Origin of the sequence: Sulfobacillus thermosulfidooxidans DSM 9293, from assembly GCF_900176145.1 — a bacterium.
Taxonomy (GTDB): domain Bacteria; phylum Bacillota; class Sulfobacillia; order Sulfobacillales; family Sulfobacillaceae; genus Sulfobacillus; species Sulfobacillus thermosulfidooxidans.
The window spans coordinates 1545749-1603419 of record NZ_FWWY01000001.1 but is presented as its reverse complement, the minus strand read 5'-3'; the positions used below and the strand labels follow the sequence as shown (position 1 = coordinate 1603419).

The following is a 57671-nucleotide window of genomic DNA, read 5'->3' as shown; positions in this document are numbered from 1 at the left end:
GGATCATATCCTTGGATGACCAAGGAAAGACTTTGAGCGAGTTGATCCATTGCGCCCTCGAGTCCTAAGGGCCCTTGAGGATTGGATGGCCCTCCGTGCACAATGTTAAGGAGTTTGCCGTCTTGGGCTAAGACGACATCCGTTTTACTCGCACCCCCATCGACTCCAATATATAATGTCATGAGGCAAATTGCGGCAAATACGCCGCATTCTCCCGCAAAATATCGTCCAAGATTTTGTGGGCAATCTCACTCGAAGGCACTAAAGGATTGGTCAATAAAGCGGCCAAAGCCTTTCCCCGGTGACCTTCTACAGCCGCTTCAATTGTCAATTGTTCATAAGCTTTCACTTGCTGGATCAGTCCTTTCACTTCCAAAGGTACAGGCTCCATGGTGATCGCACGCGCCCCGCGCCCATCAATAACCGCCGGGACCTCAACAACACTATCAGCCGGTAACACGTCCAGTGCCTGATCATTTTTGACATTAACAACCATTTCGCGCCGTTTATTGAGAGCCAATGATTCCATTAACATGACCGCAACCGTGCTATAGTAGGCTCCCCCTCGCTGCATTAACAACTCGGGCAATGTGACTTGCTGGGGATTTTGATATTGTTTAAACAATTCCGCTTCAATAGCCATCACTTGAATGGCCCGGGTTCCTTTCCCATTTTCTATATCTGCCAGCTGTTTTCTCAACATCACATCCGTATTCCAATAGTACTGCAGGTAGGGATTGGGAATCATGGGCACAGCGTCCAATAGATAAGGAGCCCAGGTTTCCTTGGGAATATTGGCCACGGAATTTTTAACCGCCTCTTGAGACATGTTTTTTAAAAACTCTAAAACCAACGGGGTAATATCTTTCCCTTGTACATAGACATGGCGGGCAAAGGACAAGTGATTGAGCCCCAAAAAATCTATACTAATAACGTCTGGCGACACATGAAGGGCTTCAGCAATCGTTCTTTCAATGGTAATGGGAACATTGCAAAGGCCGATGGTCCGGATCCCTTGATAGCGTAATAAGGCTTCGGTGATCATCCCCGAAGGATTCGTAAAATTAATTAACCATGCCGCAGGATTAAGCTCTTCGAGTTCCCGAGCCAATTCCAGTGCCACCGGAATCGTCCTAAGAGCACTGGCAAAACCGCCAGCGCCCACGGTTTCCTGGCCGATCACACCATATTTGAGCGGGATACTTTCATCACGGGCCCGGGCATTTAATCCCCCAACCCGAAATTGGCTCAACACAAAGTCGGCATCAGCTAGTGCCTGATGGCGGTTACATGTTGCTTGAAGAATAAACTTTTTATTGCTATGATCGATAAGCCGCTGACAAAACGCCCGGATTATTTCCATCTTGTCGCGACCTTCGGGAATGTCGACCAACGTCACTTGCTCAATCGCTAAATCGTCGACATCAAGAAGACCAGAAATGAGTTCCGGGGTATAAGAGCTGCCCCCGCCAATGACAGCGATTCGAATTCCTGATTTCATTTGGCTTCTTAACCCCCAGCCGATAGAATTATCTTGATCATACTCGATTTTTTGGTCTTCCAACACAAAATTCTTTTCCAGAACCCTGATAAAGATGTCTTGTTTCGCACAGGATTAAGTATGATAAAAGTGGGTTAGTGTCTGATCCTGACCCAAAGCCGGATAGGGATTTCGAATTATGTAGGTGTAATAGAAAACAGCGAAGATTATAAGGAGGACAACGTGGATTATAGTAATGAACGGGTGGCCATATTTGTAGATGGCGCCAATATGTTTTATGCTCAACGCGTCTTAGGATGGCATTTAGATTTCGCGCGGGTTATCGAGTACTTTACGCGCGGACGGGAAATCTATAATGCCTTCTACTATACCGGAGTGCAAGTCCCTCCCGATAATAGTCAGCGGGATTTTCTTACGGCCTTGCGCCATTTAGGGTTTACCATACGGGAAAAATCTATAAAAGAAACCTTGGATCAAAGTTCCAGTTCGGTCATTCGCCGTGCCAATTTAGACATCGAGATTGTCATTGATATGTTTAGTACGGTAAATCGCTATGACGTTGCCGTATTGATGTCGGGTGATGGCGATTTTGAACGTGCCGTCGAACTCATTCGGTCCCGCGGCAAAGAAATTGTCGGGGTGGGTACGCGAGGAATGATTTCCTCGGAACTGGAAAATGCTTGTGACCGCTATGTGAAGCTTGAGGATATTCGTTCCGAAGTCGAAAAAGTCCGTTAGCCAATGTAATCCTTGTAAAGGACCATCCCAGCCTGCTTATCCCCAGAAGTAGGCTGGGATTTTTCCTTCCTGTTCTTTGCCTTCGCCCTAATGCCCAGAGGCCTTGCGTTCTTTATACGTTCTCGATCCTCTTTTGACACCATCTAGGGAAATCGGTATCTCAAAGATCACCCCTCCAAGAGGCTTGGTCACATTGACGTAGACGTGTCACAATAGAAAGAACCAAGCCATCTGATTCGAACTTATCATTGGCGGGTGAGACGATCCTCATTATAATAACTATGGTAATTCACTAGGGGGAGACGCAGTGCATTTGAGATTATGGCTAATTCCCAGTAGCATCATTGCTTTCTCCGCCATTTTCATCGGGGAACCTCAAGCATTGGCTGCAGTAACTAATTTGAGTATTGCATCGCCAGACGCTGTTCCCACGTTGCCTGCCGACTATACGTTCACCCAACAAATTACCCTAACGAATAAAACCAATGCCACGGCCTACGACGTCAAAGCAGCCGTCGTACTACTGGCTCCTGAGACAAGTTATTCCGAGGTCGAACTGGTTCAGGAGAGTCAAAGTCCGGTAAACACCTATCATGATCAGTACGGGAATTTAATCGGCACATTCTTATGGAATGCTATTGCGCCTCATACATCTGTCAATTTAACACTGACTTATACGGCCACGTCTTCGGAAGTGAGCTATCATTTGCCCACAACCTATCCACCATATAATGTCCGGTCTTCGGTGTATAAGTTCTATACCAATCCACAATTGGAATCGCAGCAGGTCAATACGGACTCGCCAGTTTTAGAACAAATCGATCAATCCGTCATCAAACCCGGAGAAAATCCGGAACAAAAAGCTCAAGCTCTTTTCAATTGGGTTGTGCAGAATATTCATTATAATTACTCATTACAGGCATCAGGAAGTGCTGTGGCCACCGCGGAAACCCATTTGGGTATCTGTAGCGATTTTGCCGACTTATATGTCGGATTGCTTCGTACGGCTAAAATTCCTGCCCGCTTTGTGGGCGGTTATGTCACCAGCAATGGAAGTGGACAAGGGGGTTTTCACCAGTGGGTAGAATTTTACCTGCCCACCGTCGGCTGGGTGGTTGCCGATCCAACATGGGGTGCATACGGATATTTTGCCTCTTTGCAAGATCATTGGCATATCGGCTTATATGACGGTATTCGCAAGGACATTACCGTCACCTGGAATTATTCCCCCCAGGCGTTAACAGCCAGTCAAGCCGCCAAGCAAATTACCATTAGTTATCAGTATCAATTTCACAAAACGGTCCCGATCGCGCCCTTAAAACCCGTCAATGTGATAAAACACAAAACCACCAAAAAAGTGCGGCCGATTTTAGATCCGCCGATTATTTCTCATAAAGTGCAGAGTGTGCCCCTAAACTTTTGGCAACAATTGTGGCTAAGTCTCACGCAGTGGGTTTCTAATAGGACAAAATCAGTGGTCCATTGGTTCGCTAAATATTTCTAAGGCTTCCTAAAACTTTTCTATGCCATAAAACGCATAAGTTTGGTCGATCAAGAAAGGCTACTGATGGAGGTGGGCACACTATGAAGAATCACGACATCGAGATTCCAACCACGTTGGATACGGTGTGGAGTTACGTTCAAGACCGTTACGCCAATCAGCAAGCTGACCATCTGGACTCATGGCTCGTCGATTTGGGTGAGCGCGTCACTCAAGAACAAAATGAGTGGCAAAAACCCGATGACTGGCTAGCCTACCAAGCATGGAGCGTAGCGGAAGACAACGAAAAACCCCAACTGGCCCATCTTTTTATGCGGACTGTCGGGCACAACACCTTTGACACCGAACAAGATGTCAGGCACTAACAGTCCCATTCCACACTCCGCGCTCCCTTTTGGGACCGCGGAGTTTTCTTCTGGACTCAATTACCATCATGGAAAAACGCGGAGAGTAGATACTAGGCATGGAGGTGGTTTGATGCCAAGAATTTTTGGATGGTTCAATAACTCCCAAACCCTGCTATCCTGTATCGAAAAAATTCGTCACTCAGGTATGGTATCCGTCCTGTTACGTCAACCCAATGAAAGAGTGCTGGTTATGGGCCCTTTAACCAAAGATGTTGGCCCCTATCCGTTTTTAGACGTGCAACACCATATCCGCCGTTTAGGTCTTCCGCGCCCATGGGCCGAAAAATACACCCGAATTTTAGAAAAAGGCGGCGTTGTCGTCTGCGTGGATGTCGCAGAACCCTCTTTTACCGATATTTTAAGCCAGTATCAAGCTCGTGATCTCACCCTTATCCCCTAAATCGACTTACACCCACGGCGATGGCACTTGGGGATCAATAAGAAAACGAAACTTATCCGGTTGTTGACCAATTAATTGATATAATGGGGCACCCACGGGATTCTTGATCAGATCGCGCGCACGGAGTTCACGAATCACGCCAATTTCGGCATAACTTGGATTGAGCCGGTATCCTTCCGGTCCAATCCATAATCCGGCGCCGCGGTGACGTGCAAGATCTTCATAATCCAAATAGATATCTTGCGCATGGACAAAGGTCAAGGCCAAAACATCTTGCCCAATATTCATGGTCACATGACTATAACCCGGTGGTATCACGACCCAGTCGCCTTTTGTGGCTGAAATCAGCAAGATTTCTGAAATCCGGTCGTGACTCGCGGCTTGAAGCAAAAACAAGGCCTCTCCATGAACCACTTCCACCAATTCTCCAAACAGGTCCGAACGGTGAATGCCCGTATGAATGTGTCCAGCCGTCTTACTCCATTCCCGGGTTAAACAGCCAGGCCACAACATGGTCACATCTACCCCAAACCCCAGACGGCGAAATTCCGCTTGCTCACTTTTCAGATGAACACCTTCATAAACATGATAGACATATAAAGGTCCCTTGGCATCCGGATCTTCTAAAAATGGCCGCAATTCTTCCAAACTTCGGGCCACATGATGATCATATCCCGCATCAATTAATGGATAAAGCGGATCGTCCAAATGTCCCGTCCACGAAAAAGGAATTCCTAATTGCGTCGTTAAATCAAACAAGCATGTCACCACCATTGGCTTCTGCCTGTATGATAGCAAAAAACGCAAATGGTCAATATTCCGTATGTGTGCTTCTAATCGATCAACCTCGGGACTTCCCAGAATAATGACGTTCAACACATGGATTGGGATAAATGCCTATTTACGCCATGGTGAAACGACCCTCACGAAGATTCGTCAAAAACTGCAGGCAGTTAGCTAGAAATGCCCTGAACGCCATATTTATGGCTCTGTCATATAACTCCAAAGACTCCACTCACAGTCCTTTCGCTTATCCGTCAGACGAGCGCATTTCGAGTTGATTGGGGCTGGCCTCAACAAAATCCGCAATAGCGTGTTTAATGAATAGCTAAAGCCATCCACACCCAGGCGACGAGTTCGATCACATCGATAAGGCGACTTTGTGTAGGGTGTTGTGAAGAATTTTGAAACCATAAGCCAACGGTTATGACCGCACCTAGTAAAAACAATATTGCTCCAAAGATAGGGAGTATCCGTGTAAAATAAAGAATTTCTCCAGCAAGAGCCACAATACGAAAAACGAGACCGGGGCTAAATGATTGACCGTGAAAATCTAAACTGACCGCCAGCATAGCGATTGCTGCGACCGTCAACCCAATTTCATTGACCATTTCAATCTGCCCCCTTTGCCCTGGTCTACCATATTCAGGGTTCAAAAAGAGGTGACTGTAAAACGCGGCAAGCGGTCACATTTCAAAGAGATAGGTCTTCTATACGGCAACCGCTCCAACCCATAAAAAAGAGACAATGACCATCCCGATCAACCCCTGTATAGGATGTTCATCAGCCTCTTCCATTTGCGGGACCCTTAGGTCGCCCGATTCTTAGATATTAGATCTAAAGGCCTAACAAAATTTCCTCGAATAACGACCTCGTCATAATGTTTTCACCACCCAACACACTAACTGACAACCCCTGGGATTAGTGTCTTGACGTTTAGGCCTTCTTCCAATATGGAGAACGGCACCCCATCTTTTTTTGTATAAGCCGAAAAATGATCCATAGAAAAGACTGCAACGATATGCACTTTGCAACCATGGCGCGACTCAATTAAGAGTTCATAGGCCCAATTTTAATGAAAACGCATGGTTAACCATTTTAACCGAAGAAAACGCAGCAAGCTAACCATGATCACACCCAGCAAAAGACTCGATAGCGTCACCATCATAACCAAAATAGTGACATGAAAGGCATCTATCATGGTAGGAGCAGTGGGGGCCATAATAAGAAAATCTCGATCGGCAAATGCCGGAAGGGTAAACTGTCCCAACGTCGCTTCAACGGGCTTAAAAAAGACCATCGTCATAATCCCTGCGTAGACGGCATGAAGAAACCGGGCAAAAAAATACGGTTTCATGGAAATATCGGTATCTGCCAAAACCGACGCAACTTGCCCATGAACCGACAACCCTGACCAGGCCACAATAGCTGATACCAAAATAAGTTGTTGCAGCAACGGGGCCTGTGCATGGGCTGCCGCAGCCGATCCTAAATCGATTTCAAAAAATCCTTGAACGGCTGCTGGAACTAGATTAGGGGACAGCCCTAAAAGATGAAACAGCGCTTGGAAGGGTGTGGTCAAAATAACCATCAGTCCACTTTGTGTTAAAACACGTAAAAGGACTGCAAAGAGCACCATAAAACTCATAATCATAAACAACGTACTCATCGATTCGGAGATGGCTTCGTTAATGACTTGGCCATAGGGTCTCCCGTCTTCTTTCCGTCCCCGTATCATCGCATCTAGGGCCCGTTTATGAATTCCCCTAAGAACAATCCCCTCCTCGGAAATGGGCTTGTCGTGACGGCGTCCATAAAACCGATACGTCAAACCCACCATGATCACCGACGTATAATGGGCTAATGCCAGCACCGCTCCTAAATCGGGCTGACCAAATAATCCCACAGCTACCGCCCCAAACAAGAATAAAGGGTCCGCACTATTACTAAATGCTAATAACCGCTCCCCTTCAACTTTGGTGCATAATTCTTGTCGACGAAATTTTGCCGTCAGTACGGCATCCATAGGATACCCCGCGGCCAGCCCCATCGAAAAAACAAATGATCCAACCCCTGGCACATTAAACAACGGCCGCATCAAGGGTTCAAAATAGACGCCCAAATAATGAACCATGCCCGTGGACAGCAAAACGTCTGATAAGATAAAGAAGGGCAGGAGGGACGGAAACACCACTTCGAAAAAGAGCTTCAGGGCATCAACCGTCGCATGATATCCATGTTCCGAAAACACAATTAATGCAATCGTTAGGAGCAACATGGTAAACCCGGTAATCACCGTTGCGACTCGCTTGGGTTCTTGATCCATCACGCCACCTCGTCCATCCAGACTGACTTCCCTTCATGCTATGTCCGAGGTAGGACAGGTATTCCAGCCAAGAAACCCTCACCATGCTGACTCTGCTCGATAATTTTTCAAGATAGTTCTCATGCTCCACGTCATAGGAAAGCCCCAGGCTTTGAGTTCGGGACAAACGGGTAATCATTAGCCCATCCGTTTCAAGGCGGTAAATGAGCGACATAATCATGATCACGATGTGTCCAACCACGTATCTGATTTCTAGTAGATAGCCGATAAACATTCTGTCCGAATCGCTTAATCCGTGGACTTCGCTTGTCTCTTTGGCCAACCGCACTGAGAAAAACGGCGGGGCTCCACAGTTCTAGACGACAAGGTCTTGTTCTTGTGTCTCATATAAGATAATGGAAGGCCATGGGCGCTTGACCCAGGGATTCTTTGCATAGATGGGAATAATCATCTGGAACGAGGGGCGCTAATATCTAGTCGCGTCAAGCCATGCATTGTCTGCCTGACATCAAGTTAAACATGGTTAACGCTCAGTTGATGAAAGCGTGGCTGTTAGGTTGGGTCAGATTCGTCATTCATATCCATTTCAGGATGTTCTCTTTGTTGTTTAACATCTTGCACTTCGTCTTGAGTTTCGTCATCGTCATGCCTTTTATGCGACTCGGCTTGTTCCTCGGCCTCTTTTTCCAAAGCCAAAGCGTGAATCGCCGCTTGTGCTGATAAGCCGGTGGTTTCGCTAATCCATAAGAGATTTTTGGTCAGTCCATTGCGCTTCTTGTCCATGGTATCTCCTCGTGCATCCGGTCTCGAATTGGTTGTTGTTAGTATCCCCATGGCCAATATTTCTATCCCTAGGCTATGGTCACAATTCCCAAACTGTTACACAATATTCAGAAATCACGAACTCTTAATTTTCCTTTTTGCCTACACCACTTCAGATTTACGGTTCAAACTTTAATTCGCAGTAAAGCCGACGTTTAGTTACCATAACGATTAAAGGGTTAATAAACCCAGCAATATCGTAACAATACTCGTAATAATGACAAGCACCCGGCGGCGATGGCTCATTTTCCAATGGTGCGGCAAAGCCCGATATTCCAAAGCAATCAAAAATCCCAAGACTATCGGCAATAACATGGCATTCATAATTTCGACATCGATACTTAATGACACGAATTGAATGGCGACCAAGACGAAAAGGACGGCAATCACATGTGAGAGGGCATACACGATATGAAATTGGGGTGTCTCTTTAAAATCACTGTTTAGACTGTGTTTCCAGCCAAAGACTTCAGCCATTCCCCAAGCCCCCGCCAATGAGACCACGAGGGCCGCCACGGTACTGGCTCCGAAAAGTCCTGCCCCGAAGATGATAATCGCACTGTGACCTAATAAAGGAACCAGGGTTTGGGCAAGCGAGGCAATTGAGGTTAACGTATGATGGTGGGGAAATGCTTCGGCTGCGGTGAACATTACCGCAATCATCACGGCTTGGGTAAGCACCGCCCCAAGAAGTGTATCCCGTCGGGCAATTTTTAACTGTCCGGGGGTCAAACCACTATCGGATACGGCTTGCTGCTGAAAGAAAATCATCCAGGGCATCACAACAGCTCCCACATTGGCCGCAACCATCCACGCAAAATCTTCATGCCCAAAGGGTAAAATCCAAATGCTTTGAACGTTGCCGATCCCCTTGAATAAACCAAAGAACGCCGCAGGAATAAAAGCCAATTCTAATAAACCCAAAATAATACCAAAACGCTCCGCGCGCCGGTATTTTCCCAAAAAAGCCGCACTCATCAAGGCCAAAGCCACCAAAGGGACAAACCAGAATTTACTCGCGCCTAAAAGTTGACCAACGGTGGCAATGCCCGCGTACTCGGTGACTAGAGCACCAACTGCACTCAAAAATAACGTCAAAACCGACAAAGTGGCCCATTTGCGGCCAAAATACTTTTCGATTAATTCTCCATGCCCTTGTCCCGTAATCAATCCCAGCCGGACTGTCATTTCTTGAACAAGGTACAATACCCCGATCAATAAAAGATCCGGGATGAGCAAGGACGCTCCAAACTGCGCTCCCGACTGGGCCGCGGTCACCACACTTCCCGCATCAGTATCTGCCAGCATTACAATAATTCCTGGCCCCAAAAGCCTTAGCCATTGCCACGTTGTTTTCGGCATTCCATGGCCAATCGTTGATCGTTGAAGTTCCATATAAATCTCCATAATGGATAATGACATTCGTTCTCATTTAATATAACGTTTTTTTGATATCTTGGTGAGATTCTTTGGTGTTGAGCGTGTTAATGATTACCTGTTTGATTTTCTCACAACAAAAAAACCTGGTCGAGTTTTTATTTCTCTCGACCAGGCATCATAATGGCGGATATTCACTATCCATGGTTATTTCTCCCCTTCTTTGGCCATGTTGGGCCCCTTAATGCAGTCCGCGGCTAAAGCCAATTATAACCAAAATCAACATCACCACAATATAAATCCGCAACCCCCAAAAGACCAACCGAATCGAACCTTTCGGAACAATTCGGGTCAATTTCACCGGTTGCTCGGTCTCAATGGGAGGGACCACTTGTAATGGCGTCTTCTTGTCGCTCATTGGCACCTCCTCCTTCCTGGCTTTCTTACTTGTTCTCTTTTTCCCTATCTGACTACGAGACGGAAATCCTTTGTAAAAGGCATCATCCCTGTCATCCCTGTCATCCCTGTCATCGTGGTCTGACAAACTCTTTAATCGACTTTATTGAAACAGGTGGGGAAACACGACAGACACTCCGTACAGCCCATTGAGAACGACAAGCAATCCCACAATGGCGTAGGCCGAAAGGTTTTGCCACTTGCGATTGACATAATCGCCCATAATCTCCCGGTCATTGAGGAGTAACAAGAGAAACAGCAGCGCCGCGGGCATAAAGATCGAGGCCACAACTTGAACCGTCAAATTCAAAAATCCCAGTGGCGCATTCGGTATCAAAACAATTGCTGCGGCAATTCCCGCGCTTAACAGGCCCGGGACATAAAACCGCCATGCCTGACGAACCGGAAGATTAATGCTCTTGGGCCAATGAAATGCTTCCCCCATGGCCCACGAGGTGCTTGCCGTCAAGGCAATTGCTGCAATAGTACCCGCCTCGACTAAACCTAAAGCAAAGAGGTCTTGACCCACACGGCCCAGATGTTGCCCAATCATTTGCATAATTTGTTGGATGTTGTAATTCGCAGCTCCAGGGTGACCATAAGCAATTGTTCCGGTTAAGACGACCAGCGCCACCGCCACCACCACCATGGCAAAGGCTCCCAGTGCCGTATCAAATTGGCCATGGCGAATATCTTGAACCGTTAATCCTTTATCAACGACAGAAGACTGTTGGAAAAACAACATCCAGGGTGCTATCGTCGTCCCAAAATTGGCGAGCACCACAAACAGAAAGGCTGCGGTAAAACCCCCGGGAACTTGCCAATGACTAAAGGCTCCTACGACCTTTCCCCAATTTGGATGCGCCATCAACGCTAAGGGAATAAAGATTAAATTCCCTGCTGCAATCCATAAGGACACGCGTTCCCATGTCCGGTACCGCAAGACCAACAAAATCGCCGCATCTAAAATGAGTCCACCTAATGCACTAAAGAGTGGCGGCACACCAAAAACCGACATCCCTACGGTAATCCCGATGAATTCCGTGATCAGCGTGAGGACATTAGCGATGACTAAATCCACAAGGGAAAACCAACCCCAAAATGCGCCATACCGTCCCCAAATCATTTCCGCATGACCACGGTGGGTGACCGCACCAAGTCGTACCGTCATTTCTTGGACGACATAAGCAATAAGGCCGCCGACAACTAAGGCCGGGATGAAAAATCCAATGCCATAGGTCGCCCCAGTTTGGGCGTAAGTAATCACACCACCGGCATCATTGTCCGCAATCATCACCAGAATACCGGGGCCAACCAACGTTAATAATAGGAGTAACCGTTTGGTCCAACTCGGAGATTGGCGTAGAGCAGCCACACGTGCCTGGTCCTCTGCACGGATTCGTGCATCATCGAAGACCGGGGTGGCTGCAGACACATTCTTTTTCGACATCGTAAATCCCCCCTCGGCATCTTCCGAGGGGGTCATAGCAACAGCTAAGGACAGCCCTCGGAAGAGCACAGAACAATGTTTGATTTTCGTGAACGCAAGAAACTACTATGGCCTCCTGGGTCTGTACTCACCCAATGCACCCTCCTTTTCCGTTGCGCCACATAAAATAATCCTCTTGCAGCCCAGCAAGAGGACATGGTCATAAATCACCGTAATCCCCCTGGTGGAGCTTCGGCACTACATCACGTGAGAACCTTGATAAGATTCAGCCACCTTGGAAGAAGCCTTAATCCGGCAACCTCTGTTCTACTCCTTAGCGTCTTTGGACGGTTCGGAGCAGTGGCCTGTGTTGATGTAGACGCCTCGCCTAACGAGGACTTTATTTCATTTGCAATCTAACTATATGCAAGTCTTCGCATGGATGTCAATGGAGATCGCCGTAAAACGCAAAAAATTTATGAGAAATGGGATGCCAATGCCGAAAACTGCCTAAAATCGCTGGAATTAAGCCCGCGGCGTAATTCCTTGACGTTCTGCAATCAATTGCGCCTGCGGAACCGAAATACCCGCATTGTGCGCATGCGCTAAGAAACGTTCCAGACGTCTTTTAGCACTCCGTCCCCCCGCATTATGCAGCGGATCCGACAGCAATGCTTGATTCACCCGTGATACAATTTTTTCAAAATCGAATGAGCGGCCGATAATCGCTTCCTGGACTGCAACAGTTTCCTTTATCAAACTATCCACTAATGAGGCATGCTCATCATGTAACACGCCCGTTGTTAACGGCCCTACAAAAAGACTTGAAATATTTGTGGTCCAAATATAGGCATTCTTAATGACCAATTGTGTCAAAATATCGTCTTCACCAGCAGCAATCTCACAGGGAATCCCTAAATGATCCATGGCCGATTGAATAATGTCTTGTTGAGGACCAAAGACAATGGATGGCAAGAGCGGAGTAATTAATTTCCCGGGTTTTCGTTCAAACCACACCACAAAAATGGTGGGCTGGGACACACCATGATTTTCCCATTGTGGCGGCAACAATTCATTTTGCAATAAGACAATGGAAGGCTGGCTTTTCCAACTTTGGGGAAGCCGTTCCAAAGCCCCCGCCAAGTCGTCTTCCCCGGTGGCCACAATGACCGTTTCTGGGTTGAGTGAGGAATCAATGGCTGTTGAACGCAAAACGGGCGTCACAGTGATTCCCTGCATTAAGAGTCCTTCGCCTAACGTTCTTCCTAATTGTCCCATTCCCACAATCACAGCGTGCGGTGTCTTCATGACGCACCACTCCTATCCCATATTTTTATGAAGAAGATATCTTTTTATCTTGGTATAACCGGCGATCTGCTACATGATAAACGTCATCGAAGCTCGTCCCATCTATCCCCCAAATGGCCCATCCCGCGCTCACCGACACATTACGCAGTGTCGTAGCCACCTTGGTTTTCAGCCGGGAAACAATCTCCGGTGCTAGAGCCTCCGGGCTTTTTAACAGAACCACAAACTCGTCGCCACCCCAGCGCCCACAAATATCTCCTTCGCGCAGATCCGATGACAGAATCTGAGCCACGTTCTTTAAAACCCGATCGCCTTGGGGATGGCCCCGCTGATCGTTAATCTCTTTAAAATGGTTAACATCAAAAATAACAAAAACCCAGTGATCATGAGCTTGACGCACCCGCACTAAAGTCTCAATACGCATCATAGCGCCCCGTCGGTTGAAAACGCCAGTCAACGGATCTTGTTGGCTGGCTTCTTCTGCCGCGCGTCGGTACCGCAATAATTCCATCACCAATGACACTTGCCGGGCAACTAAACTCATCAATAACCCATCATCCGTTTTGAGAATCCGCCGGCGCAGTACCATGAGACCGACTGGATCTTGACCAATATAAAGCAGCCATGAGCCCCCTGTTTGGACGCCCCAAGTTTGCCACCTTTTTTGTACTGGATGCGGCACGTCAAGAATATTCAGCCAATCTTCACTGACATGCTGCAAGGGATTGGGACTCATAAGAAGCTGCCTGTCGACTTCTTTCTGCAAGACTTTTTCACAGCCCGGCAGTATTCCCCACGGCGCATAGACACGAAATTGTTGCTCGCTTTTCGTTCCCCATCCTGCCGTTTTCTTGTAGACAAAATAGCCGCTATCGACATGATAGTGTTCCTTCAACAAATCCCTTGCCCGGTAAAATAATTCCAATCCACGATGAACCGATGCCCAATGACGCGATTCTCGAATCAGTGTCGTCAACGCAAATTGAAGATCGCGATCTTCCATGATGGACAATCCCTTCCCGGCAGGAATTCCGCCGCTATCGTCATGGCTTTTCATGGGTGATGGCCACCAAATTCCGTTAAGATTTCATGCTGCCGTGCGATGGTTTGTTCATAGCCTGTACGAATAATATGAGGAATCCGTGCCATGTCGGCGTGGTGATCCATTTCGAGCCGAATCAAGATGTAAGGGATTGTCACGGTATTCTTCTTCAAAAGCGTCATATGATGAATCGTGGCGGCGACACTTTCGTTTAGCACCTGCAAAAGATGTGGGCTGGGACTCGGTACCTGCCAGCGCACGGGTTCATCAATCCAGAGCCCCAAAGCATGGGTCGCGCCGGCCGCTTGCGCCACGTCCAACGGAAAGTCATCAGTCATGCCCCCGTCTACTAATATCATATCGGCAATACGCTCCGGTGGAAAGAAGCCAGGAATCGCAGAAGACGCGCGAATCACAGAAAAAATTTCTTGTTCTTTACCGTCTACCCAAAAGACATGGGGAAGTTCATGAAAGCCCGGGGGTATGGTCGATCCAAAAACCACACTCGTCCGGTGTGTCAGTGACGTGGTTACAACGTACAGAGGAATTTTAGCATCAGCAAAAGTCTGGTGTCCCACGTATTGGCGCAATTTACTCCAAAAAGGTTCCGGATCCAAGATGGATTCGGCTAACGTATGGCGGGTTAATAATGTCCGACCCATTCGCCGCCAATTCCAAATCATGTCTTTGCGCCGAACTCGCAAAGCCAAATCACGTAAGTCCTGAGCATTCCATCCCAAGGCATATAAGGCGCCGATAATGGCTCCAGATGAGGTGCCAACGATTATATCGGGACGTAAGTGCATCTCTTCTAATGCTTGTAAAATCCCAATAGCCGCAACCCCAAGAATTCCGCCGCCTCCAAATACCACGGCACGCATGATCCATCCGCCCCTTCATCCATTGCCCTGATTCCTCTTTACCTCTCACTCAGCACGGCTATTGAAATCCCGCCTCATTATTTCGCAGGGAAAGTAACCAGGGGCCGAGCTTTTGGATTAAGGCGGAGTTTGCCCATAACGGGTGGATTCCATAGGCCCGGGCTTTGGCAAATCGATCACGGTCGACATGCGGACCATAACCGGCCACATGGGGAATTTTTGCAATCCATGTGAGGTCAGAGTCATCTAATAGAGGCAATTCCACAATGGCTACGGAAGGATGGTCCTTCATGACTGCGCTTTTAAATTCCTCTTGTGAATGATAAACATGCACGTCTTCATTCACCGTCTGCCCAATCCGAATAATACGATCGGCAAAAAACAAATCAGAAACCAGCGCTAGCATATCAACTCGACTCCTTTTTCACTCGAGAAACCCCGATTTGGGGACATAGACCTTGAATGGGACACTTCTCACAATCCGGATGTTTCGCTGAACAAACGCGCCGTCCATGAAATATCAACCAGTGGTGGGCTTTGGCCCATAGCTTTTGCGGGATGACCCGCATCAAATCTTCTTCCGTCCCCTGAACATCTTTAGCCTGAGACCACCCTAAACGGTGAGCTAACCGAAACACATGGGTATCCACAGCAATAGCATCAACGCCAAAACAGTTTGCTAAAACGACATTAGCAGTTTTACGCCCGACCCCGGGCAAGGTCATCAATGCCTCCCGGTCAGAAGGGACCTGGCCGCTATAGTCTTCCACAATCCGTTTCGCCGTGGCGATGAGATTGCGGGCTTTATTATGAAAAAGCCCGCAATCTTTAATGACCATTTCGACTTCTGTTGGACTTGCCTTAGCCAAATCTTCTGGAGCAGGAAACCGGGCAAAAATACGCGGAGTAATCATATTGACCCGCTTGTCGGTACACTGCGCGGACAATATGGTGGCAACAAGAAGTTGCCACGGTCCATCGTGGATCAATTCCGTCGTGGGATTCGGATAAAGTTCAGAAAAGATCCGTAAAATGGTTTCGATCTGTAATTTGGGACTGGACTGATTACTCACGCGTTAAACTATTCACCAACTCTTTCACTTGCTCCACATGCCCTGGCACCTTGACCTTGCGAAAGACATAACGGATAATCCCATCTTGGTCAATGATAAAGGTCGAGCGCTCAATGCCATACGAAATTTTTCCATACATGTTCTTTTGTTTATAGACCCCATAAAGATTAGCCACTTCAGCATTGGGATCCGACAACAAGTTAAAGGGAAGTTGGTATTTGGCCGTAAATTTTTCATGGCTGGTCAACGAATCGGTGCTGACGCCGAGTACGATCGCGTTCACTTGCGTAAATTCGTGGATCATGTCACGAAAATCACAGGCTTCGGTCGTGCACCCAGGCGTGTTATCCCGCGGATAGAAATACAATACCACCACTTGTCCACGGAGTTCTGACAAATGCACCGTACCATTCGTGCCGTCTAATGTGAAATCTGGAGCCACTTGGCCTACCATGTTATCTTGAGTATATGCTTCGGTTTTTGCGGCCACTACTCATCATCTCCTATTCCTGGTCTTCCTCTGACCGATTACATCGTCATATCACAAATTATCCGGCACTGCCATGCCGTTATCTTTTCACCTGGTAGATATCACGTGGAACAGCGGATAAAACCTCGGCATGATCGGGATATGCAATAACGACTTCTTCCAAGCGCACCCCAAAGCGTTTGGGCAGATAAATGCCCGGCTCAATGGAAAACGCCGAGTAAAGCGGCACCTTAATCGGATTGCCTGCCATAATCGAAGGGGGTTCGTGAACAGACAGTCCAATACCGTGTCCTAACCGATGAACAAAATATGTTCCGTAGCCCGCATCTTCTATAACGCGCCGGGCCGCATGATCAATACTTTGGGCTTCGGCAAAGGCGCGAGCCTTCGCAATTCCCGCTTCTACAGCCTGATTCACAATACGGTGGACATGAACAAAATCCTCAGACGGCGTGCCGACATAAGCCACCCGGGTCATATCTGACGCATAGCCATCTTTAAAGCACCCGATGTCTAGCAAAACCGGCCCTTCCGCAATTACCGTTTGATCGGGAGTGTGATGAGGCAGAGCGCTATGAGAACCAGCCGCCACGATAATAAATGCATCCCGATCGGCACCATTGGCCATAAACGCCCGGCGAATAATATCTTGCAATTCCATCTCCGTCATCCCCACGCGAATGGCCGCCAATCCGGCTAACATGGCTTGATCATTAATGGCTTGGCATGCTTTTAACTTTTCGATTTCATCCGGATCTTTCGCCATACGCCAAGGAGCCATCAGTTGAGAAGCGGTCAACAACGGCTTTTGCAACTGCAGGGCATGTCGCAGTTGCTCGACATGGTCGAAGCGGGCATCATCGGAGATATAAATGGTTTGTGCTCTCGAAGCAATCTCCCCAAAGACTTTTTGCAAGGTTGCTTCTGGCCCTTCCTGGTCTGTGAACGCATAGACCGAAATAGCCGCTCCCACATGCTCCCGTGCCTCTTGTGCATTCACCGACGCAATCACTAAGGCCACCTCATCGCCAGATACCCCGAGAAATGTTAAGCGTTCGTCGCCTAACGGAGACCATGACAAGAGATAGCGAAAATCATCGCCGGGAGACAAGAACATTACGGCATTCTCTTTGCCGAGGCGCTCTTTAGCCTTGGCCAATCGATGCATACCCATCCTCCTTACCAAATCCGTTCTCTATTAATGGTATCACAAACTCCTGAACGCTCAGATTGTGTTAGGCGAATTTGCCTGGGTGCTGCCCTCTCCCTCTCATCCTGCCTTCCATGATTCAAGTTTTTCGTAATTCAATAAGTCCTTGAGCAATCTGGATAACCAAGCGTAAGATTTCATAAACTGACTTGCGAAAATCCCTGATTATCACCGAACTTCCTGATACCATGAAACAAGAAAAATCACGAATCGAGGGATATGGTGTACCCCACAATTTATCGTCTTAGCTGGAACAGTCTACGGAAACATCCCCAAATTTTTTGGATTTATTTATGGCAATTCGTGTTCATCGTGGTAACGGCTATGATTGTGGCCGCCTTGAGCGTCAACGCACTCGCAAACATGCTAGGTTCAGGACCCGACACGTCTTCAATGTCCCCGGAATTGATCGCCACCGTCATTGTCTTTGTTCTCTTTCTTTTCCCCTATTACCTGGCCGCATTCTATGGCACTTTAGCCGAAGCCATCATGGGAAACTCGCTTCACGTTCTGACATTTCTCAAGAACGGGATCCGGTATTTCATGCGGGGATATGGCTTTATTCTGTCGAGCATTATAGCCTTAATAACCTGGGCCCTCATTACTGGACTTATTTATCTGGCACTTCATTCGGCCATGACCCTCTCTCAGACTCTCATAGTCTTAGCGATTATCGGGAGCGTTATCGCACTCATTTTAGGCGCTTGGCTCTTATGGATGATGAATCTTTTGTTTTTGACGAAACTTCCCTGGATTAAGGTCCTCATGCAATCTATGGCTTATATAAGACGGTATGCGCTCTTGACCTTCGAGGTGGTGGCGACCGCAGTCGCTGGGCAACTTCTGTTGATCACCTTCATTTTATGGGCGACCCACACATGGGGAATGGCTGGACAACTTATTAATTACCTCGTTGTCAGCTTTACGGGCATCTTTTGGACCCTCTCTTTTTTAGCGCTCTACCGCGTTATTCACTCAAACCAGCTTGCCCAATCATCTTAAACAGGTTAGGGTTATGTTCAAATAGAATATGATACGGCAAGGAGATGTGAATATATTGGCGAAACCTAATGCACGCGATGCCATTTTATCTGCAGCCTTGCAGGAATTTGCTGATATGGGCTATGACCGTGCCACCGTTGACAGTATTGCTCAGCGCTCTCATGTTGCCAAAGGCTCGGTTTATTATCATTTTGCCTCGAAAGAAGCTATGTGGATCGCATTATTCGAATCTCGTGCCCAGCGCTTAAGGCAAATCACCGAATCGGTCCTCAAGGAAAATGGGTCATTGGAAAACATGTTATGTCGCTGGATTGACTTTTTTTGGGATGAAAAAGATTTTCTCGGTCTATTTTTGAGTGAGGCGTGGCGGGATCACGAACGGGAAAAATTAGTCGGAGAATTTCTTGACCAATTACTCGAACCCGTGGCAGCCTTTATTCCAGAACCCTATCGCCATAAGGAATGGCTCGCCTACGCCTTGTTTGGCGCGATTGCCGTTCCCACCTTGCATGCGCTAAAAAGCGGTTCGCAAGACAAAGACAGCCTGTATCAAATTGCTCATGTTATTGTCTCACGATTCACTTGACCGGACTTCTTTTGCCTCTTATTATACTGACTAGTCAGTATAGATTGAGAGGAGGTATCCCGTTGCGTTCGCCATTATTACACACGATGAAAGGATGGCTCGCTTTAGCTGCGGTCGCTGTCGTTCCTCTGTTGTACAGCGGCTCGTACTTAAGTGCATTTTGGAATCCCTATGGCCACCTTAATGATTTACCCTTAGCGATCATTAACCAAGACCAGGGTTATAAAGGGCATCATGAAGGACAGCAATTGATAAAGAGTCTGCCTAAAAATTGGCATACTGATATTTTGTCGGGTTCTCAGGTTAAAGAAGCGAACAATCTATTGCAATCCGGCAAAGTCGATATGATTATCACGATTCCACCCAATTACAGCCGGGATCTGCTGACGGATAAGGCCCCGAGCTTGGACTATGCGGTTGATCCTGGTACGAACTATCTCACCGGTATCTTAATGACCCGAGAAGCCGATTCCATTACCCAAGACGTTACCAGCCAAATTCAAACGAAAATTGCTCATCAAGAACTACAAGCGATGACCCTCTTACAGCACGGGGCAATAAAACTCCATGAAGGCACACACCAATTAGCCCAGCATGTCCAAGGGATCAATGAAGGAGGTCAAGCCTTAACTCAGGCGGCAACCCAACTCACCACAGCCAGCCAGCAACTGGCACAAGGTAGCCACGCCCTTTCTACCGGATTCGTCAAACTGTCTCAAGGCATGCATCACATCGCGACGCAGTCGGAGCAGTTTAGCCAACATTTGGCAAATGTTGCTCAACACACTCATCAGTTAAGTACGGGATTAATGCAGGAACAAGAAGGTCTCGATACGTTTTTCGGTCAGTTTAACCAACTGGCTCAAGGCAGCACAACCTTGGCAAGTGATAGCAGTAAATTGTCGCAGGGCACCTTGGGTTTATCCCAGGCGTTAGATCAACAACACGCGTTGATTGCCAAAGCTCAACGTTTAGCCCAAGAAGCCCCAAACAATCCCGCCGACCTCAGCGAGTTGGCGGCTATTTTAAATCAGTTAAGCGCCTCTTCGACCCAAATCACCCAACTATCTACAACTTTAGCCACACAAAACAGCCAGTTAAGTCAAGGGCTCAACACATTGGCCGGTCAATCTCAACAACTCTCTGACGCCAGCCATGCCCTCAAGCAAAGTACAGCGACTCTCACGCAAGGGGCTACTTCGTTAAGCACGGCGACGGCGGCGTTGTCCCAAGGATCTCAAATGCTATCCCAGGCTAATCAGAAACTCAGTTCTGGTAGCCAACAACTACAAAGCTCGCTAGCCCAATTGACCGACGGGGCAGTGCTCATGAATCATTCGCTCGCATCGTTAGGATCCCATCTTGATCAATACACGCAAGCGGTGAACCAATTCATGAGCCCAATACCTTCGATTAGCCATAACTTATCGACATTAGCGCAGGGTTTACAGCAAACCAAAAAGCCTTTGAACTGGGCCAGTCAACCCATTCAAACTCACATGACCAATATTGGCGGGACCGGCAATTATGGCACCGGTTTATCCCCCTACTTTCTCGCCTTATCCCTGTGGGTGGGCGCGTTAGTGGTAACGGTATTAGTGCCTGGGGGCGACAAAAAAGGGCTGCGGACGCGTCAGTGGGTTTCGTTAGGATTAGCCTTCGCCCAAATTGTCATTTTGACCACGGGGATTTTATGGCTATTACCGTTAAGTCCCCGATATGCCCTCACTTTTTGGGGTATCATGACGCTCGTAGGATTGACCTGGTGGGCCATTATGCGCCTGCTCGTAGAAAAATTCGGAGATGGGGGCCGCTTATTTGCGATTGTTTTACTTGTCATCCAACTCTCGGGTTCTGCCGGCACGTATCCCATTGAATTGTCGCCACACTTTTTTGCGGTCATTCACCCTTATTTACCGATGACCTGGGCAATTCATGTCATGCGCTATGCCTTATCCGGAAGTTACAGCACAGTCCTTATGCCCGATATTATCCGGCTGACACTGACCTTTCTTGCAACATGGGCCATTATGCGATTTGTGCCAGGACGTCTCGCTTTCGATGCTCCCCCTTTGGCGCCTGGGGAAAGTATTGATGGCCAACAACAACCATCTTCCTCTACGTCGTTATCCCTCTAATCGTTTCGGTTTGTGATCCCCGGAATTTTTTCCGGGGATTTTCTTTTTCCAAAACTCGACAAAAAATGGACAAAAACGACATGGATCCGGCACAATGGACCTAGTACATTTTCGGCGAGGAGAGACAGGCTACGTCAGCTGCAGATATGATGCCAACAGCGTTACCGAATATCGCTCAATGGATTCAAGATTCACGGTTCTATCTCGTATTTCAGCCGCTCATATCGTTATCTAGTGGTCATGTGATGGGTTACGAAGTTTTAACGCGACCTCTTGATGAACACAACCAGCCCATTGCTGTTGAAGCGTTTTTTCAGCAAGCCTCTACCCAAGGTTTAGCCGTAGATATTGACCGCATCATTGTCCGCAAGATTGCGCAATTCATCCAAGTTCACGACGTACTCACCCCCTTATTTGTGAATCTACACCCAGACTCTTTAATGGATTCTGAAATTCACGAAATCATCCAATCTTGTCCGAGCGGATCCTTAATCATTGAAATTACGGAGCGTGGCAATTGGGTCGGGCACGTCGTCAATCAGGTTGTGGAACGTTTTCGTCACCATGGTGGCACGATTGCTCTCGATGATTTTGGCACTGGTTACTCGGGCTTAGAAAAACTCGTGGCGGTCCGGCCCAACTTCGTCAAATTGGATCGTTCTCTTATTGCCCAGTGTCACATGTATCCCGTCAAACGCAATTTAATCGCCTCCGTCAGTCATATGGCCCGGTTCTTAGGATTCCAGTTGATTGCGGAAGGCATTGAGACGCATGACGAACTATTAACCTGCATAGATCTGGGCGTGGAAATCGGCCAGGGATTTTATTTTGCCAAGCCTGTCACTTGGGACCAGGTGATGTCCCCATCAAAAGAAATCATTACGGCGATTCAACAGCGTCAACAAGAAATTCTTGAATCCTCGAGTTTGACCTTAAGTGGACTGGATCCCTTTCGTACCCACTGGGCACTCATGATGGAACATCTAGTAGAAACCGACTTAACACCCAAAGAGCAAATGATGACGATGATGGCCACCGCCTTTAAAATTTTGCAGCCGACAGCCATGACCGTTTTACGTGCCACGGATGAAGGTCTTCTGCCCATATTTAGTTTGGGCCATTCGTATCAAGATGTGATTCCCTGGGACTCTCCTTCTTTAGCGATTAAAGCTTTTCAACAAAATGGGCCCGTTGTCTTACAAAAGAAAACCGATGTCCCTGAAGACATGCATGGCCCCATTATGCATGTCCTCAGTTTTCCGGAATCGGTAGCGTTATTCCCTATCGGCAAACCCACCTGGGGTGTGCTGGGAGCTGATTATATGGGACCTTATAAATGGAGTGATGGGAGACTGCAAATTCTCAAGGGATTAGCGTATTTGATGAGTTTGTTACTTCCTCAACCCTATTAAGATTTTTGAGCTTTGCGCTATCCGTTATCAATTGACACTGATTATCTTTTTCTGTTGGCCAAACTTGACTTTATAGTTTGACTCAGTATATTATAAATAATGGAACGCACGGAAATGGATTGTGGCCGTGCCACGGAATTGGTTGAGGGATCGGATTCCATAAAAAGAGAGAGTTGGTAAACTCTCTCTTTTTGCATTGTCAAGCGCTATGAATTATGGGATTGTAATTCTATCCATCTCATCGACATCACAAAGGTCATAACGTTCACATAGATAATGGTGTGTACTACAGGGGTTGAATAGGAGAGAGTCATGACCGTTTCTGGCAATAATAAACATAAGAAGTTTGTGTTATGCGCTCCGGATCCAAAAATGGTAACTGCTTGGCATAAATATTTTGATTCTGATGACCGCTTTGAAATTAATCAATCTACCGTATTGCGATCCGATGTGGATGCGTGGTCCACGGCATCAGACAGTCATATGGGGATGGGAGGCGGACTCGATAGGGCGATTGCCCAACGCTTGCCAGGTATCGACCAGATTGCCCGCAAGTTTATCGCGGAATTATATCATGGGTTTATGCCCGTTGGGCAAGCAGCGGTCATTCCGAGTGGCTATAGCCTGCCTAGTTGGGTGATTTTGGTCCCCACTATGCCCTATCCTATGGTCCTTCAATCCGAAGAACCCATTTATCTTGCCACCTTGGCCTTGCTCAAAGTGGTCTATCAACATCCCCGTATTCTTCGCGTGAGTGTTCCCGCATATGGCACCGGAGTAGGGCGCATCCCTCCTGACAAGGCGGCTGCCGCAATGCACCAAGCTGTGGTAACCTATGATCAACAAGTTCACCGTGATTGAGGAGGCTCTTTGTGAAACGTTGGTGGTGGATAGGGTTTGGTGTTATTGCGATTGCCATAATGATCGTTGCTGCAGTGATTCATCAGAATTCTGTGGTTCCCGTCACAAGCTGGGCAACCCCCAACCCCTTGATTCGCCCTCATCACAACCAGGCCATGTCTCTAACATCGCCGCTATCAGACCAAACTGAGACATTTTCTCTTCCCCCGCACCATTTAAAGGGGACGGATTGGTATTTACCCATCACACAGCATTCGCAGCTTACCTATATTCTGCATGACGGACAGGCTCGGTGGATTGTCAATAATCAGGTGCTGCCCTTGAATAATGCACCAACTGATCCTGTGGGCCAGTTAATTTATGCTCCCAATGGCCAAATTCTTGCATGGAGCACACCCCAAGGCATTACTGTCCTTCATGCCAATCACACGCAAAATCTGATTCCCCATGCGGTGGCCGGGTATTTTACATCTCATAACGTCTTGGATTATGTGGTTCACGTCGGAAAGCAGTGGCAAATCCATACCCCACTTCGTACGCTGTCTTTATCATCCGCCTTGAGTTTTGGCTATCATCCTTTTATTTTCCATGGTCAAGCTTTCGTCGTGGATGATCAGGGTCAGTTAGAACAAGTCTCGCTCATCACGGGTCATGCCACGCCCATTGCCACGGTTCGGGCCACACGATGGCCCGAACTCGTCGATTCCTTATCTTATGGTCATAATATTGCCCTCTTGCTCAGGCGGCCTACGGCGTTACCGGCGTACCTGCTCATTGTCAAAACCCCGAATAGGGTTTTGTGGTACCGCTGGCAAACCGGACTTAAACCCCAAATTGGGATCTCATCAGGACATTTGGTCATTAACAATCTCGACCCGTCGGGACAACTCGTCACCCTTGTCCGTGATAATCTTCATCCCTTGCCGCAAAGTACCGGCCTATTTAGTCAAAGCCCTCGGGGTATCATTTTCCAAACTTCCCAGGGATTTATTCTCTTGTCCCATATCATTTCCTAGCAACAATCAGGATGCCCCTCATACCCTAATCACCGGGGGGATAGTCGATGCGTGTACAATTTCTCAGTTGGCTTATTGGCTTGTTTCTGGTGGCATCCTTATATTTACTCGGTCCCATTGTTTATTTTAACCGGGTTTATCCCTATATTCTGGGAATGCCTGCCATCCTATTTTGGTATACGTTGGTGCCCCTATTAACACCAGTCATCTTGGGAACGCTTTATCTCATCGATCGCGCCCAGAACCGTCATTAAACACCCCGTGATCATCCCTCTAAAGAGTTTGTAGGGGAAAGGAGAAGCATTGTCCATGGAGACTGTCATTGTTAGCGCCGCCGTGGCAGTCATTCTGCTAACCATTCTCGGCATGGTGACAGGCGCCAAAGAGTCACAAGCGTCCTTAGCAGGTTGGCTGGTTCATCGTCGCAATATGGGGCCATGGTTGATTTGGTTTTTACTGGGCACCGAAATTTACACGGCCTTTACCTTTCAGGGACTTGCTGGGTACGCTTACGTTAAAGGAGGACCCGTATTTTACAATGTGGCGCTGAATGATGTGGCCTACGCTTTAGGATTTATGATTTTGCCTTTAATTTGGATCTTAGGTCGCAGGTTTCGGTACGTAACCCAGGCAGACTTCGTTGCCGGCCGTTACCAGTCCAAGACCCTAGGCAGTTTTGTAGCCTTGACCACCGCTATAATTATGATTGCGTATATTGACTTAAATATCACAGGTCTCGGTGCGATTTTTCATGTGATTAGCCGTAGCCGGTTATCGGTGAGTGTATCGGACATCATAGGATTTTTCATTTTAGCCCTTGCCGTCTATGTTGGCGGCATCCGCGGTAATGCCTGGCAATCGGTGATTAAAGACATTTTCATGATTGTGGCATTAGGTACGCTCTTTATTGTCTTTCCCTATAAAGACTTTCATGGGTTTGAGCCGATGTTTAAAGCGTTTGGAACCCAATTAGGCCAGGTGATGATATTACCCGGCAAAACGCATAACGCCGGGCTCTTGTGGCTGGTGACCACGGTGATCATGACCGGATTGGGACAATGGATGTGGCCCCAATGGTTTGGTGTGGCGTATACCGCCAAAAGTCCGCGAGCGTTAAAGATTCAAGCCGTATTTATGCCTTTATACCAACTGGTAAAGGTTGCCGTCATCATCATCGGGTTTGGCGCCCTCATTGTTTTAGGTCGTCATCAAAATGGCAATGATGTGGTCCTGATCTTAGCCCGTCGTCTCTTTCCCACACCGTTTTTTGCCTTCTTTGTTGTGGCCGCTATTTTTGCGGCATTAGTTCCGGCCGGGCCGATTATCATGACCTCGGCTTCACTCATCGCCAAAAATGTATGGGGTGATTTGACCTTTCGCACGGAACAGCAAATCTATCGCTTGACCAAAATGCTCGTATTCCCGCTCACCGCGTTGGCGTTGTTTCTGGCTTTAGCCACTCCGTCTTTGTTAGTGGCGATTTTATTGGTGGCTTACGACTTTATCGCCCAACTTTTCCCGGCTATTGTGATTGGAGGCTTATTCTGGCGCGGCGCCACAAAATATGGAGCATTTTGGGGGATGATCGTGGGATGGGTTGTTGACGGGTCTTTATTGCTCTCCCATCACAGCATTATCTGGGGCATGAATGCCGGGTTTATGGCTTTAGTCCTCAACACCGTCGTCTTTTGGGTCGTAAGCCGTTTGACCTATCATCCCCAGAGCGCTGAAATCCAACATTTCACGGCATTATATGGGGATGCACCCCGTACCTCACAATATTAGCTAGAGATCGAAAGTAATATAAGCGTAATCCATAAGGGATCGTCGATCGGCGTGACGGGTTGGGAGCCACAAAAAATCCTGGCCCGTCCCTATTGTCAGCCATAACATAGCCCCAAGACACCGGCATTGAACGCTTATAGCCCATAAAAGCCCGGAAAATATCTTTCCCTAAAAAACAAACTATTTTGGGTTGAAATTGACGAATTTTCTCGGCAAGACCTTGAGCTCCCTGGCTCATTTCCTGCAAGGACAAATCGGTGGAAGAGGGCGTCATCCGGTCCACAATATTAGTTATGCCGAGACGAAACAACAACAAGTCCCGATCATTCTCCGGGCGCAAGCGATAAGGGGTGAATTGGCTATCCACTAATAACGCCCAAAACAAGTTACCGGGTCCTGCAAAATGATGACTTTGACTGTCTGAGGCCACTCCGGGATTATAGCCGACAAATAGCACATCAAGACCTGGGGCAATAATATCTGGCACCATGGCATGTCCCTCCCTTGGCCATCTTTATCAACAAATTATGCATGATGGCGAAGATTCATGACCAGTTCTTTCGCTGCCATCATCCCCGAGGCATAGGCACTTACAATCGAGCGAAACGGCACTGGACTGACTGCATCTCCTAAACAGCGGACATGGGCTCGTGGCCATAGCGGCACGACATCGGATATCGGTAAAGGGCATAACCCGGGCTGAATATCGGGTTCCATGCCAATACGCACCATAACCACGGACACCGGAAATGAGAGGTCATGACCATTTTGCTCAACATGAGCAATCAGGGCACCCGGCACGGACTCAATTGATTGTAAATGGGTGTGCACATAAATGGGAATGTGAAGTTGTTGCACCTTGGCCTGGAAATCTGGACGTGCCCGAAAATGATCGCGCCGGTGAATGAGAATGACAGGACGTTTAGCTTGAGCTAAACGAATCGCTGCCTCAAAAGCGCGGTCTCCTCCTCCGACTATGAGAATGGGCAGATCGGTGTTCATATTAAGAATTTCTGAGGTGGATTGCTGGGTAATCCACTCTCGCCCGGGAATATCAAGTTCCCGAATCCTAAGCCCCGGGGCATAGGCAATATGGGGATAGTAGACTTCTTGCCCACTCTTTAATACCAGAATTTGATCATCACGGTAAGCGATAACTTCTTGTCCTTCAAAGACGGGAATTTCCCAGGTTTTTAGATGATGCTTAAGCCGTTCGATGAGCTCGCGCGCGGTAATCAGAGGTTCTCCAGGCAAATCCGGAATAGGCAAAGAAATGTCATGAAGTTGTCCTCCAATATGCCCCCGCTCATACAAAACCGGTTCTAATCCCAGGCGTTTTAACCAAATGGCACACGAGACTCCTCCCGGTCCTCCGCCAATTACGGCAACCTGAGCCATAAAATCCACACGCCTCCAGCCATGTCATAAGTCATCCTATCATATTCCTAAATCGCGAGAAAACCTGGGTAAGACGAGCCTAACGCCGCATCATTCACACGGAGCTGACAAGACAAAAAGCAAGAGCGATGGAACCGGACCATTCGCTCTTGTGAACATTCTCCGTTAAATTGCTGGACGAATTTCATCGTCGCTCCACGGTTCAATGCGCTCTTTGAGGGCGAGGAAAAAGGCATAGACCCTTAGCGCAGCAAAGAACGACACGAAACTTCCCAAAATGAAAAGTTCTGGTTGCCAATTGAAGAACGGCGGAGGAACAAATTGGCCATTGACCACCACTAACGTGGTATAGGTCACAGTTGAAGTTAAAGCGGCCCAAATTTGCCAGGTAATATCGCGAAAAGCCATCGCAATCGAGCGGCGAAATACATAATAGGGTCCCCAAGCGGCCAAAGCAAACGAAAAAAGCCCCAAGAAATCGGATACCATCACCGGGTGAAATACGGTATTCGGCACAAACTCCCACGGTAAACTGCATAGTACCGCCGCCAAGATCCCACTTATCGCTGACACCGCAATAATGCGGGCCTTTTGGCCCCATGTGACCCAGGTTAGTGATAGCCGCCAATTCCGTAAAGCAATTTTCAAGTTCGCCCACAGCTCTTTGTGGTGGTACGTGTTAAATCCCGTCGTCGCAAATCCCCACAACGTCAAAACACGTCCCACAGCCATATCCGCTAAAGATGCGGTGCGAAACGAGACCAGAAGCAGTCCCAACCCCGCCATTAACTGGGCAAACGAAACCAACCAGAGCCATCCTCGCTGTTGGCGTAGCGGCGTGGCTAGTTTTTCCGCCAAATGTCTCGGATCACCCAACATCTCCATGGCCTCTACCATTGCCCGTGGTGATTCCATTCCGGTATGGGTCAATTCAGCCCAAATAGAAAGTAATTGCTGCCGGATTTTTGCCTGGGCACGGCGGCGATGATATTTATTGGCAATGCTTGCGGTAGCCTGCTCCAAGTAATCTTCCCACATACAATCACCTCCTATTCATTACTGTCAAGTGCCGATGCTTCATAACTTGGTGATTATAGCACCCGGGCGTTGTCCCTCGCAATGGGAAAACCCTGCAGAACCTTCTTTTTTATCCATTTTTTGGATGGACCTACCGTGGTGAAATCACTAAGGGCATGCCGTGAGCCGGAACCAAACTTAATTTAGGTAAGGGACGCATGATAAAGTCTTTGGGCATGGATACCGAATATCTTTGCACCATGACAGCCACCACTAAAGCCATTTCCATAAGAGCTAAATCGCGTCCCACACACCGCCTAGGGCCATGGCCAAATGGGAGATATGACATGAGATGATCAATTCGGCCCTGATTTAGCCACCGTGCGGGGTTAAAGCTATCGGGTTCAGGGTAGAGTCCAGGTAGATGATGGGTGACATAAGGGCTAACCAAAAAGAACGTCCCAGGGCGATAAGTGTGTCCAAGAACCGTTAAAGGTTGCGGATTTTTCCGGCTGATAAGCCACACCGGAGGATAGAGGCGAAGGGCTTCTCGAATAACAGACTGCAGAAAAGGTAGTGCATCCAGATCATGAATTGTGGGGACTCTTCTTCCTAGCACCGTCTCTAACTCATCCTGCAAGGTCTTTTGTACCCCGGGATTTTGCGCTAAAAGTCCAAAGGTCCAAGCCAACGCATGACCAGTCGTCTCGTGTCCTGCCATGACCACGGTGAGAGCTGACTGTATCACTGCATCGTCATCCGTTGCCAGGTCGTCCTGAAGTCGCCTAACCATCAAAGTCTTGGGATGTTCCATGAGCAGTTGCTTGATCCACCGGGTCAATTCTTGTGCAGCCCGGTGATAAGACCTGGGTCCCAGATATCGCCAATTATACGGTATACGAATAGCACTACGCGAGCGGCGGAAAAAATAGGTCATGACGGCTTGAACATCAGTAGAAATTTGGCGTAATAGCTCGAGATCTTGCTCACCATCTAATAATGTGCTCACAACAATTTTTAGTGTCAAAACCAACATCTCGTTATCCATCATGACTTGCTTAGGACCGTCGGAAAAAATCTTGGCATAATCGGTTACGATCTGAACAATTTGGTGCGCATAATGTTCAAAATATTGGTGATCAAAGACTGGTTGCACCGCCCGTCTTTCTTGCCGCCACAGTGTTCCTTCAGCAATTAAAGGACCACGGCCGATTAAAGGATTTTTTTGATCCATGCCTGGACCTTTCTCGAGTTCCTTGCCGTGTCGAACCAGGATTTGATAGACCGCCTCTTCTCCTGCGGCCAACACAAAGGGCCAAGGACCCATACGAAAATGCGTCAATGGGAGGTCACTTTGGGCGAGATTCGACAGCAATCCCAAAGGATCTCGGTGGAACGCCAAAAGACGTGTAATATTGGTGCGTGGAAGCTGATTCGTACTCGAATGCCCCATTTCTTTGATTTCTTTCTAACCTGCCCGGCTTCTTTCTCTTGCCTTTCTCTTCTACATGCTACCAGATAGCTTGGAAACGCACTGGGATGCTTTGCCTCATCATGGCTCATGGCATGAAATATTTTCCTTTTGTTTGGCTTCTCACCAGCATTTTCACGGTTTATGACATAAATCCAAAATATTCTTGGCTATTTGACAAAATGCTCTTTCCCTGCATGCTCTAAACCAGTAACATACTCTTATACGATGTAAATGACGAACATCTCTCTGTTATGTTTGACGTGCCACACAAATCTTAGCATGACGATCGGGTTGTTGGAGGGAAAAGCCACAATGCAACGGCGGCATAGGCAGTTCGGATGGATCGGCCTGTGCATAGCGTTATCTGGCTGTGGCTTTTCAGGTTCAGGGCATCTCGCTGCCAATTCGACCTATGGCCCTGTAAAGCTTATCCCATCTCACAGGGTACTCTCACCAACACAACAGTCCAAGCCACGTATGCGCCAACATTCATGGAGAGGAACAACCTTCGTTATTCCGCGTGCATGGTCGTTACAAACAGGATTATCCTCACCTGTTAAAAGAATTTATCAAGGAAAATCGGGTGAAGTGATATTAACCAGCTCACCCCCATCTTCTTTAGCCGCATGGTTTCCCATCAATTCCGAAAACATGGCTTCCCCTTACCAACTCAAGACGCCGGTAACATATTTAGGGTCCCGTGTTAGTGAATCTAAAGAGATAATGACCCAACAAGGTGATCTCTTAACGCTAACAGTCATCCTCAAGAATTCAGATAGGGGACTCACCAAACGGATTATCAACAGTTGGCACACCAGGTCGTTAGCGACGCCGACAGATAGTGTCATGCACTTGATGAAGACTCCCCAAAGCGTTCTCGCAAAAGTCGGCCATCATGAATGGTTTTTGGCTGCGGGAAGCATTGCCACAGACAATGAAATGTTCTATCTCTTTCATTCCTCCGATAATGGTCGTCGGTGGACTTTGGAAAAGATGTCGCAGTGGACCACGACTCAAACGTCCTTTCTCGCCTTTCCTAACCAAACAGGTAACGCATCCATGCTCTTTACCAATTCTCAAACGGGATTTATTGCCGAACTGAGTGCCGTGTTTCCCGAACTTTTCGTTTATCAAACCCATGATGGTGGTCGGATATGGTCTCAACAAAAAATCCCTCTACCACCGTCTTTTTGGTCCGGACATCAAAGTCCCATTATCCATTTCTCCACAACACAGTCTGGTCAAATTTTCGTCCCCCTGTCCAGTTCCCATCTAGAAGCCGTATATGTAACCCGTGACGGGGGAGAACACTGGCAATTTTCCCACCTCGCTCCCATCAGCCTTTATCTATCGTCTCATCAGCTCATTGGGCAGGCACTTCACGAGGTGGCCAAACGCACGACACTCCCCTTATGGGGACCCCGGCAAATTCCCTTACCGTCATCCATTACGGTCTCCGCTACCACCTATGTCAATGCTCAGGGAACAGGCTATCATGTGACGTTATGGCCCACCCAGCAAAGTTACCCCATTAACAGTCCAGAAATTTTGCAAGATCATCTCGCCAAGGTCCCCCTGATTATGTGGTCTCTTGACCAATATCCGATCGAACCGCCTCAGGCTATCATCCCGTTATTAATCAAACACAATGATTTTTGGAGAACACCTGAGGGACAGCCCAAACAAATTTCTCTTTTCACCGGTCTTAGGGGATATGTCTATTCCTCCAGCGCCCCCACTTTTACGGGTGAAAGTCAACAAGACGCGGATTTCCCGATCTTAATCTGGCATGAAGGGGAATGGACTATAGAAATTGTGGGATTTCACCAGGCACTGATCGGGCCCGTCATTAATCCTCTCATTCTTTATTTACATACTCACTTTCTTCCGGCCTTTCCTGGTCTTATGGTTGTCCAAAACCAGGGACAAGGTCATATTGAAACTCAACTCGATTGGCTCGATGATTCCATTCTGATTCGCTTGAAAAACCACAGTGCCGGATCCCAAAATCCTGTGGCCACAGCAAAAATGGCGGTCTTATGGCACCACTATTCATGACCTGTTCCGGCCAAATCAACAATTTTTGGTTTAAAATTCTGAAGAAAATCAAGACAGAAACAAAAGCTGTGATTTAGGATAAGACATAAAGATATTGGTCTTGTTGCCATCATAATATTGCCCTTATTGTCGATATTAAGGAGAGAATCACCGTGAGTACCTTATCGGTTAATGATATTGCCCAATTTTTCTATGCCGATCAACGCATTAACGTCACAGTGAAATTCCGGTTGAAAGAACAAGTCTATTTGGAAATTCAAACTCCCGTGACAGGGCTAAGACTGCCGCCCCCACAAACGCCAATATTCTTGCAGTGGCAATGGTATGCCACGCATTGGCAACAACAAGGGATTGTTGAACGTGTTGATCTTGGCCCCTCTCCGATGATTGTCGCCGCCATGCAAGACCAGCCCCAAGCGGTGGAAAATCGCCGCACCCGGCGATATCATCTCCACATTCCCATGCTTATCCCCCAGGGACCGTTGAAATGGAGAAAAATTACCACCGAAACAGAGGATGTTTCGGTGGATGGACTCAGATGTCAAGTGCCGATGGCGTTTACGGAAGGAACAACGGTCGATTTTATTCTGGAGTTACCCACGCGCACCATTAAGATGAACGGGACCGTTTTGCGGTGCCGTGAAAGTGGACAGCCCCGTCTCTTTGACATGGCGCTACGTCTAAATCCTGTTATGGGGCGTGACTACCAATTATTTCGAGCTTACTTGGATTCCCAGCCCTAGCATGGTTCGCGACCACGCGGTAAGTCTCGAATATGTCTTATGATGCAAATTCCGATAACGGAATCGCCATAAATTGACCCGCTTTATCGCCAATGAAAAGGGTTTGCCCCACTAACACCGGCGTGGAGGGCATAAAGGCCCCTTGAAAGTGGAGTTTTCCTTGAATTTTTCCGGTTGTGGCGTTAATGGCATAAAAGTTTCCGTGCACATCGCCCACATAGCATACGCCTTGATAGATGACAGGGCCCTGGGTCATTTGGCTCTTAAAGTGCACACTAAAATCTAATGCACCTGTTTGTAAATTAAACGCGTAAAAAGAATCCGTTAAAGGACTACTGACATATAACCTGTTTCCATAAATCGTGGGAATTCCGGTCTCATCTCGTGGTCCCCCATTGGGTCCCACTGGAATTGTTCCCGCTCCTTCATCAACGGTCCACACCGTATGGCCATTTTGCGCATTAAGCGCGTAAACCACTTCATGTGGCTCATTATGCACTTGTTGGACATAATCGAAATAGATCATGCCATCGGCCGCCGCCGGTGGCACATCGTCGGATCCTCCTAAAGGATGGGGTAAGGTGTGCATCCATTGCACTTGATGCGTTTGGAGGTTAATGGCATATATGGCGGCGGGATGCGTTCCCCCAAAATACATCATATTGCCCACGATAGTCGGGGAGGACATGCTGACATAAGAAGGCAAAGACAGTTTCCATACGGTTTGCCCTGTCAGCGGGCTTAAAGCTAATAATTCATCGGATCCATTGGCCACATACACTAAGTGATTCGCGTACACAAAAGTGGGCATATCCTCGCCTTGTGTTTCATGTTTCCATAAGATGGCGCCCGTTCGTGCATCTAGAGCATAAATGGCACTGGGACCATTACCTCGAATAATCTGTACACCATATTGGGGCACGTGAGATATTGGAAAATTATGATTGCCTGATCCCACAAAAACAATTCCATCATGCACGACCGGAGTGGTCATGACTTGATTATTGACATCGGTTTTCCACAAGGTCTTACCCGTTTTGGCGTCGATAGCATAGACAGCGGGCTTGTTCCCAATTCCCCCAACGTAAACCACACCACGGACAACACTTGGCTGCATGAGTGGCTGTGAAAATTGACGCGTCCATTTCACGCTGAGATTCTGGTTCGGCCCATTTTCAATGACCGCATCATGCGATGGTCCCGTTCCAAACATATTCCACTCCGATGCTCCAATTTGCTGGTCAGCCACTTGCGGCCACATATTTTCCGAATGGGTAATACCGAATGTACCTAACGTTCCAATTGCTGCAAGTCCTAAGACAAGGGCAGGCCAATGCCATTTCATCCGCTACAAGATCCTTTCATAATCTTTCTCATAATGGTTAATACTCATTATAAAAGAGGAGAAAGATTCCGAGCCTGAAGTCTAGCTGAAAACGACAGGATGTAATCCGAGTAAGTATACGGTTAGACTTCGCTTTACTCTAAAGTGGCTGACAAAAAGTCGCCAGATTGCAAAACGGTGCATAAGTTTACCAGACTTTGTTTCAACATGCGGTAATAGGTTGGCCGCGACAAATGTAGAGCTAAGGCAATAGAGTCCGCATTGCCGATGCGTTCGACAAAGGTTAACCGCAACAAATTTTGTTCATTTTCCGTGAGAGGCGGAACCGGCGCTTTGGTCAGCAAAGATTGCAGGATGTAGCGGGCTTCTTCGGGTTGACACCCTAAAATATCAGCAATCGCCGTTTTTTTAAAAGCCCCGGGATCGTGTAACGCCTTTAAAACCCGCCGCAGCAAATTTTCATCGACGGGATACTGCATCCGGATAGCTGGTCGGTTCAAAGCTTGCACAATAGAACCCACCCACAGCAAAAAATCACGCTGGCGCATGTCTAAAGTAAAAGCATAAATGCCCTGCTCCGCATCAATGGGATGGGCCATAAAGCCTAAGAGTTCCAGTAACTCTTTAAAATTGGGTTCACTAACCCCAATCACACCGCGAAGTCCGCGCCCGAGGTGGGATAGCCCATCCCGAATTAAAATCCCTAACAAATCATGCGGGTGGTAGCGGGGATCATCGGGTTTCACGCCCACAAGGACACCAAAAAACGTGTCCACCTGGTCCCTATCACGAGGAAACTCTGTATCATGAGGAAAATACCGGGCAACACTGCCAGGCACATAGCGCTCGATAAGGTCTACAGTCTTTTGGTACAGGGGCAGGCTCGCAAAAAAGGCTACTGGCTCCCCACTAGGTGCCCGGAATATCCGAATCCCATCATCGATATTGCGGGCGATATCATCTAAAAAGGCATGGGCCACAGCTAAACTGGGCATGTCCAAACTTTGGCGTCCCCAATGCTCGATCATGGTATGAAGGCACTCCAGGTCACCCTCCTTTAACTGGTTTTCGCGCACAATCTCGTCAATCGCCGCAATATTGGCGTAAGGACTCGAAATCGGCAAAGATTGTGCGGTAATCTCCAGTAACAGATAGCCAAGATGATTTTTTTCGCTGCCTGACTGACTCTGGCGATATAAAGTGCCTAAATAATCCAAGGCTTTTAAGCGCAACTGTTTGAGTGTCATCGGATGATGTTCTTGCATCGATGCTAAAAGCTGAGAACGTACCACATCATGAAGAGCCAGTCCCGAAGGCACCAGCCGGACAAAGGATAGCCGGCTTAAATCCCGATATTGTTGCGTGCTGATCGCCAATGGCTCGGCAATGGCCGTTATCATATCTTGGTTGGCAGACGGTAACACCGTTAAAATATCTAAAAAGGGATGAAGCTGGGAATCGGTCACTTCGCGCAATAATTCGGCGGTAATGGTTTCCAAAAAGGAATAGTCCCGCTTATTCATGACGGTGCCTCGGCGCGTAAAATATTCTCCGGCCACTGCCATGGACAAAGGATGACCATGTAATGGGCGAAGCACCTGCTGCAACTCCTCCGTCATTTTTAATCCCAGTCGGTGAAAGTATGTGCGGGCTTCATACAGCGTCCACGGCTTCAAGGGGAGTTTTCGCAGCCGAGAAGCCCAAATGGGATGAACATGCCAATGTGCAGACAGTCCCCGGCGGGAGGCAAAAACGAGAAGACCTCCCTGTTCTGGCAGCCGCGCAATAAGGTCTTCTCGCAACCAGGCTTCAAGCGACTCAAGATCATCAAAATTATCGATAACCCAAAGAAATCGTTCAGGCCACGAATTTTTTTTGCGCGGGCTAATCGGCAGGACATTTTCCGTGATGTCAAAGAGGTGGTCAAGAAATTGCACCGGTTGCTTAGGGCAAGAACGGCCGTCCATCCACACTGACGGCACTTGTTGACGGCGTGCATTTGCCATCCATTGCCATAATAAAGTCGACTTGCCCATCCCCGCAATGCCGTGCACATCCCAGAGTTGGGTAAGGGGTCGAGAATCATGAAGCCAGGCCTGAAACTGTTGCAATTCACTGGTCCGACCCACGAAACGTTCCGATTCTTCAAACGCTGTATCCGCTAACCATGTCATGGAAGCACCTAGCCTTCTTTCAAACCATTTCGATAATAAGATGTCTTAGGGGAGAACAACAGCCGTTGAAAAAGAGTCATACTCCAACAGGTCAGCTTATGCTGAGTGTCATGAGCTCTTTTCGGTAAGAAGATGTAGAGATTAAGAAGAGATCCTCTCCCCATCCCCTAATACCTTTTATGAAGGTTTGAAAGCTAATCACGTGAAATACCATCCTTGTTCCGTGAGAATTTGTGTCATCATTCGAGAAACTTCCTTAATTTGTTAATTTGTTCTATGTGTTTGCGTTCTATTGATGTTTACGGCTTTTATAGATGTTTGGCGAACTCGTCAATCCTCAATCGATATCTTGTGATTTCATTCACGATACAAATGCTTGAATAGCATCACGAAAGACGCGCGGATTTCGATGAGTAAAGTTGCTCTTTTGATAATTATTCGCCATTTATTAACAAAATTCCTGCACGATATCCACCCAAATCACCTATAAACTACAAAAAAATGAAAATAACGGGGATTGTCAGCCACTCTCCAAGAAAGCATAAGCTTAAGGGGGAATGGTGTATAGTGAGCATAGAAATATTTTTGTCGATTATTGAGGTGAGGGCGATGGAATCGTGGCGTGATGTTACCTGTCCTATTCAAAGGACAGCCATGCTATTTGCAGATGTCTATATCATTATGATTTTACGGGATTTAGCCACGGGACAAAAGCGCTTCACGGAATTGCAACAAGCGGGAATTAATCCAAGAATTCTTAGCCAGCGATTAAAAATGCTCACCCGTGAAGGCGTGATTAGTCGCACCCGCTTTGTTGAAAAGCCGCCCCGGGTAGAATATGCCTTAACCCCCAAGGGACTGGCTTTAATGCCCATTTTAGACGCGCTTAAAACATTCGGGGAAAAATATTTGCCTCTGGATGACAACGCGTCCTCGTCCTCGTCATCATGAGCTCCCCCATTGCTGGGCAGAACGGATTGCGTTCTGCCCTTGTTTTGTTTTACTTGTTATTGTATAGTAATGGCAAGCGCATAATGAAATTTTCATCATCCCAATGATTTAGCGCTTTGAATTTTCGTCAAATCACAAGTTGTAACTCTATCCAAGGAGGTTTATCATGGCAAAAATTGCATTTTGGATTACCGCTGGGCCCGATTTACGGGACAAGGCCCTCGCTAATATCGTCCTCGCCGGCCGTCTCAAGGCTAATCGTGGGCAAGATATTCAAGTTTACTTCTTTGGTCCTGGCGTTCAACTCGCTGGACAAGCTGACGAGCAAATTGAACAGGCTCTGAAGGCCTTAACCGACGGCAGTGTTCCTATGGCCGCTTGTCCCTTCAACGCTGATCAATATGGCGTGACCGAGCGTGTGGGAGCTAAAGGCATTACGATGGAACCCGCTGGCGAAGCACTCATTCGTCTTGTTGAACAAGGCTATCAAATCGTCGGCGTATAACCTCATTTCATAGACTCTTCGGATGATGGGTGCGAAATCATAAAGCCTATCAGAACGCATCCCTTAGAAGAAATCCTCGGACGACAGATCAAAAAAGATCCGTGATCATACCACGGATCTTTTTTATGAGATGAGAGTTATCCCAATCTTATTTCACCGGCGGATACAGATTACCACCTTGTTGTTTAAACTCTTCGGCTTTTGCTTGAAGACCGACGGCAATGGCTTCTTCCTCATTCACATCATGCGCTTTAGCCCATGACCTGATATCTTGAGTGATGCGCATGGAACAGAATTTGGGTCCGCACATAGAACAAAAATGGGCAGCTTTAGCAGGTTCAGCGGGCAAGGTTTCATCATGAAAAGCCACAGCAGTCTCAGGGTCTAAGGACAAATTAAATTGATCTCGCCACCGGAATTCAAACCGCGCCATGGATAAGGTGTCATCCCATTCCCGGGCACGGGGATGGCCTTTGGCCACATCCGCTGCATGAGCCGCAATCTTGTATGCTATCACCCCTTGTTTGACATCATCTTTATCGGGTAGACCCAGATGTTCTTTGGGGGTGACATAGCAGAGCATGGCAGTGCCAAACCATCCAATCATCGCGGCTCCAATTGCGGAAGTAATGTGATCATAGCCTGGAGCAATATCCGTGGTTAAGGGCCCTAAGGTGTAAAATGGGGCTTCATGACAAATCTCCATTTCCTTTTCCACGTTTTCCTTAATAAGGTGCATTGGAACATGTCCAGGGCCTTCAATCATCACTTGGACATCGTGCTTCCATGCAATTTCCGTTAGTTCTCCAAGGGTTTCTAATTCCGCAAATTGTGCTCGGTCATTGGCGTCAGCCAGTGATCCCGGACGCAGTCCATCCCCAAGGGAAAAAGTAATGTCGTATTGTTTCATAATCTCGCAAATCTCTTCGAAATGCGTGTATAAAAAGTTTTCTTTATGATGGTACAGACACCATGCTGCCATAATCGAGCCACCACGCGACACAATTCCTGTGACCCGGTTAGCCGTGAGGGGAATATATTGCAGCCTGACCCCCGCATGAATCGTAAAGTAATCGACACCTTGTTCGGCTTGCTCAATCAACGTATCGCGGTAGACTTCCCAACTCAAATCTTCCGCTTTGCCCTTAACTTTTTCCAAAGCCTGATAAATCGGCACCGTTCCAATGGGCACAGGCGAATTTCGCAAAATCCATTGCCGGGTAGTATGGATGTTTTTCCCAGTGGACAAATCCATCACCGTATCCGCACCCCACAATGTGGCCCACCGCATTTTGTCCACTTCTTCTTCAATCGAGGACGCTACAGCCGAATTGCCGATATTGGCATTAATCTTGGTGTGGAAATGACGGCCAATGATCATCGGCTCCAACTCAGGATGATTAATATTGGCAGGAATCACCGCACGTCCCCGGGCGACTTCTTCTCGCACAAACTCGGGGTCAAATCCTTCGCGCAAAGCAATAAATTCCATTTCTGGAGTAATAATACCTTGACGAGCATAATGCATTTGCGTGACGTTTTTTCCAGCCCGCGCACGCAAGGGCCTGCGGTGAAGTCCAGGAGCCGTCTCTTGAGCTCGAATATCTTCAGGCGTTTTGAGACCATCATCAATCGGTTGGACCTGGCGGCCTTCATATTCTTCCACATCTTGGCGCTCTAGAATCCAGGCACTCCGAATAGGTGGTAAACCTTGGCGCACATCGGCTTCATAGCTAGCATCGGTATAAGGACCTGAAGTATCGTAGACCCGAAATGTTTGACTATTCGTGAGCCGAATTTGCCGCATCGGCACGCGAATATCAGGTCTCGAACCTGTAATATAAACTTTTTGACTTTCCGGAAAGACGTGATACGCATTTGGTGTTGTTGCCATAAAGCTCCCCCTTTTTTTCACACGCCGCCAGTCGCGGGTTACCGGTCACATATGCCAGGCAGTAGGGAAAGTTTATGAATGGATGGGCTAAAAGGATCAAAATCTGTTCCCTCCGCTGGCATTACCCAGATCAGGTTGACGGTCGGTGGCCAATCCACCCTCTCAGCCCGGTTAGCCGAGCTCCCGTTATGTATTACTATGAAGGTCCTTGAAGCATATGGCAAGAGGAATCTTGGCAAATTACGCAAGATTATTGCAGCAATTTATATTATGAAGCAATTTATTGGGAAGCATTGATCGGAAAAACTTTAGCCGGCCAGCTAACGTGATGGTATCACAAGCTGCACTCTCGTGTGTCTCATTTTTGTCTCATAGACAATGACGGACAAGATCCCCGTGATTTCTCAAATTGACAGCTGGCGATTTTATCTAATTTTTGTCATCTTTCGTCAAAAATCTAGCCTTGTCGAACATAAAAAAGATCGTTGTTGACGAAGATTAGGAAATTATGCGATCGATTCTTTGGCAAATTTGGCAAAATTCCCGGCAGATTTATAGACTTTTTGGCAATTACGGCCAATAATAAATCACAGTTTTATGATGAATAAAAACCATTTCGCAGAGCGTTTAAATCGGCAATATTTGTGGATTATCAGTTGAAAAGTAAAAGAGGGTAACCATGTTCAAACAATGGATGCGGACGATTCGCTTTGTATATACGCGCCTGGTTTTGGAGTTTTGGCGGTGGCGAATGCTAAATACAGACGACACTACCCTACGGCTTCATTATAGCCAATTATGTGATCAGTATATTGTGCGTTATCATACTTTAGAACGTGATTGCCAAAGTGATTCTTCTGTTCGAAATTGCCTATAAACTCGAATGACGAGCCAGATAAAGCCGAATCGAATGACCAAATCGGCCAAGTTAAAAATATAAGGATAGGGCCTAAGCTGCCAATAATCGACAACACCGCCCCACAATATACGGTCGGTCCAGTTACCTATAGCCCCAGCCAAAATCCAGGAAACTGGCAAGCGCACAGATGGCATACGCCACAGCATCATCAGAAGAATCCCAATGACAGCTGCCGTTGCCATAATCACGCCAATTTGGGGTAGGCGAGAAAATAGCCCAAAGGCGATACCGTGATTGAGAATAATGCCAGGCTGTCCAATTCTCGGATAGTAATGCCATGCCAAGCGCATTATGAGTCCATAAATAACCAGCCCTGAAATGATAGCCCAGCGCGTAACATTGTGAACCGACCTCATAAATTACCTCCTAAGAAATGTTACAATAATATAAGACTTGGAGGAACTTTACCGACATTGCGAGGGTTGTATGCCATTGGCTCCAAAAAATCATTTGCGCAATCAAATTCTTCAAATTATTAGGACTCAAGGAGAGTCGACGGTCAAAAGTGTGCACCAGGCAGTATCACAAAAACGACCGGTGTCGATTAACACAGTGGCAACGGTCATGAACCGTTTGGTTTCCCAAAAAATATTGGTGCGTGGCGGCAGCGTTCGTCATTATGTCTACAAAATTGCACCGGCCGAAAGTGTGCTCAAAGCCCGGGCGATGGAATCGGTGGAAACCTTGATTTCCGAATTTGGCGAGTCCGGATTAGTGCACTTTGTTGATGCCATTGATGAGCTCGATCCTGATGCTCTGGCTAAATTGGAGGCTATTGTCCGTGCAAGAACCCAAGAAAAATCTCATCAGTAAAGTCTCGCAATCCGCATATACATGGGCGACCGCTCTTTTGGGACTAGCTCTTTTACCCGGCTTGCTTCTCATCCTAGCCGCTGTTATCACTTACCGCCACATGGCATGGAGCATGATGCAAAAACCTGACACATCCCCTAGTGGACTAACCGTTCTTTTCGTCGTCTTCATCCTATTGTCGCTCGCTTATTTTCTTCGTCTGGGATATGCCACTTACGCCATCGTCAAAAACAGTCGTCAAACCATCGAGCGGATAGCGCCCCAACTTGCTCCATTTCCCTTAAGCGATTTGCCAGCATTTTTCGCTAACCAAAAAATTGCTGTTCGAATGGGATTATGGGAAAGTCCCGATGCCTTTACCTATGGCGTTGTTCATCCCACCATAGTAATTTCCAGGCGCCTTCATCAAATCCTTGATGCTCCCTCATTAACGGCGATCTTAGCTCATGAAGTCCATCACGTGCGCTCTCATGATTATGCCTTGCAGCAAATCTTCTTGGTGATTTTACGGGCGTTTCCCTGGCTACCCTTGGAATCGGTTTATCGGTTTTATCTGACTGCCCGTGAAATTCGCGCCGATCAATTTGCTATTGTCTGGCAACACACGGCTGATCATTTAATGCAAGCGATGGTCACAACAATTCATGCATTACGAGAACAGCCCCATTCCCAATTTTCCGGAGAAACTGCATGGAATAGTGTCTGGCAGGCTCGTATTAATGCCTTGATCAATTCCGAGACTGTGCCCTTGTCGCCCGAAGCGCGGACTCTTTTTTCTGCTGCCCTGATTCCTTTCGCCACCTCTGCAGTGCTAGCGATTACCTCATTAAGTTTATTCTGTCACTAAATCCTAAAAAACGACAACGCTCCGAGAAGAAAATTGTCTCAAAGCGTTGCCATGGGACTTCATTATTGCGCCACCACGTCTGCATTCATTCCTCCGGCGACCCGCTCCATATTGTTCGATACCACAATACGAACGGGAAGACTTGCCATCGACGTCGAAGGTGCTGTCACCGTGTAGCTCACTTGTCCTTGCGAATTCGTCGTCATCGTAATGCCACCCGAAGAACTCATGCCGCCGCCCATTGACGAGTTTCCACCCATCGAGGACGATGCGGATGGAGTTTTGGGAATGATATCGACCTTAGCCCCGGAAATAGGTCCTTGGGGACTCATAGCCGTTATCGTTAAGGTCTCTTTCTGGCCGGGCTTTATCACCTTAGCAAACGGTGTGACCTCGACATAATCACCGATGGGTGCTGTCGGGGAGGTTGCGGAAGTCGTCCACCAAGCATCTAATAATCCCGCGCCTTTCATAGCTGTGGGGTTAAAAGTACTGAAGCTTCCAATTTTGACTCCGACCATTTCCATACTTTTCGTCGGTTGGGCTGTTAATGTGATAGTCGCTTGTCCTTGACTATTGGTTGTTTTTGAATAACTCGCGATATATTTGGCAGCTTGAGACGTTCCTGATGTATACCAGGTACTCACACCTTTGCCACTCAAGGGCACCATCGGTCCAATATAAAATGTGACGGGTAAATCTTTGGCCGGTTTCCCGCTCGCTGTGGTCGCCGTTAAAACAAATGTTGCCGTATTACCAGCCTCGACCATTTGCGCTGTTTTATTAGTTTGTATTTCTGCGACAGCCTGAGTGGTCGATCCCGATGACGACATAGATGAAGATGGCGAGGTACTAGACATCGACGAAGATGAGGGAGATGTTTTCGTCATCGAAGATGGCGTCGACTTTGCCGCTTGACTGGTACCACATCCCGCCAAAGCCACGGTCAATCCCGCAGCAATCATCACAAATGTTCTTTTCATAAAGGTCCTCCTTGTATAAACTACATATTGTAGTCTATACTTCTCTTTCCCTCATTGCAAGTGATGACACTGATTTTGATGATGGCTAATGAAAATTCCGTAAGAAATCGGGGTCTTTGTATTTCACGATTGATCGACCGTTATGGCTCGCCGAATGAACCGAGTCGTTTTCCTATTGATCGGAATCATGTGTAGCCGCTCAACCTGTCAAAAGTGATTGTGCGGATGTGCGGGATAGGACGCTAATGTCCTCTTTAGTGACAGAAATAGTGACAGAAATCTGGTTAACAAATTCTTCTTTCCATTGTTAAAAATTCGACATCACCCATGGGAAAAACCATAATGGGATTGAACCCAAGCTTCTCATACAAAGCAATAGCTCGCTTATTGAATTGCGCAACAGTCAATCGAAAGTGGTTGGAATTATACTCAGCCATAGCAAATTCCAAAATTGAACTGACAAAAACGTAACCTCTCCCCTGACCTGTTAAGTCAGGTCTCATCCCTAACCCAACATCGACAGTCCCATTTTCAGGATAGGCACCGAACTGCAATCCTATTGGCACTATAGCCGATTTCCCAAAGCAACAATATCCTACCAGCATTTCGTCTTCGTGAACCTTAAAGTAAGTCCCGTTCAGCAATTCATCCATTCCCGCATCATCATTCATGTTGTAGAAATCATAGGGTTCACTATATTTCCAACTGGATATTTTCGATGCCACAAGTCTATTCATAGGTTCTACTATCATCCTACCCATAATAAACTTCCTTTCGAACATAAGCGCTCGAACATAACTGCCTATTAGGCCATCCACAACTACCCAATTATAGTGTACATGACTGCTAGCTGCTACGCTCCACGTAGCACAGAATTCCCCATTATGGATGCGGTGATCCATCACACAATACGATTTGACAAACGTGACGACAACACCGCAAACCAACTGATTAATCACGCAATACGAATACGCGAAAATCGCAAAAGTGTATCGATTTGAGAAGATTTCTAGGAGACAGGCATAAATTGATCGGCAATCTCTTCAGCATTTTGAAGGCCTGCAGGAATATAACCGTGAAAGAGCTGCAACCGTACGTAGGTTCCGTCTTCTTCAAACAATAGACGATACGCTCCCCCACCTACACCATAAATTAGGAGCCACTCAGCTGGGACGCCATTTGCCAAAGTCACATTCACAGAGGCACCCGGCTTGTATGAAGACATAATGGGATTTTTCGACTCCATCGCCACCATATTATTAAATTCCAAATTGAGGACAGAATCATCAACATAACTCTCTACTAGAGTAGTTCCAGGATACGCTTGACTGGGCAAGAGCAAGTGGATACCTAACTCTTTTGCCAGATTCAATGCCGTTTGCTTGATGGCGGGATTGTAGCTTAGGGCTGTCATGCCGTTTGGACCTGTAGTCGCTGACGACGTGGTCTTGGACGATACGCGGTGAGTTTTATCAATATGGTGATGACGAATTGTGGAAACGGTTTGACTGGGAGATGATGGTGCTGGCAGAATGGGAGGCAGAAGAAACGAAATGCCCGTATAAAGAAGTCCAATGGCGATAAGCCCGCCACCGATCACACTAATTGTTTTCCCTGTGGTGTTCATCTCACAGCCTCCCCCTTTGTCACACCCGTTATTTTACGGGACAAGCAAGGGGAATGGCGACAGGTTTAGAAAATTTTTATCCTGCCTCGTGAAAAACACGGCACAGACTCACAAGGATTTTAGGATTTAATGTTTTGCATTGGCAAATCCATTGGGAACGGTCATGACCGCATGGATAAAGCGTTCTCCCGTTCGGGTCATTAAATCCCTTTGATACACAACAGAAAAATTACGATAGAGATTTAAGCCTTTGACCCGCAAACAGTGAAATAGTTGTTCTTCACCCTCGTTTAAGGTCAGAGGAGACAAAACACTAACGCCAAAGCCTTTGAGCATCATCTGCTTAATCGCATGGGTAGTCCCTAATACAAGACGTACATTGAGTTGTTTTACATCGATGCCTAAATGATCGAGACCTTCCTCCAAGGCCATGCGCGTTCCTGACCCCGGTTCCCGTAAAATGAACGGCTCTTGAAGAAATTCATCCAGGGACACTTCATCCTGCCCAAACCACCGGTGACCGCGCGGGACCACTAGCGTTGGATGATCATCGAAAAATGGCCGCACCACCACATGCGGATCGGAGAATGGAGCTTCGATCAGTCCAATATCAATGGTATGGCTTAATACCTGTTCAAAAATCATCCGAGAATTGGCCATAGATACTGTCCATTGCGCATTCATGAGGTTTTTCGCATATTCTGCCAAAATTCCGGGTAGCAAGTACTCGGCAATCGTTAAGCTGGCGCCAATGGCCAAAGTTTGAGGCCGGCTGTCACTGAGTTCTTTAATGGCCCCTTGGGATTCATGGATTAACCGCAGCAAAGAGGTCACATACCGGTATAAGACTTCCCCGGTTTCGGTAAGATGCACTCCTTGACTCGTCCGCACAAACAACGTGGTCGCATAGGCTTGTTCCAGCATTTGTATTTGTTGGCTAACTGCTGACTGTGACAGGTTGAGCGTCCGGGCCGCTTGGGAAATCGAACCGATCTCCGCGACGATTTTAAAGGTGGTCCAGACTTGTTCGTTCAACCCCAAAACCTCCTGCCCAATATCATGGATTATCCTAACCGCCATCAATTTTCCTGAAATAGAAAGGCTTTTATCCCGTTCTGATTTCTTGTATCATACATAATCATAGATACGAATATTGTGAACAATTTATACTATTTATCTAGTCCTTTTCACCTATTGTACATTGTGATGACGTTTTCGCGAAGTAGTCAGTTTTAATGATTTGCGAAACCGATTCGCAAATTTCTTATGGGAGGGGTATTATGCGGCCCGCGTTGCCACCATTTTTGTTTACGGCGCTGTTAGGGATTTCCGGGGGCATCATGATGCCCATTGCCTTAGCCATGAATCTTCCGTTAACCCAGACTCTTTGGCCAACCCTCATCCATGCGGAAATCGTCAGTTTTGCCTTGGCCATGGGGGGAATGTTAGTCTGGCGTTGGATGAAAAATTCACAACCCGGACAAATTGGAGCCCGTCCGCTCTTTACCGATCTCTACATGACCTTATTAGGCCTGATGGGATTTACCGACGCTTTAGAGCCCCAAGGCAGTTGGCAACTTACCATTTTAGCGATAATCGTCTCGTCCTTAGGTTTGCTCTCTCATTTTCGCTCCGTAACTTGGAGTCTGTCTTATATTGCCCCACATTGGGACGCCAAAGCCTCGACGGCTTTTGCCGTGATGGGACCCAGTCTCGTTTCAGGATTCAGCATTGGGCTTGCCATGTTAGCAGGTGTCAGCCATCATCCGGTCGTCTATTCGGCCTTGTCCATTGTCCTGTTTTCGCTTATCAGTGTGTCGTTTTTCTTTACCCTATCTCTACGGTCCTCGCTGCCCTTAGGAATATGGACAGGATTAGTCGTTTTCTTATATCTGATACCGACGATATGCATTACCTATAGTCTGTTTGCACAAAACTCTTGGATGGCCATCATTGCAGCCATCAGCACTGTGATCGGCCTCATTTGGCATACGAAAGAATTGCTGAATAAATTACCTGTCACGCCTTACCCAGGATTATTTTTCTTTCAGCAGCCTCACCATTCTGAGCAGATACGGGGTTCGCGTTTCTAAGAATCTCGTATCTCCTTCCTACCAACAAAATAATCACGCCTTGTTCTTACACAAAGCGAAGACATGCATCTAATATTCTTACATCTCTATCACATTATCTACCAATTTGTTAAAATACTAACGGCACGATCTTACATTACCCTTACTGCTTAACCCCAACGATTTTAACCGGATTGATACCGCAAGGGAGGCTTCATGATTGATGAGCGATACCGTTAAATTAAGTGAATACAAATGCTTCGATTGTGATCAAGTCTTTTTATTGCCGGCGGGATCTACCGCCACGGTCTGCCCCCGTTGCGCGTCCGACCGTATTCAACATGGTGGGGAAATGCAAGTCACCGTGGTCTCTCAAGGGAAAGATGCATGAAACTTAAGAAGGCGCAATACCATTGCGCCTTCTGTCTTTTTTGACCACCTTGAGATGGACCAAATTTCTTGCGCCTGTTAAGCCCTTCTCGTCAAATTTGCCTTCATCTCCCAGTCACCAAGCGCAATGAACTCTGTTATCCCTGGGAGGCAGCAGGTCCCAAAGCCTCGGTAAACCATTTGAGAGTCCGGTTTCGTAAGGCAAGAACATCCTCTTCTTCGCCTGAACTTTCTGCCCACAACCGGTGTTGCAAAGAAGCATACGGAGTCCACGACACGTGCTCGGGATACTTTTCCGCTAGCGATTGGGCCCACGGTTTAATCCAATCGATTTGCGCCACCGGATCGGAAAGCCCATGTTGGATAAGTACGTGTTGTCCCTTGATAGTGATCGGCTGCCGACTTAAATCCGTTTCCTCCATCAACCGAACAGCATGCGGGGTGGAAAAATCATAGTCTGGATAATAAAAGCGGAGATAGTCAAAGGATGGCACACCGCCGACAGCAACAATGGCCTGAATCCGGTCAGGATGATCCACCAGTCCCGCCCATAGGGCAATGTAGGCTCCAATCGAAAAACCAAATAATCCCATAGGCCGTTGGGCCTTTTCGTGGGCAATCCGGTTGGTGATTTCCTTCAAGCTTTCCAAAAATACAGCCGCATATAAATCACGAAAAATATCACGTTGGGCTAAGGATCTGACACGTATTTCGCACCCTTTGGTACGTGGTTTGGGCATTTTTTTTATTCCCGTTTCGGAGGGTTGGGGGGCTCCGTATACACGGTCTCGGGTAACGCTAAGGCCTCCAAAATGGCCAAAAATGTCGCCTGAAAGCGTTGCGGTACGGCGACTTGCCGCGCCCCTGACGGCAACGGAATCACCTGGACGGAATGGAGGTGTCGGATGATTTCGTGGCCCGTCGGGTGCGTGAGCACCCGCCGCGCCGGCGAGGGAATGGACACGGCACTGCGGCGCGCGCGCCGCTCCATCACACTATATAACAAGCACGCCATCAGGAGCACATAGCCTAACGCTTCCACCCGTTCGGGCTTTTTCACAAACAAGGCATCCACAAACAACGGATCTTTCAAAAAGTGGAAATGGCGTTCACAGTGCACTTGCCCTTTATATTCCTGCAAGAGGGCACGCGCGTCCCAGTCGCGGCGATCTAACGGGGTGATCAACACGAAGGTGGCCTGGCGTTCCCATTCGCGTTGCCGTTGGGCGGCGTTCACCGCGCCGATGGTGGCCGTGACGCGCCACCCGATTTTGGTCTGGGGTTCCTCCGTTTTCGGCGGTCGGCCCCGGCGGCTACGGGGGAGGCGCTGCACTTCTTCATGGAGGGTCGTCTCCACCGCAAACCACGCAGTTTCGCGGCGGGCTTGCCACTGGCGGGCCGCCTGAGCGGCGTCCTCGCGACAGTCATAGAGCGTCTGGGACAGGACGTGGGCGGCGTCGGCCAAGGCTTTGCGGGCGTTGGCGATTTGCTGATCCAGGGTTTTTTCTTTGTGGGTCTCCAGCCGGGAAGATCGGTAGACGACCAGCCGATAGGGCACGTCATCGATCATAGCCTGTTGCTCGGAGGCCCAATACTCCGCCGCGTCGCGGCGGGCGGCGACCGACCCGAGGAAGGTCCAGGCATCTTGAGCCCACGCCGTCTCTTTCGCGGTCTGCGCCACGGCAAATGTCGAAGGACACCGCGAGATGAAGCGGAGGTTGGCCTGACGCAGGCCGGCGAGATTGGGCTTCGTGACTAAGGACGAGTCGGCGACATAGATCACATCGTGAAGCTCTTGGGGCGAAAAGGCGGCCACTAACTCCTCAATCATCCGGCGATTGAGGGTTTTGTCCGAGGTATTGCCCGAGGCCACCGACCCAAAGCGCAAGACCCCTTCCCCATTCACAAACACCGTTAAGAGCACTTGTTTGAGATCGGGGCGCCGATCTTTCGAATGGCCGCGCCGGGGCATCGCACGGGGAGGGACGGCGGCATCGTCGACCGCCGTGGGGTCGCAGGGCTCTGTGTCGTCTTCGGCGGACCGATAGGCCCCCTGCAACGATCGGGAGGTACTGTCCCAATGCCCCGAACGCAGTTCAATCGCTTCTCGAGCATAAGCCTGCGCGGCTACCGCCGTAAACACCGCGGCGGGCCCGGCCTGAAACAGTTTATCCAACGCCCGCCCCAGCGCATCATCGGTAAAATCCGCGGCCGTACGGCCGCGCCCGAGCAACAAGGGCACATCCGTTTCTGCGAGACGATCCGGGACGCGATACAGAGGGGATTTGCCCGTCAAAATGTCGAGCACCATCGCCAAAATGCGTTCACCCGGCGATGTCCGACATTGCTGCGCATCCCAAACCAATAAGGTATTTAAGAGATCCACGAATCCGATAGCATCCGCGATCCCGCGAATTACGGGCGCGGCGCCGACAACCCGACTGGGCAACTCGACAAGTTTCATAAAGAGAATATTCGACACGCGACCGCCAAATCCTTTGCGAGAACATTCCGTCTATAATTAATACTAAATGGAAAAATTTAGGTGCGGAAAACCTGATCTGATGAAATCCGGGCCCTCTCGCAAAATGGGCAAAGCCATATATTCGGTATCAAACTCATCAGGCTCCCCAAAGAAATTTTTTAGATGCTCTGGGCCCGTACTCATGCCATGAAGCATTAAAATCAAGGGTTTCACGCCCATTCAGGTTCTCTTCTTTCTGTTGTCTATTTTTTTTCGCGAAAACTATACTTTGAGTATTCGCAAGACATTTGGGGAATTCCTTCTGAAAGGGCGTAAATCCGATTAAAATGGAAAATCCTATTTATGGACTATGTTAAAGGCACGGCGAACCGTCTATAGTCTAAGAAGATGATGGAAAGGATACCTATGACGCACGCAATTACCATGGATGCCGAGTTTTTGTCGGACGGACAAACGCCTCTTTTCATTCGCCGGGTGAGTCCTGAAAAGTACAGAGCGCAATTAATTTTCATTCATGCTTCTCTGGTTCATAGTGAATATTATTTGCCCATCGCTTTAAAATGGGCTCAAGAAGGCATACGTGTCATTCTGCCCGATTTAGAAGGGCACGGGCGCTCTCAGGGCACAAGAGGACACCTCCGTCATTTTAGCCAACATGTCAATGACATCCAGCGCATTTATGCGCATTTACATCAACATTATTCCGCCCCAATTTTTATTGGCGGGGAAAGTTACGGGGCACTCATGGCGTATTTGGCATGCCAAGAAGAACTTCCGGATGTACTCGGGGCCATTTTAATTGCGCCCTCCTTTGGATTGCAGCTAACACTGCCTACCTGGGTTTACTATGTCATGACACACCTTGTTCATCCGCTCCTACCAAAACTCAGACCTCTTCGTCCCCTGCCTGTCCAAGGTGTCTCCATTCATCCCGACATTAGTCGAATCATTATGGAGGACAGAAATGTTAATCGTTTTTACACATTAGGCTTTCTTGTTAATTTATGGAAGGCACAAAAAGAGGCTAAACAAAGACCGCTTCCGCATTTACCGCTTTTGACTTTGTTAAGCACCGACGATGCGGTAACCCGCAATGATGATACAGAGGCCCTCTTAAAACCGCATCATGACCTTGAACTGCACTACCATAACGCAAGCGCCCATAGCTTAATTGCCGATCAACCTGATTTTGTTTTTCAAAAGTCGGTGGCTTGGATGGCGCGCCAACTTCGTGCCGAATCCTTAAAACGTCGTCCAATGGGCACGTTATCCTAAAACCCTTTTGGCCTGGCTTCAGGGCCGTTCAAAAGAGTCCAAAACATTGATTAACGGCAGAATCGCGCGAGCTAAAAGACCACCGGATGGCACAGGCGCCTCGATTTTTTCCCCATTGTGTGTCGTCCATAGCCCAGTCGCTGCTGTTGAGGAGGCTGCGGGGACATACGCCACAAACAAAATCGTGACCTCAGGTATGGTACGTGCTATGCGTTTTGCGGTGTCAAAATCACCTTGAACAAGAAAGGGTCCCATATCCCCTGCTTGTAGATTCCATGAATTCAGATGATATCGAACCGTCGAACCAGATGAAGGAGACACAGGCAGATACTCGGTGGGATTATCTGTCATTTTTACCACTTTATAGCCGTAATGCAACTTGATAGCTGGATATTTTTCCAATTCCTCAAAGGTCATCATGTTGGCTACGCTCCTTTTTTCAGGGGTTTTTGGGGAGACCCAAGAAGAGGCTCGGCGAGTAAGATGTCTTGGGAGTTTCCAAGAATTGTACATAGAAATAGAGAATACCATTTATTATAGACATTTTCAGCTGGCACGCGAGTTGCACCTCCACAAAACAACGCTACAATTTGAGTAACGAGTTATGCGATTTTCACGTGTCCTGGAACAAGTTTTGGAGGGAGGGATAACCTTTTTATGCGGCCCATGTACTGGATTGTGGCGATAGGCTTTGGTCTCTTGACGATTAATGCCAATCCCTTAGATTCATGGCCTGGTCTGCCCATCCATTCGCATCCTGTCACATTACCTCTCCCTGAACCGTTTTCCGTCCAAAGCCCTCCAGAGGGCCCTTTAGAAATCAGTCGCAATTGGGCAGGATATGTCAGCAATCATGGGACGTATCAATCGATTGAGGCCAGCTGGCGCATTCCCAAACTCACCTCGCCGGGCTCTTTAGCGGTTTGGGTGGGACTCGGCGGCGCTCCTCAACAGCGCCTATTACAAGCGGGAACCTTAACAAAGGATACGGCAACGGGAACAGAAACGATTTTGTGGATCGAAGGTCTTCCCGAACCCTTAAAACCGATTGCCCAAAACTTACCGAGTGGAGAAGCGGTGCATGTGGCCATTTATCATGTCAAATCTCAAGAATGGGCGTTAGACTTGCAAGCCGGTAGTTACCGGCAAACTTATGATGTGCAATATTCCTTAAATCCTCGCTCCGCCGAATGGATTGTTGAAGACCCCCTCATCAACAACCAATTTGCCACCTTTCCGCGTTTTCAAAACATCGAACTGTTTTATGCTACGGCCAAGACGCAACAAGGCCAAACGGTAACAGTCCAACAATCTACCCCTATTGATCTGCGCATTGATGGGGTCATTCGGGCTGCTCCTGCTCTCATTAATGCCACCACATTTGCGGTAACCTCTACATCCCCACAATGACGTTTTTCCCTTGCCCGACGGGCGGGAATGGTCCAATTGGTCCACAGCTTTGGACCAATTGTCCCTAACCTCTCTTAAGACTCCGGATCCATAATCAAAGTGTCGGAACCATCCAGTTCCGATACCGAAGGGACTGGTAGACAATGCAGACCTTCGGAACGGGGGAGGGGGTAAAACATGCAGATCATTTTATGGGCAACTGATGGCTCAGAAAGTGCATATGCGGCCGGAAAAATGGTCCAACATCTAAAGACCGGATTTCCTGAGGCCAAAGTGATTGCCCTTTATGTTCGGGAGGTCATGGCATATCCACCACAGGCCCTCGTCCCTTCGGGTTTTGAAGATTTGGATCAGAATGAACAGCGTAATGTGGAGAGGCAGATTCACGATTTGTTTGGCAATTCCCATGATGTGGAGTTAGTGGTCGTCGAAGGTCATGCCTCAACGACGATTGCCGAGGTGGCTGAACGTTATGGAGCCGATGTTATTGTGGTAGGAAGTCATGGCTATCACGGTTTCGATAGGCTCGTTCTGGGGAGCGTCAGTCGCCAGCTTCTGGACCATACTGTGCGGCCGGTATTGGTTGTGCGATAAAGAACGAATCACTGGGGTAAATGGACGAAAGACGAGGAAAACGGGCCCTCGTCTTTCGTTGTATTATGCTTGATAATTAGTTTGTTGTTCTGATTCCTCTTTAACCCGGTATATTGGGCGGAGGAGTTCCTGGTGAGCGTCTTCGGGATACTCTTTGCTCTTTTTCTACTTTCTCGGCCTGATCAATACTCATCGCGACTTTGCGCAGGGTGAGCAATAAGATCGACATGACCACAATCTGAAAAATCCACCAGGCGGGATCCCACCAATGCGGGACGCCTTCGCTATAGGGCATTTTCAGGGGCAGTGTCGGCCAAAATCCGCCTCCCATATCTATCCTCTCCTGTCCTCAAATAATGTAGACGGCGAGCCAGCTCGCAATCCACGCTAGGGCCACATAAATCCAGAAGTAGACACTGGCTTCCGCCGTCCAAAACCGTTCGGGGGCCATGTTCTGGCGGACATTGCGAATAATGCTAATCCCGAGCATAATCAGACCGACAACCGCATACACGAGATCGGCCCCGAGAATGATATAATACATCTCCCCAAAGCGGGATTGGGGCGACACATACCGCATTCCCCACTGGTACACCACCCCTAACATCGCGAGCAGCCCTAACCCTGCCGCGATTTTGAGGCGGGTTCCCACCAGATCCCGGTCTTGAAAGTGACGGCCGGCCTTGACCGCTTGCCAGGCCACCAACGCACTCAAAGCCATCAACGCGGCGACCACCACGCCAAAGCCTTGGTTGGCTTGCGGTGCCACATACGTGCCGTCATAGAGATACTTCGCCTCAAACAAGACGACGAACGGCACAATTTGGGTAGCAATAAAGACCAGCATACTAAAGCGGACCGCCCGGTAATTATGCGGGGTAATCGCCTCACTGCGGCGCTCGACAGGCATTTCGGGTTTATTCACCATCGTTGTTCCCCCCTATTTGTTGTGTGGTGGTGTAGGCATGTAATCATGCCAATCATAGTGGGGATCCGTCGAGGCCCGGCTGGTGGCAGCCAGCTCATCATACGCCGTGGTTACCACCGGAACTTTGGTTCCTTCCCCATACATATAGAGGCTGGCCACAATTTCTGGCTGCACCGGGAAGTTGTAGCGGGGTGCAGGCGACGAGGTGAACCATTCCGGCGTTTTGGCATTCCACGGATTCTCTCCCGCTTTTTGCCCATTGGCCCAGCAGTACCCAATGTAGATGATATTGGCCACAAACGAGGCCCCCAAGATGAAGGCAAAGATCGACACCTCAAAGTTCATCGGTTGGAGGTAGGCCGGATAGGCCGGCACCCAGCGGTTCATCCCGTGTAATCCTAAGAGGAAGAACTGGCTGAAGGTGAGGTTGAAGGCAAAGAAGGTGATAATCGCCAACGTCTTCCCCCAGGTCTCGTTGTACATGCGGCCCGAGAGTTTCGGCAACCAGTAATACATCGCCCCAAAGCCACTGAAGACCATCGATCCGATAATGGTGTAGTGGAAGTGCCCGACCACCCAGAAGGTGTCATGAAGCTGCAAGTTGACAATCGGGTCCGCCAAAAACACGCCCGTGAGTCCTCCGATGAGGAAGTTGAACATGCTCATCAAGATCCAGATGACCGGGGTGGTCAGCCGAATTTTCGACTTCCACAAGGTCCCCACCGCCGACATGTAGGCAAACCCGGTGGGAATGGAAATCATCTCCGTAAAGAACGAGAACGGCAAGATCTCGCTATTGCGCAAGTTGGTGAACATGTGGTGCGCCCACACTAGACCCGAGAGCATCATCACGAACACCAAGCCAATCACGGCCCATTGTCGGCCAAACAGCGATTTTTGCGCCATGACCGGAATAATTTCATTCCATAGGGCGAAGGCGGGGACGGCAATGATGTACACTTCGGGATGGCCAAATAACCAGAAGAGCATCAAGTAGGTTAAGGGACTCCCCGTCGCCGTAAAGAAGTTAAGCGGCACGATTTTATCTAACAGCCCCATTACGAAGGTTGTTTGAATTTCCGGGAACCAAATCAGCATCAGCAAGTTGACCGTGACTTGACCCCAAACGAAGAGGGGCAAACGTCCCCAGGTCATGCCCGGAGCCCGCCGGAACATCACCGTCGCCACCAGGTTCAAGGCCACGATGAGTGAGGACATCGTTAAAGCCAAGACCCCCAAGTAGTAGAAGATAATGCCATTGGCATCTTGTCCGGCTAAGGGCTCATAGCCGCGCCAGCCGGTCGACCATTCTCCCAAAATGGGACTAAAGAGCACGGTCAAGATCCCGGCGGGGACCAACCACACGCCAATGCCTGAGAGTTTCGATAGGACCGTTTCACGGGCCCCAATCATGAGGGGCACAAAATAGTTACCTAAGCCCCCAATCATGAACACGGTGGCGAAGGAAAACATCATCAAGGTGCCGTGAATCCCCACCGCCGTGAGGTAATTGCTGGGATAATGAAAAATCGTCAGGTACGGGGTCATCAGTTCATAGCGCATGAGCATCGCAATGGCTCCCGCTATCAAGAAGCCACCAACAGCAAACATCATATACTGAAGACCAATGACCTTGTGGTCCGTGGCAATTTCCCAGTAGCGCCGCCAGCCTTTTTCTTTTTCCACCCAGCGGGTTTCAAAGCCCATAAGCGGCAATAAGACGGCGTCATAGACGCCGATGCCTAAGAGCCATCCTATCACGGCCCCAACCCACCCCAACGTCACCGAGGGACCCGTCACAAAGGGATGCCCCCGAAACGGATCGACGGCAATCACAAACGTGTTGACCAAGAGAAATCCAATAGCGGCCCATAAAAATCCCCGCAGCACCGGAGGCATCATGGCCTTCTTCGGGTGCTGGAGCGGTTTGTGTTCGGGCGTCATTACAGCTTGTGCCACGATTATCCCTCCTTCAAAATCTCCCTCATCGTCGTCGGTCGTTCAAGGCGGCGTTATCCCGCCCCATTGGCTAACGATTTTTCGTATTGAATCCACTGCGCGAATTGCGCTTGCGACACCACTTTCAAGGGCGCTTCCATCCACGGATGACCCGGTCCACACACTTCAGCACATTGCACCCGCACCATCGGATTCACGCTGAAGGACGTAATCTTGGTCGGGGTCAGGTACTCATAACGGGTTTCCCCGGGAATCACATCCTCTTTAATGCCAAAGGCCGGAATCCAGAAACTGTGAATCACATCGGCATATTGGTCGTAGGTGTGATAGGGGTCATACGAGCGCAAGACAAATTCCACGGGCTTGTTGACCGGCAGTTCCAACAGGTCTTGCCCGTTGGCATTGACCGTCTGCGTCAGCCCATATTGCGGATAGCTAAAGATCCATTCCCACTGCCGGGCGGTGACATCGACAATCAAGTCGTGGGTGTTGGCTGCAGGTTCATCCAAGGCAAACATCTGCTCCATCGCGGAGGTCGTGGGATGGAGGAAAAAGAGCAAGTTGATGACAATACTGCCCCCGACCCACATCACCACAAACGCTTTGTTGTCCACCGCGAACCGGCGGTTCGCGGGCGGCATTTCCCCCCGCTTGGTGTGAAAACGCACCATGGTAAAAAGCAAGAACAAGACGACAAAGACAAAAATCGGGGTGAGGACCACCAAGATGAAATTAAACGCCTGCAGCGCCAATTCCCCTTGGTTGGAGACAATATAATACATCGGGTTGTGATGAATCAGGACCCGGTCCCCAATCTCTCCCAACACACTAAAGACGACCCATAAAATCGTAAATAAGACATTCTCTCCCATGATGGGCGTGCTCCTTTCTCAGCCTCAGGCCGGCAAAATCATGACTTTCCCGCGCATACCCGTACGGTAGTGAATGTACTGTTGGACAAAGCAACCATAATCCCAAATCCCGGGTTTATTGGGCACGGTAAAGGAAATATGGATGCTGCCGCCGGGTTTCAACGTCGGGCTAAAGTCGCCGCCCGTTTGGATGTTAAAGAGCGCCTTAGGCCCGTCATAGGTCACAATCGCTTTGTTGGGCACAAAGTTATCGATGTTATAGGGATCACTCAAGGTCACATGGACCCCATCCCAAAAGTCGACGGCCCAGGCGTCCGCCGAGAGATTGCCAAAGGCTTGGAAATAGGCCTCATTCACATGGCGGCCCATGGTCCATTCATGCCAGTGGGTGTGACTT

Annotated in this window: 58 protein-coding genes and 2 riboswitches (2 of these 60 running past the window's edge); of the genes, 22 read left to right on the top strand and 36 right to left on the bottom strand. The window is 48.2% G+C overall.

The features are described 5' to 3' along the window. Together B8987_RS08100 and B8987_RS08095 are read right to left on the bottom strand one after the other, a co-directional pair. Positions 1-182, bottom strand: partial view of an N-acetylglucosamine kinase gene (locus B8987_RS08100; RefSeq protein WP_020375588.1) — the beginning only. 787 nt of this gene lie to the left of the window's left edge; the window shows 182 of its 969 coding nt (coding positions 1-182); the start codon lies at positions 180-182; the stop codon falls past the left edge of the window. After that, positions 179-1501, bottom strand: a complete 1323-nt coding sequence (locus B8987_RS08095; protein ID WP_026040702.1) for a 6-phospho-beta-glucosidase — start codon at positions 1499-1501, stop codon at positions 179-181. The genes B8987_RS08100 and B8987_RS08095 overlap by 4 nt, the downstream gene beginning before the upstream one ends. Before the next feature lie 222 nt (positions 1502-1723). Between B8987_RS08095 and B8987_RS08090 the strand changes: the two genes are divergently transcribed. The 4 genes from B8987_RS08090 to B8987_RS08075 all read left to right on the top strand — a co-directional run bounded on the left by B8987_RS08090 (position 1724) and on the right by B8987_RS08075 (position 4547). Beyond that, on the top strand, positions 1724-2239 hold the full coding sequence (locus tag B8987_RS08090; RefSeq protein ID WP_020375586.1) for a LabA-like NYN domain-containing protein: 516 nt from the start codon (positions 1724-1726) through the stop codon (positions 2237-2239). A gap of 307 nt (positions 2240-2546) precedes the next feature. Then, positions 2547-3743, top strand: coding sequence for a transglutaminase-like domain-containing protein (locus tag B8987_RS08085; protein WP_020375584.1), 1197 nt, complete (start codon positions 2547-2549; stop codon positions 3741-3743). An 80-nt stretch (positions 3744-3823) separates the two neighbouring features. Continuing rightward, a complete protein-coding gene (locus B8987_RS08080; protein ID WP_020375583.1) occupies positions 3824-4105 on the top strand; it encodes a hypothetical protein in 282 nt (93 codons plus the stop codon). A gap of 112 nt (positions 4106-4217) precedes the next feature. Then, positions 4218-4547 carry a hypothetical protein gene (locus tag B8987_RS08075; protein WP_020375582.1) on the top strand — a complete coding sequence of 110 codons (330 nt, stop codon included), beginning with the start codon at positions 4218-4220 and terminating at the stop codon, positions 4545-4547. A gap of 6 nt (positions 4548-4553) precedes the next feature. Here the strand turns inward: B8987_RS08075 and B8987_RS08070 are convergent, their stop codons facing one another. The 14 genes from B8987_RS08070 to B8987_RS08010 form a co-directional block, all read right to left on the bottom strand. Then, positions 4554-5315 (bottom strand): glucose-6-phosphate isomerase family protein, encoded by a 762-nt coding sequence (locus B8987_RS08070; RefSeq protein ID WP_176213194.1) that lies wholly within the window; start codon positions 5313-5315, stop codon positions 4554-4556. 329 nt (positions 5316-5644) lie between these two features. Beyond that, complete coding sequence (locus tag B8987_RS08065) at positions 5645-5938, bottom strand: hypothetical protein (RefSeq protein ID WP_020375580.1); 294 nt, start codon at positions 5936-5938, stop codon at positions 5645-5647. Between the two features lie 461 nt (positions 5939-6399). After that, entirely contained in the window at positions 6400-7653 is a 1254-nt protein-coding gene (gene ylbJ, locus B8987_RS08060) for a sporulation integral membrane protein YlbJ (RefSeq protein ID WP_020375579.1), read from the bottom strand. A gap of 552 nt (positions 7654-8205) precedes the next feature. Further along, the gene (locus tag B8987_RS08055; RefSeq protein WP_020375578.1) at positions 8206-8436 is read right to left on the bottom strand and encodes a hypothetical protein; all 231 of its coding nucleotides are present in this window, start codon (positions 8434-8436) and stop codon (positions 8206-8208) included. 210 nt (positions 8437-8646) lie between these two features. Continuing rightward, on the bottom strand, positions 8647-9870 hold the full coding sequence (locus tag B8987_RS08050) for an NRAMP family divalent metal transporter (protein ID WP_040767732.1): 1224 nt from the start codon (positions 9868-9870) through the stop codon (positions 8647-8649). A gap of 223 nt (positions 9871-10093) precedes the next feature. After that, positions 10094-10270, bottom strand: a complete 177-nt coding sequence (locus B8987_RS19620) for a hypothetical protein (protein WP_020375576.1) — start codon at positions 10268-10270, stop codon at positions 10094-10096. 141 nt (positions 10271-10411) lie between these two features. Continuing rightward, entirely contained in the window at positions 10412-11758 is a 1347-nt protein-coding gene (locus tag B8987_RS08045) for an NRAMP family divalent metal transporter (RefSeq protein WP_028963440.1), read from the bottom strand. A gap of 210 nt (positions 11759-11968) precedes the next feature. Continuing rightward, positions 11969-12140, bottom strand: a riboswitch (M-box (ykoK) riboswitch). Between the two features lie 122 nt (positions 12141-12262). Further along, positions 12263-13045 carry a ketopantoate reductase family protein gene (locus B8987_RS08040; RefSeq protein ID WP_028963439.1) on the bottom strand — a complete coding sequence of 261 codons (783 nt, stop codon included), beginning with the start codon at positions 13043-13045 and terminating at the stop codon, positions 12263-12265. 25 nt (positions 13046-13070) lie between these two features. Then, the gene (locus tag B8987_RS08035) at positions 13071-14102 is read right to left on the bottom strand and encodes a GGDEF domain-containing protein (protein ID WP_084661202.1); all 1032 of its coding nucleotides are present in this window, start codon (positions 14100-14102) and stop codon (positions 13071-13073) included. Next, positions 14099-14968, bottom strand: a complete 870-nt coding sequence (locus B8987_RS08030; RefSeq protein ID WP_084661201.1) for a patatin-like phospholipase family protein — start codon at positions 14966-14968, stop codon at positions 14099-14101. Before B8987_RS08030 ends, B8987_RS08035 begins: the two co-directional genes overlap by 4 nt. Positions 14969-15026: 58 nt before the next feature. Beyond that, positions 15027-15374: a hypothetical protein gene (locus B8987_RS08025; protein ID WP_020375571.1), complete on the bottom strand. Its 348-nt coding sequence runs from the start codon at positions 15372-15374 to the stop codon at positions 15027-15029. A 1-nt stretch (position 15375) separates the two neighbouring features. Further along, positions 15376-16041 (bottom strand): endonuclease III, encoded by a 666-nt coding sequence (nth, locus tag B8987_RS08020; RefSeq protein ID WP_084661200.1) that lies wholly within the window; start codon positions 16039-16041, stop codon positions 15376-15378. Next, complete coding sequence (locus B8987_RS08015) at positions 16034-16495, bottom strand: peroxiredoxin (RefSeq protein WP_026040701.1); 462 nt, start codon at positions 16493-16495, stop codon at positions 16034-16036. Before B8987_RS08015 ends, nth begins: the two co-directional genes overlap by 8 nt. 115 nt (positions 16496-16610) lie before the next feature. Then, a complete protein-coding gene (locus B8987_RS08010; protein ID WP_028963435.1) occupies positions 16611-17699 on the bottom strand; it encodes a M24 family metallopeptidase in 1089 nt (362 codons plus the stop codon). Between the two features lie 261 nt (positions 17700-17960). Between B8987_RS08010 and B8987_RS08005 the strand changes: the two genes are divergently transcribed. From B8987_RS08005 to B8987_RS07970, 8 genes are all read left to right on the top strand, one after another. Continuing rightward, on the top strand, positions 17961-18743 hold the full coding sequence (locus B8987_RS08005) for a hypothetical protein (RefSeq protein WP_139793501.1): 783 nt from the start codon (positions 17961-17963) through the stop codon (positions 18741-18743). Between the two features lie 55 nt (positions 18744-18798). Further along, a complete protein-coding gene (locus B8987_RS08000) occupies positions 18799-19329 on the top strand; it encodes a TetR/AcrR family transcriptional regulator (RefSeq protein ID WP_020375566.1) in 531 nt (176 codons plus the stop codon). Positions 19330-19391: 62 nt separating this feature from the next. After that, positions 19392-21467 (top strand): YhgE/Pip domain-containing protein, encoded by a 2076-nt coding sequence (locus B8987_RS07995; protein WP_084661199.1) that lies wholly within the window; start codon positions 19392-19394, stop codon positions 21465-21467. Between the two features lie 146 nt (positions 21468-21613). Beyond that, complete coding sequence (locus B8987_RS07990) at positions 21614-22879, top strand: EAL domain-containing protein (RefSeq protein ID WP_081700556.1); 1266 nt, start codon at positions 21614-21616, stop codon at positions 22877-22879. Between the two features lie 312 nt (positions 22880-23191). Continuing rightward, positions 23192-23740: a macro domain-containing protein gene (locus B8987_RS07985; RefSeq protein WP_020375563.1), complete on the top strand. Its 549-nt coding sequence runs from the start codon at positions 23192-23194 to the stop codon at positions 23738-23740. An 11-nt stretch (positions 23741-23751) separates the two neighbouring features. Next, positions 23752-24756, top strand: a complete 1005-nt coding sequence (locus B8987_RS07980; RefSeq protein ID WP_084661198.1) for a hypothetical protein — start codon at positions 23752-23754, stop codon at positions 24754-24756. A gap of 47 nt (positions 24757-24803) precedes the next feature. Next, positions 24804-25010 carry a hypothetical protein gene (locus B8987_RS07975; RefSeq protein ID WP_020375561.1) on the top strand — a complete coding sequence of 69 codons (207 nt, stop codon included), beginning with the start codon at positions 24804-24806 and terminating at the stop codon, positions 25008-25010. Between the two features lie 55 nt (positions 25011-25065). Next, positions 25066-26541, top strand: coding sequence for a sodium:solute symporter family protein (locus tag B8987_RS07970; protein WP_084661197.1), 1476 nt, complete (start codon positions 25066-25068; stop codon positions 26539-26541). Here the strand turns inward: B8987_RS07970 and B8987_RS07965 are convergent. The 4 genes from B8987_RS07965 to B8987_RS07950 all read right to left on the bottom strand — a co-directional run bounded on the left by B8987_RS07965 (position 26498) and on the right by B8987_RS07950 (position 30409). Next, positions 26498-27031 carry a mismatch-specific DNA-glycosylase gene (locus tag B8987_RS07965; RefSeq protein ID WP_084661196.1) on the bottom strand — a complete coding sequence of 178 codons (534 nt, stop codon included), beginning with the start codon at positions 27029-27031 and terminating at the stop codon, positions 26498-26500. The genes B8987_RS07970 and B8987_RS07965 overlap by 44 nt on opposite strands. A 35-nt stretch (positions 27032-27066) precedes the next feature. Then, positions 27067-27939 (bottom strand): NAD(P)/FAD-dependent oxidoreductase, encoded by an 873-nt coding sequence (locus tag B8987_RS07960; protein WP_020375558.1) that lies wholly within the window; start codon positions 27937-27939, stop codon positions 27067-27069. A gap of 165 nt (positions 27940-28104) precedes the next feature. After that, on the bottom strand, positions 28105-28977 hold the full coding sequence (locus B8987_RS07955) for a hypothetical protein (RefSeq protein ID WP_020375557.1): 873 nt from the start codon (positions 28975-28977) through the stop codon (positions 28105-28107). 130 nt (positions 28978-29107) lie between these two features. Further along, positions 29108-30409 (bottom strand): cytochrome P450, encoded by a 1302-nt coding sequence (locus tag B8987_RS07950; protein WP_020375556.1) that lies wholly within the window; start codon positions 30407-30409, stop codon positions 29108-29110. 333 nt (positions 30410-30742) lie between these two features. Between B8987_RS07950 and B8987_RS07945 the strand changes: the two genes are divergently transcribed. Both B8987_RS07945 and B8987_RS07940 read left to right on the top strand, forming a co-directional pair. Continuing rightward, positions 30743-32488, top strand: coding sequence for a WD40/YVTN/BNR-like repeat-containing protein (locus tag B8987_RS07945; protein WP_139793499.1), 1746 nt, complete (start codon positions 30743-30745; stop codon positions 32486-32488). 152 nt (positions 32489-32640) lie between these two features. Then, positions 32641-33231 (top strand): PilZ domain-containing protein, encoded by a 591-nt coding sequence (locus B8987_RS07940; RefSeq protein ID WP_020375554.1) that lies wholly within the window; start codon positions 32641-32643, stop codon positions 33229-33231. A gap of 37 nt (positions 33232-33268) precedes the next feature. Here the strand turns inward: B8987_RS07940 and B8987_RS07935 are convergent, their stop codons facing one another. Both B8987_RS07935 and B8987_RS07930 read right to left on the bottom strand, forming a co-directional pair. Continuing rightward, a complete protein-coding gene (locus tag B8987_RS07935) occupies positions 33269-34576 on the bottom strand; it encodes an outer membrane protein assembly factor BamB family protein (protein WP_020375553.1) in 1308 nt (435 codons plus the stop codon). Between the two features lie 134 nt (positions 34577-34710). After that, positions 34711-36750, bottom strand: coding sequence for a P-loop NTPase family protein (locus tag B8987_RS07930; RefSeq protein ID WP_020375552.1), 2040 nt, complete (start codon positions 36748-36750; stop codon positions 34711-34713). 567 nt (positions 36751-37317) lie between these two features. On the opposite strand from B8987_RS07930, the gene B8987_RS07925 reads away from it, so the two are divergent. Both B8987_RS07925 and B8987_RS07920 read left to right on the top strand, forming a co-directional pair. Continuing rightward, complete coding sequence (locus B8987_RS07925; protein WP_081700555.1) at positions 37318-37701, top strand: winged helix-turn-helix transcriptional regulator; 384 nt, start codon at positions 37318-37320, stop codon at positions 37699-37701. Positions 37702-37867: 166 nt separating this feature from the next. Beyond that, complete coding sequence (locus B8987_RS07920) at positions 37868-38206, top strand: DsrE family protein (protein WP_020375550.1); 339 nt, start codon at positions 37868-37870, stop codon at positions 38204-38206. Between the two features lie 148 nt (positions 38207-38354). On the opposite strand, the gene thiC is transcribed toward B8987_RS07920, so the two are convergent. Both thiC and B8987_RS07910 read right to left on the bottom strand, forming a co-directional pair. After that, positions 38355-40100: a phosphomethylpyrimidine synthase ThiC gene (gene thiC / locus B8987_RS07915; protein WP_020375549.1), complete on the bottom strand. Its 1746-nt coding sequence runs from the start codon at positions 40098-40100 to the stop codon at positions 38355-38357. Between the two features lie 89 nt (positions 40101-40189). Further along, a riboswitch (TPP riboswitch) is annotated at positions 40190-40297 on the bottom strand. A 625-nt stretch (positions 40298-40922) separates the two neighbouring features. Continuing rightward, positions 40923-41375, bottom strand: a complete 453-nt coding sequence (locus B8987_RS07910; RefSeq protein WP_020375547.1) for a signal peptidase II — start codon at positions 41373-41375, stop codon at positions 40923-40925. Between the two features lie 70 nt (positions 41376-41445). Here B8987_RS07910 and B8987_RS07905 point away from each other — a divergent pair, with 70 nt between their 5' ends. Both B8987_RS07905 and B8987_RS07900 read left to right on the top strand, forming a co-directional pair. Further along, positions 41446-41832, top strand: a complete 387-nt coding sequence (locus B8987_RS07905) for a BlaI/MecI/CopY family transcriptional regulator (protein ID WP_084661195.1) — start codon at positions 41446-41448, stop codon at positions 41830-41832. Further along, a complete protein-coding gene (locus B8987_RS07900; protein ID WP_176213193.1) occupies positions 41801-42679 on the top strand; it encodes a M56 family metallopeptidase in 879 nt (292 codons plus the stop codon). The genes B8987_RS07905 and B8987_RS07900 overlap by 32 nt, the downstream gene beginning before the upstream one ends. Positions 42680-42741: 62 nt before the next feature. Here B8987_RS07900 and B8987_RS07895 read toward each other — a convergent pair whose 3' ends face one another. From B8987_RS07895 to B8987_RS07880, 4 genes are all read right to left on the bottom strand, one after another. After that, positions 42742-43662, bottom strand: coding sequence for a hypothetical protein (locus B8987_RS07895; RefSeq protein ID WP_020375544.1), 921 nt, complete (start codon positions 43660-43662; stop codon positions 42742-42744). A 284-nt stretch (positions 43663-43946) separates the two neighbouring features. Continuing rightward, the gene (locus tag B8987_RS07890) at positions 43947-44399 is read right to left on the bottom strand and encodes a GNAT family N-acetyltransferase (protein ID WP_242940646.1); all 453 of its coding nucleotides are present in this window, start codon (positions 44397-44399) and stop codon (positions 43947-43949) included. A 272-nt stretch (positions 44400-44671) separates the two neighbouring features. Next, positions 44672-45289: a hypothetical protein gene (locus tag B8987_RS07885; protein ID WP_020375542.1), complete on the bottom strand. Its 618-nt coding sequence runs from the start codon at positions 45287-45289 to the stop codon at positions 44672-44674. Positions 45290-45415: 126 nt separating this feature from the next. Further along, complete coding sequence (locus B8987_RS07880) at positions 45416-46324, bottom strand: LysR family transcriptional regulator (RefSeq protein WP_020375541.1); 909 nt, start codon at positions 46322-46324, stop codon at positions 45416-45418. Between the two features lie 245 nt (positions 46325-46569). On the opposite strand from B8987_RS07880, the gene B8987_RS07875 reads away from it, so the two are divergent. After that, the gene (locus tag B8987_RS07875) at positions 46570-47382 is read left to right on the top strand and encodes a hypothetical protein (RefSeq protein ID WP_020375540.1); all 813 of its coding nucleotides are present in this window, start codon (positions 46570-46572) and stop codon (positions 47380-47382) included. A 506-nt stretch (positions 47383-47888) separates the two neighbouring features. Here B8987_RS07875 and B8987_RS07870 read toward each other — a convergent pair. Both B8987_RS07870 and B8987_RS07865 read right to left on the bottom strand, forming a co-directional pair. Further along, the gene (locus B8987_RS07870; protein ID WP_084661192.1) at positions 47889-48491 is read right to left on the bottom strand and encodes an alpha/beta hydrolase family protein; all 603 of its coding nucleotides are present in this window, start codon (positions 48489-48491) and stop codon (positions 47889-47891) included. A 5-nt stretch (positions 48492-48496) separates the two neighbouring features. Further along, complete coding sequence (locus B8987_RS07865; RefSeq protein WP_242940626.1) at positions 48497-50233, bottom strand: IS1634 family transposase; 1737 nt, start codon at positions 50231-50233, stop codon at positions 48497-48499. A 408-nt stretch (positions 50234-50641) separates the two neighbouring features. Here B8987_RS07865 and B8987_RS07860 point away from each other — a divergent pair, with 408 nt between their 5' ends. Continuing rightward, a complete protein-coding gene (locus B8987_RS07860; protein WP_020375537.1) occupies positions 50642-51511 on the top strand; it encodes an alpha/beta fold hydrolase in 870 nt (289 codons plus the stop codon). A gap of 18 nt (positions 51512-51529) precedes the next feature. Here B8987_RS07860 and B8987_RS07855 read toward each other — a convergent pair whose 3' ends face one another. Further along, on the bottom strand, positions 51530-51931 hold the full coding sequence (locus B8987_RS07855; RefSeq protein WP_084661191.1) for a hypothetical protein: 402 nt from the start codon (positions 51929-51931) through the stop codon (positions 51530-51532). Positions 51932-52168: 237 nt separating this feature from the next. On the opposite strand from B8987_RS07855, the gene B8987_RS07850 reads away from it, so the two are divergent. Together B8987_RS07850 and B8987_RS07845 are read left to right on the top strand one after the other, a co-directional pair. Continuing rightward, complete coding sequence (locus tag B8987_RS07850; protein WP_020375535.1) at positions 52169-52921, top strand: G1 family glutamic endopeptidase; 753 nt, start codon at positions 52169-52171, stop codon at positions 52919-52921. A gap of 177 nt (positions 52922-53098) precedes the next feature. Beyond that, positions 53099-53515 (top strand): universal stress protein, encoded by a 417-nt coding sequence (locus B8987_RS07845; RefSeq protein ID WP_020375534.1) that lies wholly within the window; start codon positions 53099-53101, stop codon positions 53513-53515. A 100-nt stretch (positions 53516-53615) separates the two neighbouring features. On the opposite strand, the gene B8987_RS07840 is transcribed toward B8987_RS07845, so the two are convergent. The 5 genes in view from B8987_RS07840 to B8987_RS07820 are tightly spaced (at most 53 nt apart) and all read right to left on the bottom strand, a layout consistent with a single transcriptional unit that may run on beyond the window. Next, entirely contained in the window at positions 53616-53846 is a 231-nt protein-coding gene (locus tag B8987_RS07840; RefSeq protein ID WP_028963412.1) for a hypothetical protein, read from the bottom strand. A gap of 18 nt (positions 53847-53864) precedes the next feature. Further along, on the bottom strand, positions 53865-54443 hold the full coding sequence (locus B8987_RS07835) for a cytochrome c oxidase subunit 3 family protein (protein WP_020375532.1): 579 nt from the start codon (positions 54441-54443) through the stop codon (positions 53865-53867). Between the two features lie 12 nt (positions 54444-54455). Next, a complete protein-coding gene (locus tag B8987_RS07830) occupies positions 54456-56402 on the bottom strand; it encodes a cytochrome c oxidase subunit I (protein ID WP_084661190.1) in 1947 nt (648 codons plus the stop codon). A 53-nt stretch (positions 56403-56455) separates the two neighbouring features. Further along, entirely contained in the window at positions 56456-57274 is an 819-nt protein-coding gene (locus tag B8987_RS07825) for a cytochrome c oxidase subunit II (RefSeq protein ID WP_084660844.1), read from the bottom strand. A gap of 24 nt (positions 57275-57298) precedes the next feature. Continuing rightward, positions 57299-57671 carry the 3' portion of a twin-arginine translocation signal domain-containing protein gene (locus tag B8987_RS07820; RefSeq protein ID WP_084660845.1) on the bottom strand. 275 nt of this gene lie beyond the right edge of the window, so the window shows 373 of its 648 coding nt (coding positions 276-648); its start codon lies off the right edge, out of view — the gene reads right to left on this strand; its stop codon occupies positions 57299-57301.

Excerpts from the sequence above, each read along its gene's own strand:
- B8987_RS08095 (WP_026040702.1), bottom strand. The coding sequence starts at position 1,501 with ATGAAATCAGGAATTCGAATCGCTGTCATTGGCGGGGGCAGCTCTTAT.
- B8987_RS08080 (WP_020375583.1), top strand. The coding sequence starts at position 3,824 with ATGAAGAATCACGACATCGAGATTCCAACCACGTTGGATACGGTGTGG.
- B8987_RS08075 (WP_020375582.1), top strand. The coding sequence starts at position 4,218 with ATGCCAAGAATTTTTGGATGGTTCAATAACTCCCAAACCCTGCTATCC.
- B8987_RS08065 (WP_020375580.1), bottom strand. The coding sequence starts at position 5,938 with ATGGTCAATGAAATTGGGTTGACGGTCGCAGCAATCGCTATGCTGGCG.
- ylbJ (WP_020375579.1), bottom strand. The coding sequence starts at position 7,653 with ATGGATCAAGAACCCAAGCGAGTCGCAACGGTGATTACCGGGTTTACC.
- B8987_RS08055 (WP_020375578.1), bottom strand. The coding sequence starts at position 8,436 with ATGGACAAGAAGCGCAATGGACTGACCAAAAATCTCTTATGGATTAGC.
- B8987_RS08050 (WP_040767732.1), bottom strand. The coding sequence starts at position 9,870 with ATGGAACTTCAACGATCAACGATTGGCCATGGAATGCCGAAAACAACG.
- B8987_RS19620 (WP_020375576.1), bottom strand. The coding sequence starts at position 10,270 with ATGAGCGACAAGAAGACGCCATTACAAGTGGTCCCTCCCATTGAGACC.
- B8987_RS08045 (WP_028963440.1), bottom strand. The coding sequence starts at position 11,758 with ATGTCGAAAAAGAATGTGTCTGCAGCCACCCCGGTCTTCGATGATGCA.
- B8987_RS08040 (WP_028963439.1), bottom strand. The coding sequence starts at position 13,045 with ATGAAGACACCGCACGCTGTGATTGTGGGAATGGGACAATTAGGAAGA.
- B8987_RS08035 (WP_084661202.1), bottom strand. The coding sequence starts at position 14,102 with ATGAAAAGCCATGACGATAGCGGCGGAATTCCTGCCGGGAAGGGATTG.
- B8987_RS08030 (WP_084661201.1), bottom strand. The coding sequence starts at position 14,968 with ATGCGTGCCGTGGTATTTGGAGGCGGCGGAATTCTTGGGGTTGCGGCT.
- B8987_RS08025 (WP_020375571.1), bottom strand. The coding sequence starts at position 15,374 with ATGCTAGCGCTGGTTTCTGATTTGTTTTTTGCCGATCGTATTATTCGG.
- B8987_RS08015 (WP_026040701.1), bottom strand. The coding sequence starts at position 16,495 with ATGGTAGGCCAAGTGGCTCCAGATTTCACATTAGACGGCACGAATGGT.
- B8987_RS08010 (WP_028963435.1), bottom strand. The coding sequence starts at position 17,699 with ATGCATCGATTGGCCAAGGCTAAAGAGCGCCTCGGCAAAGAGAATGCC.
- B8987_RS08005 (WP_139793501.1), top strand. The coding sequence starts at position 17,961 with ATGGTGTACCCCACAATTTATCGTCTTAGCTGGAACAGTCTACGGAAA.
- B8987_RS07990 (WP_081700556.1), top strand. The coding sequence starts at position 21,614 with ATGATGCCAACAGCGTTACCGAATATCGCTCAATGGATTCAAGATTCA.
- B8987_RS07985 (WP_020375563.1), top strand. The coding sequence starts at position 23,192 with ATGACCGTTTCTGGCAATAATAAACATAAGAAGTTTGTGTTATGCGCT.
- B8987_RS07975 (WP_020375561.1), top strand. The coding sequence starts at position 24,804 with ATGCGTGTACAATTTCTCAGTTGGCTTATTGGCTTGTTTCTGGTGGCA.
- B8987_RS07970 (WP_084661197.1), top strand. The coding sequence starts at position 25,066 with ATGGAGACTGTCATTGTTAGCGCCGCCGTGGCAGTCATTCTGCTAACC.
- B8987_RS07965 (WP_084661196.1), bottom strand. The coding sequence starts at position 27,031 with ATGGTGCCAGATATTATTGCCCCAGGTCTTGATGTGCTATTTGTCGGC.
- B8987_RS07960 (WP_020375558.1), bottom strand. The coding sequence starts at position 27,939 with ATGGCTCAGGTTGCCGTAATTGGCGGAGGACCGGGAGGAGTCTCGTGT.
- B8987_RS07955 (WP_020375557.1), bottom strand. The coding sequence starts at position 28,977 with ATGTGGGAAGATTACTTGGAGCAGGCTACCGCAAGCATTGCCAATAAA.
- B8987_RS07950 (WP_020375556.1), bottom strand. The coding sequence starts at position 30,409 with ATGGGGCATTCGAGTACGAATCAGCTTCCACGCACCAATATTACACGT.
- B8987_RS07945 (WP_139793499.1), top strand. The coding sequence starts at position 30,743 with ATGCAACGGCGGCATAGGCAGTTCGGATGGATCGGCCTGTGCATAGCG.
- B8987_RS07935 (WP_020375553.1), bottom strand. The coding sequence starts at position 34,576 with ATGAAATGGCATTGGCCTGCCCTTGTCTTAGGACTTGCAGCAATTGGA.
- B8987_RS07930 (WP_020375552.1), bottom strand. The coding sequence starts at position 36,750 with ATGACATGGTTAGCGGATACAGCGTTTGAAGAATCGGAACGTTTCGTG.
- B8987_RS07920 (WP_020375550.1), top strand. The coding sequence starts at position 37,868 with ATGGCAAAAATTGCATTTTGGATTACCGCTGGGCCCGATTTACGGGAC.
- thiC (WP_020375549.1), bottom strand. The coding sequence starts at position 40,100 with ATGGCAACAACACCAAATGCGTATCACGTCTTTCCGGAAAGTCAAAAA.
- B8987_RS07910 (WP_020375547.1), bottom strand. The coding sequence starts at position 41,375 with ATGAGGTCGGTTCACAATGTTACGCGCTGGGCTATCATTTCAGGGCTG.
- B8987_RS07905 (WP_084661195.1), top strand. The coding sequence starts at position 41,446 with ATGCCATTGGCTCCAAAAAATCATTTGCGCAATCAAATTCTTCAAATT.
- B8987_RS07895 (WP_020375544.1), bottom strand. The coding sequence starts at position 43,662 with ATGAAAAGAACATTTGTGATGATTGCTGCGGGATTGACCGTGGCTTTG.
- B8987_RS07890 (WP_242940646.1), bottom strand. The coding sequence starts at position 44,399 with ATGAATAGACTTGTGGCATCGAAAATATCCAGTTGGAAATATAGTGAA.
- B8987_RS07885 (WP_020375542.1), bottom strand. The coding sequence starts at position 45,289 with ATGAACACCACAGGGAAAACAATTAGTGTGATCGGTGGCGGGCTTATC.
- B8987_RS07875 (WP_020375540.1), top strand. The coding sequence starts at position 46,570 with ATGCGGCCCGCGTTGCCACCATTTTTGTTTACGGCGCTGTTAGGGATT.
- B8987_RS07870 (WP_084661192.1), bottom strand. The coding sequence starts at position 48,491 with ATGCCCAAACCACGTACCAAAGGGTGCGAAATACGTGTCAGATCCTTA.
- B8987_RS07860 (WP_020375537.1), top strand. The coding sequence starts at position 50,642 with ATGACGCACGCAATTACCATGGATGCCGAGTTTTTGTCGGACGGACAA.
- B8987_RS07855 (WP_084661191.1), bottom strand. The coding sequence starts at position 51,931 with ATGATGACCTTTGAGGAATTGGAAAAATATCCAGCTATCAAGTTGCAT.
- B8987_RS07850 (WP_020375535.1), top strand. The coding sequence starts at position 52,169 with ATGCGGCCCATGTACTGGATTGTGGCGATAGGCTTTGGTCTCTTGACG.
- B8987_RS07845 (WP_020375534.1), top strand. The coding sequence starts at position 53,099 with ATGCAGATCATTTTATGGGCAACTGATGGCTCAGAAAGTGCATATGCG.
- B8987_RS07840 (WP_028963412.1), bottom strand. The coding sequence starts at position 53,846 with ATGGGAGGCGGATTTTGGCCGACACTGCCCCTGAAAATGCCCTATAGC.
- B8987_RS07835 (WP_020375532.1), bottom strand. The coding sequence starts at position 54,443 with ATGGTGAATAAACCCGAAATGCCTGTCGAGCGCCGCAGTGAGGCGATT.
- B8987_RS07825 (WP_084660844.1), bottom strand. The coding sequence starts at position 57,274 with ATGGGAGAGAATGTCTTATTTACGATTTTATGGGTCGTCTTTAGTGTG.